We start from the raw sequence: 56,719 nt of genomic DNA, 5'->3' as shown, positions 1-56,719 counted from the left end.
CGCCAGCTCATCCTCGGCGACGCGCTGGACACCAACGGCGTCAAGGCAAGCTACGACGGCGGGGTCCTGACCCTACGGATCCCGGTGGCGGAAAAGGCAAAGCCGCGCCGCATCGAGATCGAAACTGCGGCGAACCAGCGCCAGGAGATCAGTGCCTGAGACCGGCCTGGAGCCTACCGGACCGGGAGCTCCGGAGGGGCTCGTTGTGGAATGAGGGCGATGGATCCACAGACCACGCCACCGCGCGGGTAGCGCACCGATATGAGGCCCGAAGGATGACTCCCGCACCGATGGTCCCCGGCCGAACGGACCGGGGACCATCCCCGCCCCCGCCCATGTGAACACAAAGGCACCGCCAACGATGAAGACCAACGGCCCGGACCCGTACCAGATCCTGCACATCAGCCCCGCCGCCACGGCGCGTGAGGTGGGCCGCGCCTACCGCACGCTCATGCGCGGCCGGCACCCCGACACCCGGCCGGCCCGCGAACACGGCACCGGACCCGGCCCGACTGCGCCCGAATCGCAGAAGGAGCTGCAGGACGTCATGAATGCCTACGCCATCCTCGGCAACGCGGAAAAGCGGGCAGCCTACGAAAGGGACCACCCACGGCCCGCTCCAACCCCACCGCAGCCCCGGGAAGCCTTGGCACGGCCGCAAGGCCCGCTGTTTCCCGCCGCCTCGCTGCTGATCGGACCGGTGCACTGGGAACCCACCGGACAGTCCCGCCCCACGCAGGCGTGGCTGCCGGGCGCGTCTGCCCCGCCCGGCTACACGTTGATCCGGCAGATCCCGCACTGGCCGGCTGCCCCCCGAAACCACAAATAACCAAGGAGCCTCCATGAGCACCTGGCGCCCTTACGATAGCCAGTTGATGCCCGCGTTCTACGAACGATTCGAAAAACGGTGGGGCAAAGGAACAGCACCGTTCCTGGACCCCGAAACCCACGAACAACCCATGCCGCGGGCCCAATGGATCAACACCGACACCGGAGCCGCGGTCGCAGTCGTCCCCATCTGGACCGAGGACCCCCGGCACCGATCCTTCGGGGTGTTCTACCTGCCCCCGGCCGGCGATATCTGGATCCTCCGGCCCGGCTACACCAACTACCTCGAAACCGACCCCAAGAACCCCGAGCAAGCCACCCTCCGCAACGACGCGTTCCGGAAAGCCGTCGCGCACGCCAAGGAATTCATCTACGGAACCAAGCCCTAAGATCTGTGCCCTGACCAAGCGGAAGTGCCAACCTCTCGCCGCGTTAGGCGGCGAGACCTACTGTGGAGCACGCCCCCGGCACACGGTGGACGGAAGCGATCCCCGCCGGCTACGGGGCCGCGGCAGCCGGGGTCCTCCGCTTCCTCGTCTCCGGGGCGGCCGACTTCGCCTGGCATTCGGTGTTCGGCATTGAGCAAGGCCTCAAGGCGCTATTCAGCCCGTCCCATCTGGGACTCGCAACCGGCGGCTTCCTCATCCTCGGCGCGCCGTTCTCCGCAGCATGGCACTCACCCGAGCCCTCATGGCAACGGCTGATGCCCGCCGTCGTGAGCGCCATGCTCTCTGGCATGGTTGCGGCGTTCATCCTGCAAGAGTTCGCGGTCTTCGCGCGCCATGGGCTCATCCAGACATACAGCGGCGCCGCCGGGGCGCAGCCCGCGGTGACAATTCCGACGTCGTCGAGCATCGTGGTCTCTTTGGCATCGTTCTTCGTCTCAACGGCCACGCTCTTCATGCCAGTCCTCTTGCTGTCGCTGCGTTGGCGCCTGCACGCCGCGGTGCCCGTGGCCATGGCGCTGCTCCCCTCCGTAGCCCTGCAGACCATGGTCGCGCTGCGGGACGCCTGGCTCGTGCCGGTGGCGCTCGTCGGTGCCGTCCTCGTTGGTGTGGTGTGGGCCATGGTGCGACCGACTCCGGACCGTCAGGCAAGGCTCATGACCGCGATAGGCCTCTCCCCGGTCGTGTTCTGGGCCCCGTACTTTGCTGGCGTGGCACTCCACGACCGGGCGCTCAGCTTCTCCCCTGAAATTTGGGGCGGGACGCTCGCATGGACCGGGCTCGAAATGCTCGCGCTGGCCGCGCTCACGCTCAACCTGCGAGCCACAGAACGCACCATCACAGTTCCACCAGCCCACTGACTTGTGGACAGCGGCGATCATGTCACAGGGCTGGTGTCCCTCTCACTGACTGAGTTCGAAAGCGTCGAGCAATCGTTTCACCGAGCCGCCGAGGTTCCAGTCGGTAGCCAGACGTTCTAGTTCAACGCGTGAGTCCCCGACGACGGGATGCAACAGCGCTCCGGCCTCATCGAGAGTGGGCAGCGCGAGGTCGCGCACGACGTTCACAACAACGGGCGCAACCGCCAGGTAATCGGCGGAGGCGGCGAGTTTAGATCTCACGGGCGCGGACAACCCGCTGCTTGGATCCACGGCGGCCGCGAGCAACCCGTCGAGCGTGCCGTACGCCGCGAGCAACGACGCCGCCGTCTTTTCGCCGATACCGGCGACGCCCGGCAGCCCGTCGGAGGCGTCGCCGCGCAGCGTCGCGAAATCGGCGTACTGCTCCGGCAGCACACGATACTTGCCCACGACGACGGCATCGGTCACGGTCTCGAGGTTCCTCATGCCTCTCGCCGTGTAGATGACCCGCACCTCGCGGGCGTCGTCGACCACCTGGAACAGATCGCGGTCACCCGTCACGACGTCGACAGGAAGCTCCGCGTGGCTCGCGTAGGTGCCGATGACGTCGTCCGCTTCATACGCGGCAGCCCCGACGACGGCGATGCCCGCGAGGCCGAGCACACGACGGATCATGGGAACCTGCACCTTCAGGCCGTCCGGCACCACTTCGACGTCGGGGGCACCCGGTACCGCCTCCGCGACCCGATGCGACTTGTACGTCGGGATGAGATCCGCCCGCCACTGCGGACGCCAGTCCTCGTCCCAGCACGCCACCAGATGCGTCGCCCCATAGTCCGTGGTGAGCCGCGCGATCATGTCCAGCAGGCCGCGAACGGCGTTCACCGGGGTGCCATCGGCGCGGCGGATCGAATCGGGTACGCCGAAGAAGGCGCGAAAGTAGAGCGAGGCCGTATCGAGGAGCATCAGGCGCATAACCGATCCTTACATCCACACACCCAGACCTGTCCATTGTCATCATCCAGGATCCTGCAAGTACACGGTCGCACAGCCGGCGTGGGCCCTGCCCTACCGGGCGTTTGTTCCACCCCTATGGACGGGGCGAGAAGAGCGAGACATCATGAAATCAGGCGTGAGGATTCCATTTTCTGAGGCGTAAATGGAGGCGGTCCCGCGTGTTGGAGGCGTAAGGCATGTCCGGAAAATCTGAGCCAGCGGAGCACTCGGCACCGAGTGGGCCCGGCCAGGCGGACGATCGTTTCCTCGCGGACTATTACGAGAATGTGGATCCTGAGGAGCTCCTCGCCTACGCCGGTGAAACTTTGGAGCGTCGGGCACGGCACCATCTTGTGCTCGCCTCGGCGCTGCCTCCGGGGACGTCACGGGTGGATGTCCTCAACGAACCACATGCCAGCGTGGTGTTCGTGGTGGCCGAAGGCGCACTGCAGGTGGTTCACGCCGTGACCGCGGAGCTCGCCCGCGAAGGAGCGACGGTCCGGCTGCTCGTCCATCCCTCGTTCCAGGTCCTTCGGGATCCTGCAACCCATGAGCTGCTCGAGCTCCGCCAGGCACCTCAGCGCGCGGGACTTGGCTCCGAGTTGCCCGATTCCGGCGCCAGGGAGACCTGGGTTGCGGTTGAAATTGGCCGGCTGCCGAGATCCTCGAACGGCGCGGACGTGATCGCGAATATCCAGGGGGTTCTTGCCGATGTCCGTGCAGTCACCGAGGACTCCCCTGCGTTGCAGGAACAGATGGCCGCTGCACGCGACTCCTTGACTGCCTTCCCGCCCGGTTGCGTGCCGTCACCCGAACAACTCAAGGAGCTTCTGGAGTGGCTCAACCGGGGAAACTTCATCTTCTTGGGATACTCCGAATATGGGTTGACAGCAGGGAAGGATGAGCGGGCCCTTCGCCTCCGTCCAGGCACTGCCCTTGGCCTTCTGCGCAGGCAAGATCCCCCGCTCAACTCAGACGAGTATGCGATGAGGGGACCACAGGTACTCGCGCTCTACACGTCCGGTCTTCGGTCCTCGGTTCCAGAACCCTGCTACCTGGACGAAATCCGTCTCCCGATGTTCAGTACTACCGGGGTCGTCGGCGGGGAGCGGAGGTTTGTGGGCGTTTTCGCCCGTGGAACGGCGGATCAGTCGGTAGGCCGCATTCCGGTGATCCGAGACAAGGCTTCCAGCGTGCGTGACCGGCTCGGCTTCGCTCCTGGGTCAAGCGACGAGAAGAAACTGCTGGCCGCGCTTGAGTCTTTCCCTCTCGCGGAATTGTTCGACATCGAGGAAGACGAATTGACTCGGCTGGCGGCCGACATCCTGCGGGTCCACGAAAGCCATGAGACAAAGCTGCTCGTGCGCGTCGACAACCACGCCCCTTTCATGACCGCGCTGATGTTACTTCCGCGCCGCCGCTACAACACCGCCGTGCGGCTCAGGATTGAACAGGAGCTCAAAGATGCCTCGAAGGGCTCATCGCTTGAGTCCGAGATCCGACTCACCGAATCCCACATGGCGCGCATCTTCTTCCGCGTCCTTCTGCCCGCCGGCGCAAAACCAGAGTCCATCGACCCCGCTGCACTGGAGCGGACACTCATCAATGCCACGCGGACATGGGCCGAAGGACTCGACGAAGCCCTGCGCGAACGCATGCCCGCCGAACAAGCCACAAGGCTGTCCGTGCTCTGGAGCGATGCCTTCCCTGCAAGCTACCGGGCAGATTTCGAGGTCGAAGATGCCGTTGAAGACATCGAGAGGTTTGAACAATACGATCTGGATGGCACCGGCGGACGACCCCTGAACGACCCCGTACTGGCTGTCCGTGCCCGTACCGATACCATGCACGCCGAGGACACCCGGATTCGCCTCTACCTCACCCGTGCCCGAAGCCTGACGCAGATCCTGCCGTTCCTGCACAACCTCGGCCTCCAGGTACTCAACCAGCGCCCCTTCGAGATCATGCGCGGCAAGACTCTGCCGCTGTTTCTCTACGATCTGGGCGTCACGTACCCGTCGGGCGTGGATCCTACTCAAACAAGCTCCCTGCTCGCGGATGCGTTCGGAGCGGCCATGCGCGGGGACACCGAATCAGACCGCTTCGAGGCCTTGGTCCTGCAGGAAGGCACGGAATGGCGGCAGGTCGCGATCCTCCGCGGCTACGTCAAATACCTCCAACAGCTGGGAACCACCAACTCGTACGACTTCATCGCGGACTCGCTCCTGGCCAACGCGACGGCGACCGACGCGCTGCTGAGCCTCTTCCGAGCCCGCTTCCATCCAGGGCTGGGCATCACACAGCGGCTCCGGGACACGAGGGCCGCCCGCACAGCGGTGGCCGAGGCGATCGACGCAGTCGCGTCCCTGGACGCTGACCGCCTGCTGCGGACCTTCCTGAACCTCATCGAAGCAACAACACGGACAAACTTCTACCGCAACCGGCCGTACTTGAGCTTCAAGCTCCAGCCCGCCCGCCTTCCCGGGGCCCCGTACCCACGTCCGAAGTTCGAAATCTGGGTCTACTCGCCCCGGGTCGAAGGCGTGCACCTTCGCTTCGGGCCGGTGGCCCGCGGGGGCCTGAGATGGTCGGACCGGCGCGAAGATTTCCGCACCGAAGTCCTCGGGCTCGCCAAGGTCCAGATCGTCAAGAACTCGGTAATCGTTCCGACCGGCGCAAAAGGCGGCTTCTACGCGAAGCATCTGCCTGATCCCATAGCGGACCGCGCAGCGTGGCTCGAGGAAGGCGTACAGAGCTACAAGGACTTCCTCCGCGGGCTCCTCGATGTCACAGACAACCTGGCCCCGCCCGACGTCGCCGTCTCCCCTGCCGCCCGCGGCGCAGGTGGCCAGGTGGGGCGCGTCGTCCCGCCGCCGAACGTGGTACGGCACGATGACGACGACTACTACCTCGTGGTGGCTGCCGATAAAGGCACCGCGGCGTTCTCCGACATCGCCAACGAGGTGGCCAAGGAGTACGGCTTCTGGCTCGGCGACGCGTTCGCGGCAGGCGGCTCCGTGGGCTACGACCACAAGCAGATGGGCATCACCGCCCGGGGCGCCTGGGAGTCGGCGAAACAGCACCTCAGCGAACTCGGGATCGACTCCAAGCGCGAAGACTTCACCGTAGTTGGCATCGGCGACATGAGCGGGGACGTGTTCGGCAACGGCATGCTCCTCTCGGACCATATCCGGCTCGTGGCCGCCTTCGACCACCGGCACATCTTCCTGGACCCCGCCCCTGACGCGGCGTCCTCCCTCGAGGAACGACGCCGGCTCTTCAATCTGCCCCGCTCCTCCTGGTCCGACTACAACCCCGGTCTGATCAGCACCGGCGGCGGAGTGCACCCGCGCGCCGCCAAATCAATCGGCATCAGCCCCCAGGTGCGTTCGGCCCTGGGGCTGACGCCGACGACGGCGATGACTCCGCCCGAGCTGATCCAGGCGATCCTGCGGGCACCGGTGGACCTCATGTACAACGGCGGGATCGGAACCTACGTCAAGGCCTCCGCCGAAACCAACACGGAGGTGGGCGACAAAGCCAACGATCCGATCCGGATCAACGGCAACGAACTCCGGGCAAGGACTGTGGTCGAAGGCGGCAACCTCGGGATGACCCAACGGGGACGGGTGGAGGCTGCCCTGAACGGAGTCCTGCTGAACACCGACGCCACTGACAACTCCGCCGGCGTGGACTGCTCCGACCACGAGGTCAACATCAAGATCTTCATCGACCGCATGATCGCGGCAGGCACAATGGCCGCCGGCGAACGCGCCGGCTTCCTGCACTCGCTCAGCGACGACGTCGGACGCCTGGTGCTGCAGAACAACCGCGACCAGAACGTCCTGCTCGTGAACGACCGCGCCCTGGTACAGAACTGGAGCCCGGGTTTCGACCTCAACTGGAGCCCGGGCTTCGAACGCACCATGGACTGGCTGGAAAGAGCCACCGACCTGGACCGGGTTCGCGAGGCATTACCCACCACGGAGCAACTCCGTGCCCGGCTTCAGGCCGTCAAGGGGCTCACTTGTCCCGAACTGTGCATACTGGCCGCCTACGCCAAGATCGCACTCGCCAAGGAACTGAACGAAAGCGACGTCGCCGACGACCCGTGGTTCGACCGTGTCCTTCGCAGCTACTTCCCTCCGCAGATCGTGGACCGCTTCGGAACCGAACTCCAAACGCACCCCTTGCGCCGGCAGATCATCTGCACCGTGCTCGCCAACGACATCATCGACCTCGGAGGAATCACCTTCGCCTTCCGGGCCATCGAGGAAACCACCGGGAGCGCGGCCGCTCTCGCAAGGGCCTTCGTGGCAGTGCGCGAGGCCTTTGATCTTCACTGGATCGCCGATTGGATGGGCGGACCACCGCCCGACGTGCAGGCCGAGCACGCGGCAGAACTGGCCTTGTATGTTCGCAGGATGTTGGACCGCGGGACGCGGTGGTACATGACCCATGACCACCGGGACCAGCCAGTGGAACAGGCACTCGGCAGGATCATGCCGGTCATGAACCTCCGGCAGAACCGAACCGCGGTCTATTTGCGCGGCGACGACATCGACCTCGGGCAGGACCTGCTGGCCCACTGGGAGGCGATAGGTATCCCGCCGGACATTGCGGGACGCGCGTTTGAGGTCGTCCTGAGCTTCACTTTGTTGGATATCTCACTCATTGCGGAACAGATCAATGAGCCCATGGAGCGAATTGCCGACCTCTATTCCACCGCATTCCAGCGCATCGGGGCCCTGAAGTTGCTTCTGAGGATCACCGACCTTCCAGTGCAGAACCGATGGGAGACCCTCGCCAGGGCTGCCCTGCGGGACGATGTCTATTCCGCCGTGGCCGACATGACCATCTCGGTTCTCAAGACAACACGTAGCAGCGGTCCCATGCGCGCCGACTCCACGGAACGGATCGCGGAGTGGGAACGCGGGCACCAAGAACAGCTCGCGCGGATCAAGGACACCTTCGCCGAAGTCACCCAGCCCGGTCCGGTGGACATCCATTCGATCTCCGTCGCACTCAAGCTGCTGAGGAACCTTGTGCGCAACTGAACTCGCGGTGCTCGGCACACGCGACGCCCGACGGAGATGGCATTCTGGCCCAGCCCAGGCCGCGCCGGGCCGGGCCGCGCCGGGCCGCGCCGGGCCTGGCGTGGCCTGGCGGAGCCGCCAACTCCGGCAACGAGCGTTACGCTCGATGCTCTGGCGTCGGGGGTCGGCACACCAGCAGCTCGCCGTGGCCGCTGACCGCGATCGGTCCGATGGAGTGGGGCGCGATAGCTGTGCGTCCGGCAGGCATCGCCTCCCCGGCGGCGGCGAGGTCCCCCTGCACTGCAACCAGAACCGTGAAGCCCGGGGCGATCTCTTGCCGCCCGTCTACGACTATTCGCTCGATGCGGAAGTATGGATCCGCCGCTTGGGGCAGCACTGATCCTGCCCTTGGGCCCCGGACAACCAATTTGTCGAGATCCTCCTTCTCAAGGTGCCGGTGCGACACCGCATTGAGCGCCAGATCGAAGCCGAGCCCGAGATGCCCCTTTGCGGAACCGTCGAGATCGAAGTCTCTCCATTCGAGCACGATCGAAAGGTCTTCGGGTTCCTGCACTTCGAGGAGGAATATGCCATCGCCGATGGCGTGCAGCTGGCCTGGTGGGACGAATACGGCGTCACCGGGTGCGACGTCGATGGGGTTCAGGAGGCTCAGTAGGCTCGCGGAGTCCTGCCGCTCCACTAGATCGCGCAGTTCCGCGCCTTCCATTTCTCCGTGAAGGCCAAGGTGCACCGTGCCTCCTCGGAGGATGTACCACGCCTCGGCCTTGCCGTGAGCGTGGCCTAGGTGCTTGGCGGCGAAGTTCCCGTCGGGGTGGGCGTGAACGGGCAGGCGTTGGCCGGCGTCGAGCAGCTTAACAAGCAATCGGGTATCCGGCCCGAAGACGGCCAGGTGCTCGGCCCCCAGCCATCCCTGCGGATCATTTTCGATCGCTGTGGGCATCGGAACGCCGTTCGGAAGCGTGGTGATGCCGACACCCGGCTCGCCGAACACCGAGGTTGTGGACGCGATCCAGTCCTCGGGCTCGTGGCTGGCGGCTGGCGGTTCTCCACGGAAGTCGGTGATCTGGCGGCCTCCTCGGTAGAAGCGGTCTGGCGGGCGATTGGATGGCAGAACGATCAAGTCCACGCTGATGCTCCTTCTGTGGCGAGGGCGCCAAGGAATCCACCGACAAACGAGTCCCCGAGACCGACGGTGGTAGGTGTAGGGACCGAGATAGCCCGAGCCGCAACGGCGCGAAGGCCTGGACCGGAGATCGCGGCAGCCAGAGCCGCCCCCACTTCGTTGAGCGGCAGGTCTGCGGTTCCTGCGTACTGCTCCACGGTGAAGTCGTCGCCGTAGCGGTAACGCGTGCTTGCCATGGCTATGCCTCCAGCGAGCGCAGGGGCGCACCGCTCGGCGTGTTTTCCGGCGGCCAGTGCCCAGTACTTCGTGTGCACCACGAGCGTCCGGGCCGGAATGACGACGGCGAGGTCCTCCAATGCTTTCAGCACCGCGAGCGGATCCAGTAGGTCGACCCCGCGCCCGAGGTGCGCTTGCATCTCGTCCTCGTTCATTCCGTAGACGTCGATCCGGTCGAGCAACGCGGCGCGCACGAGAGCGCTCAAGGCAGGTCTGTGGAACCCCGCATCCTCGTAGTACACGAAGGCGCTCTGGGGCAACGCGTCCAGCGCTGATCGCAGTTCCGTGAGCCTGTCAGCCAGCACCGCCTCGTCCTGCATGGCGTTCAAGCCGGACAGCAGGACGATGTGCGCTTCGGCGAGCATCCGTGGCAGGTCCGGGCTGAGGCGCATGTCGGCGTTCGGCGGGTCGTTGACATAGATGAGGCGGTTGGGGAAGGGTGCGACGAGCTGGGTGTCACCGACCCGGACTCGCGCCCCCTCCTCCCACTGCACGATCACGTGCGGCTCGATCGAGTCGTGCCCAGCGCTGGTGATCCACGAACACTCCGCAGGAAGCAGTCGCCTGAAGTGTTCGTTCACGCTGACCAGATGGAGTGTCGACGGCAGGCCGAGACGCGCAAGGGCGAGCCCGGCCCGCACACCGGTTCCTCCCAGCGTCACCTTGCGTGGAAACCGCGAGGCGAACGTTTCCAAGGCGTTGGGGGAGGCAACGTGCCGCTCTCCCCCAGTGCCCCGCCGGAAGTACCTGAGCACGGACAGCACCAGACTCCGCTCGTCGACGATAGGCATTGTGTTCCCGATCTCCTCGGCACTGATGCCATAGCTCGTGACGAGATCCTCGATCACGTGGGACGACCAGGCGATTTCGTAGTCCACGCTGCTGCCGAGCCCGAGCACGATCGATGTTTTCATTTCAGTAGAGCTTTGCCTTTCCGGCAGCGTTGAACAGGTCGATCTTCTCAGCGGCGGTGACCTTCATGGCCTCGATGCACGGGGGCTGGATGCTGTTCGGTTCACGCAGACGCTCGTCCGTACCGAGGATCTCTCGCATGCGGTTGTGGTAGCTGACCTTGATGTCGCTGGAGATGTTGATCTTATTGATGCCGAGCGAGACCGCACGGGCCAACTCCGCATCGGGGTTGCCGGATCCGCCGTGCAGCACGAGCGGGATGCCCACCGCCGCCTTGATCTGCTCGAGCAGGTCGTGGCGCAGCTCGGGTTTCTTCTCTGCCGGGTATAGGCCGTGGGACGTCCCGATGGCGATCGCGAGGCTGTCGACACCGGTCTCCTCGACAAAACGCAGGGCGTCGTCGACGTTGGTGTAAATGATCTCAGCCGCCCCGGACTCGCCGTAGCTGTCGTTAGCGCCGATCGTGCCGAGCTCGCCCTCGACCTGAATGCCGACGGCGTGCGCCGCCTCCACAACCTTGCGGGTGAGAGCAACGTTTTCCTCGAACGGCAGCAGCGACGCGTCGATCATGACCGAAGTGAAACCGGATTTGATCGCCGTGATGATCTGCTCGTAGGTGCCGCCGTGGTCCCAGTGGATCGCGACCGGCACGCTCGACCGGTGAGCGCGCTCACGGATCGCGGCGATGAGGTCGGTCGTTATATGCGCAACCTCATCCGGGTGGATGGCGATGATGACGGGGGCTTCCTTCTCCTCGCTGATGTCCATCACGCCAAGAAACATCGCCCAGTCGCTGATGTTGAAGGCCGGGATGGCAAAGTTGTGCGTGTTGGCGACGTCCAGGATGGTTTTTCCGTCGACGAGCATGGTGTATATCTCCTTGTGTTGGTTAAAGGTGTTTCGAGACGTCAGTCTTTGACGGCGCCAGAGGTGAGTCCGCCGATGAAGCTCCGCTGGAACAGAAGGAAGAGCAGGAGCACTGGGATCGACCCCAGGATGCTCATCGCCATCATCTGGTTCCACTCAAAGGAATGCTGGCCCATCAGCAATTGAATGCCGATCGGCACGGTCCGCATGGCGTCGGTTCGGGTCAAGGTCAGTGCAAAGAGGAACTCATTCCACGAGATCATGAATGTGTACACCCCGACTGCGACGATTCCCGGTATCGAGATGGGCACGAGCACTCGCCACAGGGCGGTCCAAGCGTTCGCGCCGTCCACCTTGGCTGCTTCATCGAGTTCGCGAGGCAGGGTGTTGAAGTACGCAGTCATCATGATGATCGCGTAAGGGAGCGTGAACACCATGTGGGTGAGGATCAGGCCGGGATAGGTGTTGTAGAGGCCGAGTGCGACCATCAGGCCGAAATACGGGATCACCAGCGTGATCGGTGGAACGGCTTGCACGGAGACGATCACGACATTGATCAGCCGCTTGCCAGGGAACTCGTAGCGGCTGAAGCCGTACGCGGCGAGGATCGCGACCAGAAGGGTGAGCATAGTCACCGCAATGGCCACAATGTAGCTGTTCAGGAAGAACCGCAACCGGGCCGGATCGGTGAGGATCGCTGTGTAGGCGTCCAGCGAGAAGCCGGAGGTGATCAGTTTCGGTGGGAGTGCGAAGACCTCTCCATTCGCTTTGAACGAGGTGGAAAGCATCCACAGCACGGGCAGCCCCGCATACAGAGCCCCGAGGACCAGGGCCGCGAAGGCTCCCACCTTGAGCAGCGTCTTCTTTCTGGCCCGCTGCCCGCGAGGGATGTCGATCTTTTCGTCCCTGCGTCCCTGAAGAGTCAAGTTGCTCATCTCAATCACGCACCCTTTGCTGCCGTACGTAGAAGAAGGCAAGGACCATAGTGAGCAGCAGCACGACGACCGCAGCCGCGGAGGCCGCCGAGAAATCGAAGTTGCTGAAGGCCTGCTTGTATGTGTAGGTGCTGAGCACCTCCGTGGCGTTGAGTGGGCCCCCGCCCGTGGTCATCCAGATCAAGGCGAACTGCTGTGACGTCCAGATGAGGTCGAGCACGGCCATGCTGATAATCACCGGGCGGATATGGGGCAGTGTCACGTACCGGAACCGTTGCCACCAGCCCGCCCCGTCGACGCGTGCAGCCTCGTGTAGCACGGTTGGCACGCCTTGGAGGGCAGCCAGGAGGCTGATCATGAAGAACGGGTACCCGGACCAGATGTTGATGAAGGTCACGGAGCCCAATGCCGTTTCGGGTGTGGACAGCCAGTTCGCGCCCTGGACTCCAAGCGTGCCGAGAACGTAGTTCACCACACCAGAGGGGTCGAGCATGAGACGCCAGACGACGGCGATCACCGCGATGGTGAACAACCACGGGAGGATGTAGACCACCCGGAAAATTGCCTTGGTGACGTTGCCGAGCAGCGTTGTGTTGAGCAGCAAGGCAAAGACGAGACCCAGTACCAAGTGCACGACCGTGCTGAACGTGATGAACAGGAAGGTGTTGCCGAGCGCCGCAAGGAAAGCAGGATCAGTGAGCACCTTCACATAGTTGGCGAACCCAACGAACACGGGGTTCGGTTCGACGATCACGTTGTCCATGAATGAGTAGCCGGCAACCATCAGGATCGGCACCACGGTGAGCAAGGTGATCAAGGCCAGGGTCGGCGAGACGAAGGCGAACGGGACGAGCTTGTGGACGCGCACCCCGGAGGCGCCCCGCTTCGTCGACCGCGGGCCGACGGCGTGCCGTACCCTTCCGGGTCCCTCGACGTTGGTAGAAGACAGATTCATGTCTCAAACTCCCTTGTGGGGTCGTGCCGCAAGCTGGACGGCACGACCCCGTCGAATCTTCGACGTCAGAAGATGGATTTCCATGCGGATTGAACGGTGCTGAGTGTCTGATCGACGCTCTGGCTTCCGGTGAGGGTCCGCTGCAGTTGCTCGTCGAACGTGCGCTGCAGCTGGTCGGCGTTCGGCAGGCCGGTGAACTCATTCGCCGGGTAACCGGCTTGGTAGATGTCGAAGGCCGTCTTGAACAGCGGATCGCTCTTGCTGAAGTCGGGCGTCGCCGTCTTGTTGCCCGGGAAGCCGTTTGCAAGGTTGCTCAGCTGAGCGTTCGTGTCCTTGCTCATGAGGAACTCAACGAGCTTGGCCGCTTCCGCCTTGTGCTCGGACTTGTTCGAGATGCCAACACCCCACGATGCGTACGGGATGCCACGCTTGCCGGTGTAGCCATCCTCGGAAGGCAGCGCTGCCACCGTGAAGTTGAGGCTGGGGTTGTTCTTCTTGATGAGGTTGATGTGGGCGAGCGAGTCGATCACCATGCCGACCTGGCCGTTGGTGAACTTCTCGACCTTGTCCTGTTCCTTCATGGTCAGGGCGCCGGGGACTAGAACGTTCGCGTCGTAGAGGCTCTTGACGTAGTCGACTCCGCTCTTGACCTGGGCGTTGGTGACGTCAGGTTCCCCGTCCTTGAGCATGCTGCCACCAGATGCCCAAACCCAGGACATGACGTCGTTCTGGATGCCGTTGGGGACTGCGGTGTCGAGTGGCAGGGCCCAACCCTTGACGTTGCCGCCGAGGGCGCTGATCTTCTTGGCTGCGTCGAGGAACTCGGTGCGGGTGGTCGGCGCCTTGTTTACGCCGGCCTGCTTGAGCAGGTCGTTGTTCACGAACAAGGGGTAGACGAAATTGACCGCAGGGATCATGTAGGCCTTGCCATTGACCTTGACCTCGCTTGCCAGCTGGTCTTCAGAGAAATTGTCAGCTTTCAGAAGCGGAGAGAGGTCGGCGATCGCGCCCTGCTTGGCGAAATCGCTCACCCAGGCACCGTCGAGGCCGAGGACGTCGGGTAGCTGTCCGGAGGCTGCGTCAGCAACCATCTGCTGTTGGTCTGAGGAAAAGGGTGAGCTGAGGAGCTTCACCTTGATGTGTGGGTTCGCCTTCTGGAATTGGTCAATCAGGTTGGCCAGGGATCCCTGCGGGAGCTCTGGCTCCCACCACTGGGCGAACTCGAGGGTGACATCGCCGGTGGCACTGGCACCACCGGAGGACGAGCCACTGCAACCTGACATTGTGAGCGCAGCAACGGCGGTTACGCCTAACGCTGCGAGCAGCCGCGGGCGGCGGCCTCTCCTCGTGCTCATGTCCACTCCTTCGTGTAATTGCTTAATCATGCGCATTCGCTGCGTGATATAGGACACATTAGTCCTGCAAATGCCGCAAACGCAAGCATAGAAGTGCAAAGAAGCTAACTAAAAATGATAAGAACGGCAAACTCCTCCTACGCATATCGACGGGTGCGACCTGAAGAACGATCAAACATCCCGTTGTGCAACACTTCTGCAGTTCTTTGCTGCACTTGCTTCGGGAGAGGCGGTTCAGGTGCTAGCATCGCAGCGTGAGCGAGTTAGACAGCATGACCATGGACGAAGGGCGTTCGCGCAGGCACCCAGCGGGTAGAAAGGCGCAGCTCGTCGCACACGTCACCGAAGTCGGCCAGGTGACCGTAGGTTCGCTGGCCGATCGTTTCGGTGTCTCGATCGACACGGTGCGCCGCGATCTCGACCAGCTGGACAGCGAGGGCCTTCTCGTGCGTACCTATGGCGGCGCGGTCAGCGTGGCGATGAGTTCTCGAGTCGAGAAGGCCGTAGATCTGCGCCTTGGCCTGCAGGCTTCGGAGAAGGAAAGGATCGGCGCCCTTGCGGCTCAACTCGTTCGCGACGGCACCGGGATCATCATGAATGGCGGAACAACCATGCTTTCGGTGGCGCGCGCACTCCATAACCACCGGGACCTGACCATCGCCACGAACAACCTACTCGTGCCAGCGGAGCTGGACCCCGCAGTCTGGCGAGAACTGTACATCTTCGGCGGCTCCGTCCGCGCGACTACTCTCGCAACGACGGGGCCGACGAGTCTGCGGATCGCAACCGGCGGGGCCGATCTGGACATTCGCTGCGACTTGGCGCTCATCGCCATCGGTGCGGTGTCAGTGCAGGGTGGCTACACCACAAGCAATGTCGGGGAAGCTGCCATGATGAGCGAGATGATGTCCCGCGCCACCCAAGTTGCCGTGCTGGCAGACTCGTCGAAGTTCGACAAGCAGCTCTTCGCTCAGGTCGGCTTGCTCGATAGCGCAGACTATTTCGTCACCGACTCTCACCCTCCCAAAGAGCTTGAAGCAGCATTTCGGGACAGTGGCGTGCGCGTCATTACCCCGGAGTCAGGTCCGGAGCGTGATCTGTGAGCCCTGGATGAGCGGCTCCTGGGTTGAGGTCCCGGCGGCCGCTGATCTTGTGCCGGTCCGGGTGTGGTGGGCTTAGTACCCGGCGGGCCGGATCTGCACCCCCACCCGGATAGACTTTCCCATTCCGACGTCAACGCCGGCGCCCGGAAGATCGCAGTCGCTTGATCACGTTCGAGGACCCAGGGACCCATGCAAGCCTGTCGGTTCCTCGCGCCATGCAAGCCTGTCGGTTCCTCGCGCCGCCCTATCTGTGCGGCAGGCACTGAACAAACCAGTCCACGGCGAGAATCGCCGCCGCCTCCAATGTTCCGGGTTCTTCGAAGAGGTGCGTGGCCCCCGGGACAAGCTCCAACCGGTTGGGGCAGCCCATCACGTCTTGGGCCCTGCGGTTAAGTTCGAGCACCCGGTGATCCGCGCTGCCGACAATCTAGAGCGTCGGCGCGCGGACAAAGGTAAGCCCAGCACCCGCCAGATCCGGACGTCCTCCCCTTGGCACGATTGAACTCCTCCCCTGGGTTGAGCAGGTCGAGTAGCAAGGTCCCCAGGCCAGCCCGCTGAAGCGTTGTGGCGACGAATCTATTTCGCGGGCTGTGGCGGCCGCTACCGCTGCCATGAGCAAACACCACCATTTCCGCAATCGATCCGGGCAAGTGAAGGCGTCCTTGAAGCCACGACCCGTCAGAGGGATCTAGACTTCCTCATCTAGGCCACGGTCTCCTGCTCTTAAAGAGGCATTTTCCAAGCGCTCGGCAGCGGCGGCGAGCAGCGACGCAACCTCGTCGTCGCCCGTCGGCGAGAAGTCACGGTAGTGGTGGCCGACAGCCGTAAGCCGCGGAGGCGTAGCAAGGCACACCACCTCGTCAGGCTCCGTCAATCTCGCGAGGACGTCGGCCGAAGCGACAGGAACGGCCAGGATCACTTTCGCCGCCCCCAAGTTCCGTGCAATGCGGCATGCCACCCTGGCGGTTGACCCCGTAGCGATTCCGTCATCGACGACGACGGCGATGCGGTCTTTCAGATCGATGCGGCCCCGGCCAGCGCGAAATCGGGCCACCCGGTCCTCGAGGATAGCCCGCTCCCGCCGCTCAACGGACCGCAGTTCTTCCTGTTTGACCCTTGTGGCTGCGAGGACGCTTCGTTCGAGCGCATATGTGCCATCCTCCCCGATGGCGCCCATCGCGAGTTCAGGCTCGGACGGAACTCCCAGCTTCCGCACAACGATCACATCCAGTGGCGCGTCCAGGGCCGCTGCAACCTCAAAGGCGACCGGAACCCCGCCGCGTGGCACCCCTAGGATGACTGTTTCCTGGCCACGCAGATACACCAGCCGCAGGCCCAACTGTCGCCCTGCGTCAGCCCTGTCCTGAAAAATCCCCATCGCCGCGACGTTCCCATCAAAGCTGCCGCACTCCCACGTCCTGACTGGAAGGTAGCAAGAAAAATACACGCAGGGCGGCCTCCTGATCCAACTATCCCCCTCGAATCCAAACCGTGCGAGGCCTTTCCGCGAACAACCGCTGAAGCGTGACTCCTTGGGGTTCGACGGCGGCTATTGCGGCTGTCGGTTGACTGGCACCAGGCGGCGAAGCGGCCCATCCTGATAGCAAAGACCTGCGACGTTGGAGGTGGAGAATGCAGATTGCCCTCCTCGGAGATGTCATGCTCGGCCGGTTGGTTAACGACCAGCTCAAGGTGGCAGCTCCGGACTATCCCTGGGGCGATACCCTCCCGGTCCTCCGGCAGGCTGACATCCGATTCGCCAATTTAGAATGCGTTCTCGCGGACGACGGAACGCCTGCGGCCGGGAAGATGTATCACTTCCGCTCGGATGCCAAGAACGTGGAGAGCCTTCGCTCCGCGGCGATCGACGTGGTCTCGCTGGCCAACAACCATGTGTTCGACTATGGAGTCGATGCGCTATTGGAAATGCTGGCGACACTCGATGAGCACGGGATCCTGTACGCCGGGGCAGGGATAGACCTGGAATCTGCCCGCCGACCGGTGGTCCGGTGGATGGGAGCAACTGCGGTCGGCTTTATTGCTTTCACCGATAATGAACCGGGCTGGGAGGCAACCGCCCGAACTCCGGGAATCCACTATGTCCCTGTGGACACCGGTGACGGCCGGGTGAAGGAATTGCTGGACATGGTCCGTCGGACGAAAGACTACAACCAACTGCTGGTCGTTTCGGCACACTGGGGCGCCAATTGGGGGTCCACGGTCCCGCCCGCGCATCAGAGTTTGGCCCGGGCTTTGATAGACGCGGGGGCCGACGTCGTGTTCGGGCATTCGGCCCACATCTTCCGCGGCATCGAAATCTACAGGGGCCGGCCCATTGTCTACAGCGCCGGCGACTTTGTGGATGATTATGCCGTTGACCCGGATGAACGCAACGATCAGTCATTCGTCTTCCTCCTGGAAACAGAAGGAAACGCACCTCGCATGCTGTGCCTGCATCCGACGAACATCGCCCGCCTACAAACCCGGCTGGCGAGCCGAAACGCGGGGAGAATCGCTGAGCGGATGCAACGGCTGAGCAGGCAGTTCGGCACCCGGAGCACGTGGATCGAGGGTGACAAAGTCTTGGAAATACCGATCGACCCGGTCTCATGACCGTGGAATTGCTGCTAGCGCCTGAATCATGCCGGGTTCCCGCCCGTTCTCTCCGACAGCGCCCGCCGGGCGTTGGCCCGGGACACACGGCAAGAGCCACGAGTTCGTCTAAAATCAGGCCCTTGGCCGTCTTCGACAACTTCGCATAATCGGTGGCGTCCTTCTTCGAGACATCCCTACGCGTTCGCAACGACAGGTCCATCCCTCATCGTCACCGCCGTGCCCGTGGCGGCCCGGTGATTTCGCGAGCGTTTCCCAAATGAGGCACGCACCCCGTTTCGCGAGCACTATAGATGAGTCTCGTCGGTGTCTAGACCCCGCCCGGCCGTTGCCCTATCGTGGGGGAACTGAGCATAATCGGCTTGAGTCTCCGCGTCGGAGGTACATGGTGGGCATCATTTCGTCTGGATTTCATGGAAGACGGCAGAACGGTAATCCAGCGTTGCCACCGGGCCAATACGAGACCGGCGGCTTCCCGGTCCTTACGGCCGGCCCCGCGCCCCGGATCCCCATTGAAGACTGGGAATTCTTCATCACCACTGAGGCCGGGCAGCGTCATGCGTGGTCTTGGGATGCATTCATGGCGTTGCCCCAGATGGATATCGATACGGATATCCATTGCGTGACCAGTTGGTCCAAGTTGGGCACCTCGTGGCGGGGAGTGTCCCTGGACACTCTTTTTGAGAACGTGGAAACAAGCTGCGGGTTCACGATGGCTCACTCCTACGGCGGATACACCACCAACCTGCCCCTCCCGGACCTTCTTGGCGGCCGGGCGTGGGTGGCTTGGGAGTTCGACGGTGAGCCGCTTGAGCGCGCACACGGCGGCCCTGCCCGTCTCCTTGTGCCGCATTTGTACTTTTGGAAGAGCGCAAAGTGGATCAATGGCATCGAGTTGACGCAGGATGATGATCCCGGTTTCTGGGAATCCAATGGCTACCACACCCACGGCGACCCGTGGCGGGAGGAGCGCTACTCATGAGGCGCGCCGGATGAGCACGCTATGGCGCGTGGCCGACGTCGTCAGCAGCATGCCCGAAACGGAAAGCGCCAGAACCATAGGGCTGCGGGTGAACGGGCAGAACGGCAAGCTCGCCGGACAGCACATCGACATCCGCCTCACTGCCGACGACGGTTACACGGCCGTGCGCTCATACTCCGTGGCGAGGGCAGGTATGGACGAAACCTTGGAGATCACCGTTGACGAATTGGTCAACGGAGAAGTCTCCCCTTATTTGGTCCGGGAACTGGCGGTCGGGGACCAGTTGGAGATCCGAGGGCCGGTGGGTGGCTGGTTCGTTTGGAAACCGACGGACACAAACCCCGTTCAGCTCATTGCCGGAGGATCCGGCATCGTGCCGCTCATGTCCATGATCCGCGCGCACCACGCATCGGAAAATCCGGCGCAGTTCCGGCTGCTCTATTCGCTCAAGTCACCCGAGGCGGGGTTCTATCGGGAAGAACTCCAAACCTTGGGTCAGGAATCCCGCAAGCTCATCATCGACTACGTCTACACTCGCAAGGTGCCAAAGGGTTGGCCGACTGCCCCGCAACGGCTCACGGCAGAACCCCTGCTGGCCACCATCTTGCCGAAGGACCCCGCCCCGGACATCTTCATCTGTGGCCAGACGGTATTTGTGGAAACGGTCGCGGAATGGCTGGTGCAGGCGGGATATCCCGCCGCGTCGATCAAGACCGAGCGCTTCGGCGGAACAGGAGGAACCCGGTGAGTGGTAACAACGGCTCCGATTCTCCGGGCGCTAAGGATCCGGGCCTCGAGGATCAGGACATCGCTGGAATTGCAGGCAATGCGATAGCCCACCTGGACGGAAACGCGGTGGCAGGACCGCTATGGGAACTCTTCCGCTTCGATATCGTCGCCGCGATCGGACAGTGCAGGCATTGCGGCGCCGTCCGCGTCTTCGCGGAGACAATGGTGTACGTTGACGCGCCGGGAGTCGTTGTGCGCTGCGCTTCCTGCGAGGGCGTGCTGCTGCGCCTCGTGGAGACGCCCGCGCGGTACTGGCTCGATGTGAGCGGACTCAGCTATCTGCAAATCGATCGCGAGGGCTAAAGTAATCCGATCCGCCCTGTCCCAGCGCCCCCTTTCCGGACCCGTAAGGATTCGCGCGCGACGGCGAGGGCCGCGTTGGGATGACGGGGTCATGTCATTGCTCCTCGAACCCACGGAGGACCCCGCTCAGAACCCGCGCCCCCGCTATCGGGAGTTGCTATCAGCCGTCCCCGCAACTGCTGCCCGCTGACCGGCGCTGCCGTTCTGGTGGACCCCGAAGGCCCCTAGCCTTCCGCTCCCCCCGGCCGCCATGGTGTGTCCATCCCTCCACAGATCCGGCTGACTGCGAATGAAGTCCCAGACCTTGCCCACCGCAGGCCCCCATGCCGAGCCAACTTCGTCCGGCGCGATCTCCCGCTGGACGGCGGCCAGCATGCGCGGACGAACAGTCTGGACGTTGACAGGGACCGATATGCCGGGATCGGCCCGGATCTTCAGCTAGTACTTGTCCGCAGAGTCGACGGATTCCCCCATGGTGACTTCAGGGGCTACCTTGGGATCGCCGCCGACCGAGCCGATGAACGCCTGGATCTCGGGATCACCGAAGAATTTCTGGAATGCCTCTGCCGATTCCCATTCGTCGACCACGAGGACAAACCCGTCCCCGACCGCGAACTGATGGTGGATCGCGCCCGCAGCCCGGCCGCGCTCGCCCCACTGTCGGTATTCGTCCGCGCGCTCCTCAAGCGACTTGGCGAAAACGCTCGTGTCACCGGAAAGCTTGGTCGCAATGATGACGGACATGATTTGACCTCCTATGGCCTGAACTCAGCTCGTGGCAGCCAGCCACACGACGATGCGCCTGAAAGGTCTGACACGTGAGAGACCATACTCACTCCGCCCGGCTACCGCCTGAGTGGCCACTACTTGTCATTCACCGAGATCTGTCCAAGGGTTCTCTAGTTACTGAACCCGGATAGGATTTCCGGGTATCCAGCTTCCCGAACGGCCCTGAAAGAATCGCACCGCATGCCGCACCTTGACCCCGCCCTCCCGCTCCACACCTTGCCGCAGATGCTCTTGGACGTTGCCGCCGTCGAGCGCAATATCGGGATCAAAGAGGCCTGGACACGGGAGCACGGCATGGTGCTGGCCCCGCATATCAAGACCACCATGACGGGCGAGATCGTCCGCCGGCAGTTGCCCGGCTCCTGGGGCGTGACCGTGGCGACCACCGCGCAGGCCGCGCACGCCATCGAGTGGGGTGCCACCCAGATCCTCATCGCAAACGAGATGCTGTTCCGCGGCCACCTCGAGCAGCTGCGTGCCTGGCTGGCGGCCGCGCCGGAACTGGAGATCTACTGCCTGGCCGATTCGGCGGCGGGCATCCGGGCCATGGCCGAGGTATTCGAGGACTCGCCCCGGCCGCTGAACGTCCTGATCGACGTCGGTACCCCCGGCGGCCGCACCGGGATCCGCAGCGCGGCCGAGGCCAGGCCCCTGGCCGCGGAAATCCATGCCGCCAGCGGCCTCCTGCTGGCCGGCGTCAGCGCCTACGAGGGCGTGGCACCGAACACCCGGACGGATGAAAACCTGGCCGGGATCGATTCACACTGCCGCCTGGCACGCGACATTTTCGATGAACTGCACCCCGCTTTCGAGGTGGAGCTACCGGTCTTCAGCAACGGCGGCTCTGCATTCCAGGACCGCGCGGCCGCGTTCCTGCCGCACAACGCCTCCGTCAACGTGCTCCGTTCAGGCTGCTACGTCGTGCACGACCACGGCACCTACCAGAGCGTCTCCCCGGTCCCCGGCCTCACCGCGGCGGCCGTGGTGCGGGCGCTGGTCATCTCTGCCCCGGAAGCCGGGCGCGTGGTCCTGAACGCGGGCAAGCGCGAGTTGGCGTACGACGCCGGCCTGCCGGCGATCGTTTCCAGGTACCGTAACGGGGCGCTCCTGTCTGCCGGCGCAGGCGCCACGCTGACCCGACTCTTCGACCACCACGCCATCGTGGACGACTCCGATGGCCTGCAGGTCGGCGACATCGTGGACCTGGGCATCTCCCACCCCTGCTCGCTGTTCGACCGCTGGCGCGAGGTCGTCGCAGTCAGCGACGACGCCGTCGAGACCTGGCGACCAGTGTTCTAAACCGTGCCCCAAGCGGCAGACATCCGGAAGCGTGCGTCTAGGCGAGGGACGAGTGAGCACGTGTGGCCCACGCCGTCCGCGTTCCCAGACAAGGGACTTTTCGCCGTTCCGCACGACGATCATTCACCGCTGCACCACGTCGTCGTAGCCAAGGCCCAGCCGGCCGTCCGTAATCCTTGGTGGGGACCTTGAGCAAGTTCACCATGTTGATCCCCCGCACCGGTCCGGGTTGCCGGTCGGGCGATCTGGATGCGTTCATCGCCGAGTTCAAGAAAAGGTACCGCCCTGCCGGATTAGCGGCTGGGTGGTCCCTTCAATTTGGTCCGGGGGAAAGGGTCAGGAACCGAAGGCAGCCGTGTACTGAGCGTTGACGCTGGGGCTCAGAACCGGCGTGCGAGAGGCCCTCGTTCTTTGAGTCCACCGCCCAGGTCCCGCGGAGTGCCCGCTCGACCGGCCGGCTCCGGGGATCAGCCCGTGGATGCATCCTATCTGCGTTCGAATGCCGCCGAGATCGAAGTGCCGGCACCGCCAGTACTCGTCAAAGACACCGTCGGCGCAGGCGACTCCTACATGTCCTCGCTCATCGCTGGCCTCATTGAGGACCCCGAGGACGATTTCGGCTACGGCAAACTCAGCCGCCTGGGAACAGCCTCCTCGCTCGCTGCGGCCATAACCGTCGGGCGGCACGGAGCGAACCCGCCCACACGGGCAGAACTTATCCGATCGCTGGAACTGGCCCAAACTTCCCGAAAGAACTCCGATGACTAAAACGACAACGCACTTTGCCGGGGGCCCCGCCGAAGATAACGCCCCCAGCATCCGGCCGATACTTCACTACACAGCCAAGAACACGTGGCTGAACGATCCCAACGGACTCGTGTGGCACCAGGGCGTCTACCACCTCTTCTATCAAAACAACCCCTTCGACAACGTCTGGGGCAACATGTCCTGGGGACATGCCACCTCAACCGACCTTTTGCACTGGACCGAACACCCGGTTGCCATCGCCTGCGACGAGGAAGAAGACGTCTTTTCAGGCAGCATCGTGGTGGACGACGGCAATACATCGGGATTTGGCACAATGGAAAATCCGGCTTTGGTGGCCATCTACACGAGCGCCTTCAAGGAAGGCTCGGCGCACCAAGGGACACAAGCGCAGTCTCTCGCGTTCTCCACGGACGCCGGCATGACGTGGAGCAAATACGCAGGCAACCCGGTGCTTGGTCGCGGCTCGGCCCATTTTCGGGATCCCAAGGTGTTCCGCCATGAGGGACCGGCCGGTTCCTGCTGGGTTATGGTGGCGGTGGAGGCACAGCATCAGCAGGTTGTGCTGTACCGCTCGGCCAACCTCAAAGACTGGGAATACCTGAGCACCTTCGGCCCTGCAAACGCCACAGGAGGCGAATGGGAATGCCCCGACCTGTTCCCGCTCCCGGTCGACGGAGACCCGGACAACGTCAAGTGGGTCATGGTGGTAAATATCAACCCGGGTGCCGTTGCCGGCGGCTCGGGAGGGCAGTACTTCGTCGGGGACTTCGATGGGGTGCAGTTCACCGCCGACTTTGATTCACTGGTTCCAGCGGATGCCGATGGGACCACGGATCTCAGAATCTGTCTCTGGCTCGACTGGGGACGCGACTACTACGCCGCCGTCTCCTTCAGCAATGCCCCGGAGAACCGCCGCATCATGATGGGCTGGATGAACAACTGGGACTATGCCAACTCCTTGCCCACGTCTCCGTGGCGCTCCGCGATGTCCCTTGCCCGCGAGGTCGAGCTCGCGACGGTGGAGGGTTTGGTGCGCCTGATCCAGCGCCCGGCGCTGCCGTTGGACTGTGGGGAGCCGACCCGCACCATCCAGAACATGGAAATTCACAACTCACTGGTGAGACTGCCCGACGCGGTGCCCGGATCAGCCCAACTGATCGACGCCGAAATCCTGCCCGGCACGGCACGGACCGTTGCCTTCAGGCTTCTCGGCGCATCGAGCGGGAGCGCCGCAACGGTTCTCAGCTTCGACGCCATCACGAGCCGGCTCACCCTGGATCGCCGCAACTCCGGAAACACCTCCTTCCACGACAAGTTCGCATCGGCTGAGTCGGCACCCGTGAAGCTCGACGGCGGCGTGCTAAGGCTAAGGCTAATCGTCGACCAGTGCTCCGTGGAGGTCTTCGCCCAAGACGGCAGGGTCGTCCTGACGGATCTCGTGTTTCCGCTGTCCGGGAACCTGCGCACCGACGTGAGCGTAGAAGGCGGCACGGCCATTGTGCGGAAACTAGCCGTCACAGCCTTGTCCTAATGACAGCACGACACTGCAGTACCCACGTCCTGCCGAAACCCACCGGCACGACCCACGGTTGGCCTATCGACCGTCATGGAGTTTGTTGGAGGGCTTGGGCGGAGCTGCTTATCCGGCTCACGTGACGTCCTGCTTTCCCCAAAGGCAATGAAGAAGCCGAACGCTGCGGAGGAAGCTGCCAACATCGAAGCGGGCACACCGATTGAATTGCCCCGAGGATTCGTGCCCGTCGACCAGGCAACAGTACATGCACTGCGTGCCGACGATGTCGTGCAGGCCGTCCGGATTGAAGGGTGAGCACTGACTGGTCAACAGGTTCCCGCCCGATTTCCTCTTCAACCGAGTGACAGGCGGCGAGAGGATCAGGGGCACGTCCCGTCTGGGCTCCCGTTTCCAGGGAACGTCACTGGTGAGCAGCTTTCCGAGGGCACGTCATTGACGACCGCAATCTCGACGAGCTCTTGAACAGCCCATCTACACAGGAAGTTGGCCGCCGTCCTTCGGTAGGTTGGTTCGGTAAGGCCGGCACGGGTTAGACGGAATTGGAGAAGACGTGAAAGCGATTGTGTGCGAAGAGACAGGTTCGTCCTCGGTGCTGAAGCTTCAGGACAAGCCGCTGGCTGATCCCGGCCCGGGTGAGGTCCGGGTCCGCGTGGTAGTCTCCGGGGTGAACCCCACCGACTGGAAGTCCCGGGCAGGCGGCGGAGGAAGCACCCCGCTGGAAGCACCGAAGGTTCCTAACCAGGACGGCGCCGGCGTGATCGACGAAGTGGGCTCCGGAGTGAGAGGACGTAGCATCGGAGACCGCGTCTGGCTCTGGAACGTCGCCTGGGGCGGCAATGAGGGCACGGCACAGGAGTATGCGGTTGTACCGGCGGCCAAAGCAGTGGCACTACCGGATACTGAATCCTTCGACACAGGCGCGTCCATCGGCATCCCCGCCCTGACAGCGCACCGGGCGCTGACCTCGAACGAGGACGGCCCTGCCAGGCTCTCCCCCGGAGCCCTGGCAGGACGAACGGTACTGGTCACCGGCGGCGCCGGCGCAGTGGGACACGCTGCCATTCAGCTCGCAGACTGGGCCGGAGCAACCGTCATCACCACCGTCAGCGGAGACCGGAAAGCCGAACTCGCACGCCTCGCCGGAGCCCATACAGCCATCAACTACCGCACCGACGACGTCGTGACTGCCGTCCGCAAGGCAGCCCCCGGCGGAGTCGACACCATCGTTGACGTAAACGCTCCAGCCAACATCGACTCAGACGTGCAGGTGCTCAAGCCAAACGGAACCATAGCCATCTACGCGGCGAATCCCGGGGAATCAGTGACGGTTCCCATCCGTGAAAGCATGACGAAGAACGTCCGATACCAGTCCATCCTCACCTACACCGTCACGGACGAGCAGAAACAGCACGCCGTGGCCGCGGTCTCCGAGGCGCTGAAGGCCGGTGCGTTGCGCGTTGGCGAAGAACATGGCTTGCCGCTAACGCGCTTCCCGCTCGAAGATACCGCCGCGGCACACGACGCCGTGGAGCAGGGCACTATCGGGAAGGTGCTCATCGACGTCACACCGTCATCCTGACCCATGGCCTCCCGACCCACCGGCCGGGGACAACAAGGGTCCGACCAGAACGAGCGGCAGTTCAACCGAAGCCGGCGTTGCAAACCACCGACCGTGCGGCCTGCCAAGGCCAAACCGTCTGCACCAGTTGACGGAATCACCCCTATCGGCGTTTGAAAATGGGCCGGAGGAGCACCGGCCCCTGCCTTTGCTTGTTGCCGCAAGCTAAGGTAGAGCAGCTTTCCTGAGACTAGCCACGCGGACGCTAACGCCAAGTTCCCGGATGTTGTCTCGCTTGTCCGGAGGTAGTTGATCGTCAGTAACGACAGCATCCAGCCTTTCCAAAGGCGCAACGTTGAAACGGGATACTGTGCCGAACTTGATGCTGTCCGCCAGCAGGAAGCACGATGACGACGCTTTAAGGGCTGCCCGTTTTACCTCGACCTGGTCCGTGGACGGCGCAGTGACACCCCTGGACATGTTCCAAGCGCCGGTACTGAGAAAGAGCAGGTCAATATTGATGGACTTGACTGCATCCACCGCAATGCGACCGAGGCGCTGGAGGCGTCCACAGCTCCGCCGGTGTGGATGGTTTCGATGTGCGGATAGGCAAACAGGCTGGTCACCACATAGAAGTCGTTGGTCACCACGGTGAGGTGCTGGCGGCCGGCCAGGTACGGCACCACCGACTGGCAAGCGGTGCCGGCGTCGAGGTACACCACCATCCCATCCTCCACCGACTGGGCGGCAAGTTCGGCAATGAAATGTTTGCGCGGAGGCTCCGGGCGCGCCCGGAATTCCGGTTCCAGCTTCGGCTCCTGGCTGTTCAAATCCGCGAGCCGCACACCACCGTGGACCGAGGTCACGTGGCCGTGGTCCTCCAGGGCAGTGATGTCCCGGCGAACCGTCATGTGGGATACCTTCATGTAGTCCGTGAGACCGCGGATACTCAGGACGCCCTCCCGCCGCAGGAGGCGGAGGATTTCCCGGTGCCTCTGCTCGGGAATCATGGGTCGCGTTGCAGGACTCACGACGTCTCCTTCGAAGGCGTTGGCAACAGGACGCGAGGCCTATTTCTGCACAACTTTCTGCACAACGGCGCAATCCGGGACGCATACTGGCTACGAGGGCAGACCCGGAAAAGGGACGATACGCCGCAGTCGGCATTTGCTGGAATGTCTGACTTGTGCGGCACAGGGTTCACCGGCGACGCTCTCCAACTTTGGCTCTTCCGTAGCTTTCGATTGGATTCGTCTTGTCTGTGCGCGTTCTGCAGGCTCCTGGATCAGGTTCCCATGCCAAGGTGAGCTCCGCCTGCGACATCGAGAGTTACGCCAGTAATGTATCGGTTGTCCGGATCCGCCAGAAAAAGGATGGCGCGGGCGACTTCATTTGGCTCGGCGAATCGGCGCATCGGCAGTTGGGCTGCCCGCTTGGCCCGGTTGGCGGCGGCGTCCGGACCGGAGTCCTTTGCGAATTGCGCCCACATGGGAGTGTTCACCGGGCCTGGTGCGATGGCGTTGACGGAGATGCCGTTGGGACCGAGCAACTCAGCGAATGACCACATGATGTGAAGCACGGCAAGCTTGCTGGCGTTATAGGGCAGGTAGTTGCGGCGCGCTTCTTTTGCTGCCACGGACGAGAGGATCACGATCGCGCCTGCAGTACCGGACCCAAGCATCGACTGCGCCGTCTCTCGTACCATCGAGAATGTTCCGGAGGAGTTGATCCGCATGATGGATTCAAACTCTTCCGTCGTTGTCTCCATTATTTCCGGGGTGGTGCCTAGTACTCCCGCTGCATGAATGAGCACATCGATGCGCCCGTACTTCGCCGTGATGTCGCGGACGACGCCGGAGCATTGCTCTTCGGAGGTAACGTCGAGCGGGAAGAAGTCCGCCAGTGCCTGGCCTGCCTTGGGGGCGCGGTCGGCGCCTATGATGCGGGCGCCCGCGGCTGTGAGTGCGTCGATAACTGCGTCACCGATCCCGCCGCTTGATCCGGTTACCAGGACAACGTGGTCTTTGAGGCTCATTTGGTCCTGCCGTTCATGGCGCGGCTGACCCGCTTCTCCCCTGCGGTCAGTGTGACAGCTACTCGATTCATCTTCATTGATCCTTACGTAAGGTGTGTTTTCTGACGTGTCCGGTGGTTTCGGTCTTGACTGCTTCGTGGGCCACTACTTTGCGGCAAAGCCAACCACGTGGATGCTCAACCTGTTGCCTTTTGCTGCTCAGCGGCCTTGGCCGCTCGTGGCGTGGCTTGCCCATTGGCGGCCGTCTTGTTCTTCTGTGGGCAGCCCGGAGGCTGCGAGAACCCGGTCGAGCAGCCGCTGGGTGTGGACGGCCTCGCGACCCGAGGTGAGGGGCTGCGCCCTGTCGGCGACGCGGTCCAGGAAATGGTGGACGGCGGCGGAGAATCCGAGTGTGTCGGTCGCTGTGGCCCAACCGTAGGCCTCGGCGCTGAGCTCGCGTGATGTGGTGACGCCGCTGACAGTGGTCGATACTGTTTCGGGTGCACGTACCTCCACGGTCTTTCCGTCGCCGTAGGCGTCCAGTTTTTCGTTCCAGGCACCTGCGGTTCGAGCTGCCATCAGCACTCCGGTGTTGCCGGTACTGAAGCGGATGATGGCTGCGACGCCGTCTTCTTCCCAAGGGTCATCGCCGGCTGCATGCGCGGCCACGTCCACGGGTTCGCCGCCGCAGTACCAGCGGAGCAGATCAACCATGTGAATGGCGTTCTCGAACGTCGCGCGGTATTCCGAACCGGGGCGGTTCTTTTGGGCGACGCAGAAGGTAGCGCCCTTCTCACCAAATGCCTCGCGCCCTGCCACGTACACAGGTGCGTAGCGGCGGTTGAAGTCGACCATCAGGATGCGGCTGCGCTCGTCGGCGAGGTCCGCCAAACGTCCTGCCTCCTCGGTGGCCGGAGCCAGGGGCTTTTCGCAAAACACGTCGACGTCATTGTCTAGGCACAGCTGGACGGCGTGCGCGTGCTCGGACCGTGGAGTGAGGACGAAGACGGCGTCCAGGTCCTGGGAGGCCAGCATGTCCTCCACTGACCGGTATGCGGCACCGAAACCCCAGCGCCGGACCAGGTTTCCCGGATCCTTCCGCCGTGACACCAAGGCAGCCAAGTCAACATCGTCGCGCTGTACGAGTGTGGGCAATTGGGCAATGGAGGCAATATTTCCCGCGCCGATGACGCCGACGCGCAGACGCTGGGCGTTCATCGTGCCTCCTGCACTTCAGCCAGATCAGAAAGCATTCCGCGCAGGGCGGCCGCTGATTCCCGAAACCCGTCCTCCGGGCTCGGGAGATCTTGCGGGTGCCAGCGGTACTCATACTCGATGCTCAGCAGATCATCGTAGCCGTGGCGCAGCAGCGCAGCGAGAATCTCAGGCCAGGGAAGCACACCGCTCCCGATAACTCTTGACCGGACGGAACGCTCGGACGCGTTGACGCGGGCCGTTTCCGTTGCGCGGAAGGCCGCCGAGGGATCGGCGAACACGAGATCCTTGACGTGTACGTGACCGATCAGCTCGCCTTGAACATCAAAGGCCTGTTCGAATGTCTCGTCGTGGGTGAAGGTCAGGTTGGCCTGGTCGTAGAGAACACGAACAGCCGGGTGCGCAACCTCCCGAACGAGCGCCGCGGTTTCGGCCGCAGTCTGGGTCATGGTGCCGAAATGGTTCTCCACGCACAGACGCACCCCGGCCTGTCCAGCCTCAGGCGCCAGGGTCTGCAGGGCCTCCCGCAGTCTCGCCCATCGCCCGGCGTGATCGGCGTCCCCCGGATGCCAGGATCCCGCGTACACGCGCACCCGGTCGGCCCCGAGCAGATGCGCGGTCTCAATCGCGCCGCGGAATTCGTCTACTCCGCCGCGCCATTCACTCTCCTCCAGAGCGTTGATTGCCGTGGTGTAGGGCGTAAGTCCAATGATGGGCAGGCCCTCATCTTCCGCCGCCCTCAATGCCTCCATGGCGGCGCGCCTGTCCCCCTGAGGGAGACCCGAAGTGTAGCCATCCTGGTAAATGACTTCTGCGGCATCGAGACCTGCGGCTCGAAAAAGCCTGATTGCCTGGGGGACCGTATGGTTCGGAGTGCCTAGAGTGTGGCCTGCCAGTCGCATTTAAGCGTCCTTCCTGAAAGTGTCTTGAGTTGCTGCCCAGTCCGCGGGACCGACCAGCCGTGGTGGGGCTGCGACGCGGGATCGGTCGACGATCTCCATCAGCAGCCCCCAGGGGGTGATGAAGTAAGTCCAGCGGTTGCCCGCCACGCGAGGACTGTCGCCGGCGACTTCCTTGCGCTCCCCGAGCACGCGTACTCCCGGGGTTTCCTGCAGCACGGCGACCGCTTCGTCCACGTCGTCCACAACGAAGCACAGGTGGTGGCCGCCTGCGTCGCAATGCCGTGGCGGGGTTTCCCGCCGTTCTGCGCTGCTCCATTCGAAAAGCTCGATGTTCAGGTTCGGAGGCAGTCGCAGCATGGCGAGGGTGAGCCGGGCATCAGCAGGGACATCGAAGTTCGTGGGCATGAACTCGGGGTCGGGTCCGCGGTCGGAGCGGTACAACTCCTCGGCACCGAGTACCTCGACGAAGAACCTGATTGCGTCCTCGAGGTTCGGAACCGTCAGGCCGACGTGGTCGGTGTGCCGCAGCCCGGGCAGCCGTCGCAGCGTCCTGGCGTTGGCTCCGGTCATTTGCGCGGCCCTGAGGTGGAGGCGCGCACCAGAAGTTCAGGTTCCAGAACGACGTGGTCTACCGATCCGTTCAGGTTCTGCTTCTCTGCCAGCTCAATCGCGATGTTTCCCATGTCAGCAATCGGCTGCCGCACTGTGGTCAGAGGCGGGTTGAACCGGGCGCCCAATGCCAAGCCGTCAAAGCCCATGACCGATACGTCCTCCGGCACGCGGATACCGCTTTGGCCAAGGGCCGAGATCACCGCGAAGGCGACCATGTCATTGGCGGCGATAATCGCCGTCGGGGGATTCTCCATCTCAAGAAAGTGCTTTGCCGCGCGTGCCCCTGCGTCCGGATCGGAGCCGCTGTCGAGTACAAGCGGCGTGCTGCTGCCTTCCGCTGACAGCTCCAGATACGCGTCCATCCGGTCCTGCGCAGTGTGGGTCCCGGAGATACCGGAAACGTAGCCGATCGAGGTGTGCCCCAGGGAACGCAGGTGCTCTAGGGCCAGGACTATTCCGCGGCGGCTGTCAACGGTGACGGTTGGAACCGAGGAGTCGCCGTCCACGCGGTCGATCACCACCACCCGGTGGCCAAAATCGAAGCGCTTGAGGGCGTCGGTATCGACTTTCGTCGAGGGTGCGACGATTCCGAAGGGCGCGTACATGGCCTGCATCGCGGTGAAGTACCCCTCGGTCTTGGCAGGGTCTCCGTTCGTGACACACAGCAGCAGCTGGTAGCCGCGCTCATCAGCGGCCTGCGTCATGGTCTTGGCAAGTTCCGCAAAGAACGGGTTGGTGATGTCAGGCACGATCAGAGGGACGAAGGTGCTGGTCTTTCGACGCAACGCCTGGGCGAGCGGGCTCATCGTGTAGCCGAGCCCCTCGGCGATGCGGAGAATGTGCTCCCGGGTTTCGCTTTTTACCGCTTCCGGCCGGGAGAATGCCCGGGAAACCGTAGAGCGGTGGACACCGGCCGCCTTCGCGACAACGTCAATACTAAGGTCTGCCATCTTCTCTTCCTTCGTGGTCGTCATATGCCTGCCAAATCGGGCGCATCGCATCTTCAAGCTGGGCCAGTGTTGGCAGCCCTCGGAATCCGTCTTCCAGTGTCTTCGCGACACGGCGTACGAACAGATCATAGAGAGGGTCACTGTCGACGTCGATCACGGCGGACTCCGTCGCCCCGTCCAGCGTGGTGAACGTGGCAGAACCGTCTGAGTCGACAGATGCGAATCCGGCCTCGCCCGCCGACGTGAAGCTGCAGTAGCGCTTCAACCGCGAACCCGGGAATGCGTAACCCACCTCGATGATGGCTTCACGTCCGCTCGGGGTGGTAATAATGAGGCTGGCATGGTCCTCAACACCCGCACCGTGCAGAACGGAAGAGAGCCGGGAACCTACGTTCTCCGCTGACTCGTTACAGCTCTGCAGGAAAAGATCGACAAAATGCGGTGCCAGATTCGCCAAGCAACCACCACCTGCAGCAGCGGGGTCCAGCATCCAAGGATTGCCGTTATCCAGGTAGCGCGAGGGCGGCCCGGCGACGAAGGAGATTCTCTGGTATGTCGGACGACCAGCCTTGGCCAGCCAACGGTCGGTGGGGCCGCCCCGCTGAACCAACGGGACTGTCGCTGGCACACCGGCCGCTTCCGCGGCCTTCCGCACCCCGGAAAGTTCCGCAAGGGAGGTTCCGAGAGGCTTCTCTACCACGAACGGAATGCCGCGCTCGATCAGCGCAAGACATTTTTCCGCCATGCCACTGTGCGGGCCGAAGACATAGGCAAGCCCGAGATCCGGCAGATCCACCAAGTTCCGCCAGTCAGCCTCCACGGGAGCGTTCCACGCTTCCGCAAGACCCCGGACGAGCGATGCGTCCTCGTCACTGATGCCGACGACCTGGTGTTCTTCGCCGATCGCCCGCGCGCAGAGCGGGATGTGCCAGTGCGAAGCACCAAGGATGATCGTGCGTGGTCCACTCATCTGCCAGCCCCTTTGCTAAGTATGAGATCGATTGCTGAGATCGGTTGCAATAACACTATGGATGGTGGGAGAGTTTGTCAACGACACTTCAAGAGCGGCCCAGGGATGCTCCGGAATAAGGACCTGCCTTGGTCAGAAGAAAGGCCAGCAATGTACAAGAAACTTCGCACCCTCAAGACAATCGACCGGTCCGGCGCCGTCCTCATCGTGCGCCTTGGGAACGAAGACCTAGCAGAACGCGTCGCCGAAGCGGCGATCGCCGGAGGTTTTCGGGCCCTCGAAATCACGCTCTCGATCCCGGGTGCAGTGAACGTAATCAGACGACTCTCTGCCAAGCACGGGCCCAGTGGAGTAGCGGTCGGAGCGGGAACAGTTCTGGACGAGCACTCAGCCTATGAGTGCATCCGCGCCGGCGCTGACTTCCTGGTCAGTCCCCAGCTCAACCCGGCAATGATCCGTACGGCCAACCGGTACCAGGTACCGACAATCAGCGGCGCTTACACGCCGACGGAACTAGTCGAGTCTGCCGAAGCCGGCGCTGACATCCTCAAGCTCTTCCCCACGGAAGCCGGCGGCATCCCCTACGTGAAATCGGTCCTCGCCCCGCTGGCGCACCTGCCGGTCATGCCGGCAGGCGGCGTCACCCCCGGGAATGTCGCGGAATGGTTCGCCGCCGGCGTCGCCTGCGTTGGCGTCGGCAGTGCCGTGACCAAAGCATGGCAGCCCGACGGCGACCTCTCCCGTGTCACTGAGGCCGCCAGCGAGTTCCTGTCGGCAGTGGCAGAGGCCCGCCGATGACGGTCCCCAAAGTCTTCATTGTCATCGGCCCTGCAGGGTCCGGAAAGACGACCATTGCCCAGCAAACAGCAAAAGAGCATGGAGCTGCATATCTGGACAAGGACCGGATCTGTGGCCGCCTTGTCGAGTTTGCTTTGAAGGCAGCCGGACACGACCCCAGTGATCGGGAATCCAATGGGTTTTACCGGGAGAATGTTCTGCCCTTGGAGTACGAGACGCTCATGGATATAGCCGGAGCGAATCTGCGACTGGGACGATCGGTCGTACTCGATGCACCCTTCGGTGCGTACTTCGCCGTACCGGACTACCTGACGCGCGCCGCGGAAGAATTCCACTGGCCTCCCTCGGAGACCACGGTGGTACGGGTGCAGGTCCCCCAGGATACTCTCCGGGGGCGACTCATTCAGCGGGGTCTGGAGAGGGATCGCTGGAAGCTTGCGCATTGGGACGAGTACTGGGCATCGTACGGCAGCTTGGACTGCACCTGGTCCGGAGTCCGTTTCCTTGATCTCAACAATGAGAAGTCCCTGCCAGTTCAGGGATGACTCTTTACGGCCGGCTCGTGTGGATCGGTTTCCGCTTGTCCTTTGGCTACCTGCTGGCAAAAGGTTTGGACCTCCATTCGCTGAATCGAAAATGACCGTTGACAGAGCTGACTAGCCTACGTATCGTTGCTTGCAACCGATCTCAGCAACCGATCTCATTCATGAATCTGTTGCAATCGATCTCACGGGAGAGAGGCTGGATCAGCTTCTCTGCCACCTCAAGTCAGGCAGCGCCTATGCGTTGCGCCGGCACTTGGCCTTGGCAGTCGGCTGTCCCGTCGAGCCGAGTTACAGCCGGGCAAAACCCGCACACCGTTTCGGGTGTCCGGGAATATTCCAATACCCCCTCCGCAGCAAACGTGAAAATATGGAGAGTTCAATGAAGACCTCAAAAGAAGCCGTCGGCAGTCCAGACCCTTCGGAGCTAGCCGACGTGTCTGAGCATCCTCGCCGCACCGTCAACATGGTGGCAGGCACGATCGGCCACTTCGTGGAGTGGTACGACTGGTACGTCTACGGGCTGCTGGCAGCGGTGTTCTCATCACAGATATTTCCAAGCGATTCCCCGTTCGCCTCCCTGATCGCAGCACTGCTCACCTACGCGCTCGGGTTTGTTGTACGCCCGCTCAGCGGAATCATCATCTCTCCGCTGGCCGACCGATTCGGCCGAAGGCGCATCCTGACTCTATCCATCTCCGGGATGGCACTCGGTGCTCTGATCATCGGCCTCACACCTTCATTTGCGACCATCGGCTATGCAGCGCCCGTTCTCTTTCTGGTTGCGCGCATCCTCCAGGGAATCTCGGCCGGTAGTGAAGGGCAGAGCGCCATCGCATTCATGGTGGAACACGCTCCCGCGAACCGGAGGGGCCTGTTCGGTTCGTTCACCAACATGGCAAGCGGCCTGGCGACCCTCGCAGCGACCGGCGCCGCGGCAATGGTGACATCATCCTTTACTCCAGCGGACCTCGCCGCCTGGGGTTGGCGCATCCCGTTCGTCGTGGGGGGCATCCTCGGCGTCGTCGGCATTGTCTTGAGGGCCCGGGCAGAAGAGACCCCCGAGTTTGAGGCAACTGCCCTCGTCGATCAAAAGTCCGCCGCGGCCCGCCTGATGGACCTGCTTCGCGAACACCCGAAGGCGCTGCTGCAGGCAGCAGCACTGTCCGCCCCTGCAGTGGCCTACTACACCTGGGCCACTTTCCTTCCCACCTACGCCAAACTGACCACCGGCCGGGACCTGGCCTCCACCTTGGCCGGAAACGTTATCGGGCTAGCCCTGCTCGTTGTCATCGTGCCGATCTGCGGCGCGCTCTCTGATCGACTCGGCCGACGCAAAATCTTCCCAATCATCGGTGCCATCGGCATGATCGTTCTCTTTTACCCCATGCTCCTGCTGCTGAACCAGCCGGGCTTCGGCGTCTACGTTCTGGTATCGGCGTCCGGGTGGGTGGTTCTCGGTATCTGGCAAGCCGTCTACCCGACCATCCAGGCAGAACTGTTCCCCGCCTCAGTCCGTGTATCCGGCATCGGCTTCGCACACCAAATCGTGATCGCCGTCTTCGGCGGTACCGCGCCGTTGATCGCCGCCGCGTTCGTCGGCGCCGGACATCCCATGTATGTCGCGATCTACATGACAGTTGTTGTTGCCCTCTGCCTCATCGTCTACCTCACCTTGCCCGAGACCGGCAGCCGGGCAGGACGTGCCACCGTAGCTCCCGCCGACCCCGAAGTACTCGAAGGCGAGCACCTGCTCTTGAGCATTTCGTCGGCCAGCGACGAGGCGAAACGTTCCCAGTAGGCACGCTTGTCCGTAGGAAGCCGTGGCGGCTCGAATAGGCAAGAAGGGGCGCGTCTGCCCCGGGTCTCTTCGAGCCGTCTGGCTCTCCAACGGTGCGATCCTTTACGCAGGATCGAAATTCACATTGCGTTATGAATGAAACAAGTTTTCTCCACACGCGCAGTATTGCGAGGATGTTCTGTATGATTATTAATACATTTTCCTATCTTTGGTCAGCTACGGCAATTGATGCGATTGCGGAACTCGCCGACAATGGATATGAGACTTTTGAAGTTCCGATTAGCTCTCCACATTGCTGGCCGGATGAAATATCCGGCTCGGAGCGCTCGGCAATTTATGCAAGACTCAATGAATACGGCGCCAAAATCAGGTCGCTGAATGCCGGTGGATATGACATCAATTTGGCTAGCCCCGGCGCTAATATGCGTCGCAAAAGTATTGAGCACATAAAGTCGGTGATTGACTTGGCAGTAGCCTGGGATGTCCCCGAGGTTGTAATATCCACCGGCACAAGACGCCCCATGATTTCACCATCGCTCGAAAAAACCTATGGGTGGATGTACGAGAGCCTGGAGATTCTGATTCCGGTGGCCAAACAGGCTGGCACACGACTACTTATGGAAAACACTCCATATTGCTTCACTCCTACGATCCAGGACCTGGCAGGCATCGTACATACCGTCAGCGACGATTCACTTAAGATCGTGTACGATGTCGCCAATGCTGCCTACATAGGGGAGGATGCCGTAGCAAGTTTGCTTGAGAATCACGAATCAATTGGACTTGTACATATTTCTGATACGGGCAGGGAAACCTGGGGTCATGATCCAATCGGCACCGGAGTGATCGACTGGGACGGGTTAGGCAAGGCCGTCAAAACAACCTGTGGAGTCAATAACGTTGTTCTTGAGATAATTCGCGAAGAGAACCCCGTGCAAGAATTCAAGAAGGCAATGCAGGATCTCAAAAATCAAGGCTGGGAACTCGGAAATTGACTCAAGCGTGGAGATCGCGGCACATCAGCCGATGGTTTTGAGAAAATAATGGAATCGGGTTTACATTTGCGAATTGAAACGCAAAGCGAGACCTGAGAGGACTGCAGTCCATGATTTTCTGTCATATTTTGGTAGCCAAAAATGATTCCCAAGTGAATCCCTGTCAAAAGGAGTGTGTGCGATGAGAGCTTTGGTCAGTGGCGGAAGTAGCGGCATAGGCGCAGCTACATGCCTGAGACTCGCAGAGGCGGCTCTCGCTCGGGGCGTGCACCCGATGATTGCGGTGTGTGGACACGAATCGAACGCTAGCCAGGAACAAGTTGTTCGTTCAATCCAGTCAATGGGAGGTACCGCCATCGCATTGGCGGGCGACCTCGGTGATCCCGAAGTGCCGAGTCAGCTTATAGGAGCTGCGGTAGCCGAGTTCGGTGGGCTGGACGCGTTGGTGGCGAATGCCGGAATCGCCAGCCCTGGTCCAATATGCGACCTATCCATTGAGGACTGGGACGGCATGTTCTCCGTTAACCTCCGCGGCGCGTGGCTTCTTGCCAAAGCAAGCTACGCACATTTGAGGCATAGCCGCGGTTCCGCTTGTTTTACCTCTTCAATGTCTGGCCAGCTACCACATGCCGGATCAGGCGCTTACAGCCCCAGCAAGGCTGCATTGACGATGCTAGCCCAGACACTCGCACTGGAATGGGCACCTGACGGAATTCGTGTAAATGTGGTATCCCCGGGTATGACTCATACACGGATGACTGAAAAAATGTATGCCGATCCCCAAATTAAGAAAGCGAGGGAAGATATTATTCCGTTGTCAAGAATTGGAGACCCCATGGACATTGCGAACGTAATCGAATTTCTTGTAGGCCCGCTATCGGGCTATGTCACCGGGCAAGACATCTGTGTCGATGGTGGCTTCTCTAAGTCCATTCTTAGCCATATTCCAGGTCGACCTAGCTCTAAATCTTGAAGCCCGACCTGTATCGGTACCCCGGGAAGTGACGTAGCCGTCGCCCGGGAACAGCGGCAGCCCCGCCTCCGCAGCGCTCACCACGCGCGACGCCATACCCAGGCATAGCCCTGCCCCCGCCGTTGCCACGGAGCGAGGGCCTGGCCTAATCCCTTCGTCTTGTATCCCTAGGGTTCCGGGAGAGCTATTAGGACATAGCTGAGCGGACGCCTCGCCGGTGGGTGGCTAGCGGAGGATTGTGCGAATAATTGATCCGTCACCGTCAAGATTAGCGTTCGGCTTTGCCCGTCGATCCGGACCCAAAAGTATGTTGCTTCGCCAACGTCGTCGAGGGTGCCCTGCTCTTGCGCGACCCGTGCCGTTTGAGACAGCGTCCTGTCTGACAGTGCCCGCACCCACGGCCTCTCAGACTGGGCCCGAGTGCGTCAGTTGGTCCGGCCTTCCGCAGGTCATGGCAGGCGTCCGGCAATGCCTTTCAATTGGCCTGATTTTGATGGTCATTTCCGAAATGTTCGCTTCGTCTTCCGGACTCGGATTCGCGATCGTTCAGTTCCAGCCCCGCCCCCGAGAAGGCGCCCGAGAGAAAGCATTCGTCGCACTGATCCTGGACGCACCTGAAGACTTTGTATCGAATGTCTTCGTTGTTACCTCCTTCAGCGAGGCTATAGGGCATGGGGCACTTCGCTGCTGGACGGCGGGTGGGAGGTCAAGCGTGTCATTACGGACCCGGCAGCGCGTGGCCTCGCGCGGCGACTCGGCTAGTGGCGGAACTGGAACGGATCGCAGCTGCGGCTGGCGCCCCAGTCATTCTTCAAACCGGCGGCAACAATCCGGAAGCAGAAGCCCTGTACGAGTAGATCGGCTAGAGATACACAGCGGGCCATTCACCCTACGACACCGCGATACCGTCGTCGGTCTGCTTCGGGAAGATACCTGAGGCTTGATTCCAAGGAATCAAACCGGCGAAAGCCGGGCGCAACGGTGGCCCGGGGACGACGGCGGGATGTACCGCCGTCGTCCCCTGTCGGGTTTCAGAGGTTATTGGCCCGACGTCAGGTCCGTACCGGCCGTTGACACAAGCGGTCCCAGCATCAAGCTTCCTGGCTTGAATTCCTCACCGCATTCCGCACACGACACCAACGGCTTCAGGTCGGCCCCGCAACTGTGCTTGTAGGAGGCGCGGGGTGTCTCGTCGCGCATCCATGTGCTGCTCCACGCCGCGAGTGAAATGAGGATGGGCGCGACTTCGGCTCCGGAATTTGTGAGGTGGTACTCGTAGCGCGGAGGGCGCTCAGAGTACTGGACGCGCTCGATCACGCCACGGCTTTCGAGTGTGCGCAGCCGGCCGGTCAGGATGTCGCGGGACGCGCCCGTATTACGGGCGATCTGGTCGAACCGGTGAACGCCCAGGGACATCTCGCGAAGCGCCAGCAGCGCCCACCGCTCCCCCAACACGTCAAGGCCTGCAGCGATGAAACACGCCCTCGGCCCATCTGCTGCCGCATCGGTCGGCGGATTCATCGTTCACCTCCTTTCGGTACTTTTTCCAAGTATACAGTTAGTTGGAAAATCCAACCGACTCGGATAGCCTGAGACTCTGAGGCCGCAACAACCGCGTCGCCGCCCTATCCGACATCAGGAGAAAACTATGCCAGTGCTATCTGGCTCCGTCGTCCTAGTCACCGGCGCGAACGGAGGACTGGGCCGCGAGCTCGTGGAACAGGCCCTCGCCCGCGGCGCTGCGAAGGTGTATGCGACAGCCCGACGTCCGCGAGAGTGGAACGATCCCCGGGTCGTCCCTCTCACACTCGATGTCACCGACGCTGACTCGATCCGGGCCGCCGTCGCCCAGGCCCAGGACGTCACGGTCCTAATCAACAACGCCGGCATGAGCCTCGCATCGGACACTCTGATGGCACTGTCCGACGAGGAGATCCGCGACGTTATGGAGACCAACTTCTTCGGACCGGTCGCCCTGACGAGGGCATTCGCACCGGTACTCGCCACCAGCTCGACGTCAGCGGTCCTCAACATCCACTCGCCGCTCAGCTGGATCGCACTCACCGGCGCCTACAGCGCATCCAAAGCCGCCCTGTGGTCGGCGACCAACTCCTTCCGCGTGGAACTGGCACCTCAAGGCACCCAGGTGACGGGTGTTCACGTCGGCTACATGGACACAGCCATGGCCAAGGGCGTGAATGCCCCGAAGACCTCCCCCGAGGAAGTCGCATGGAAGTCCTTCGATGGGCTCGAGCAGGGTGATTACGAGGTCATCGTGGACGAGATCAGCGCCGGCGTGAAGCTCGGCCTGTCCGGCCCGATCTCCGATCTGTACCCGGCTTTGCCGGCCAATGCCCCGGCATGACCGCGGCAAACCCTGAAGACCTGCAGAGAACTCAAGGAGGAAACCCCGTTGTCAACCAACGCCCCAGCGGAACGTTCGGAAACCTTCACCTGGATTGATCCGGCAATCGCGCTCGAGCAGCTGCCACGGCTGTCGGGTCTGGACTACTTTTCCGGCCTCCGCGAAGGCAGCATCGCGCCGCCGCCGATCGCTTCCCTGATGAATTTCGATCTCGTCGATGCGAGGCACGGACACGTCGAGTTCCAGTGCCAGCCTGGCGAAGCGCACTACAACCCCCTTGGAATGGTGCACGGCGGCCTGGCCTGCACGCTCCTTGACACGGTGCTCGGCTGCGCAGCCCACACCACCTTGGAAGCCGGGATCGGATACACCTCCATCGACCTGGCGGTCAAGTATCTGCGGCCCATCACACTCCAGAAGGGCGCACTTCGCGCAGAGGGATCAGTCGTGAAAACCGGCTCGCGCGTGATTTTCACCGAAGGCCGCCTCTGCACCGCCGACGGAGAACTCCTCGCCACCGCGACGAGCACGCTGCTCATCTTCACGCACCAACCAAGCTCTCTGACGAGATGACTGATACTGGCACCGCCGCTGCGCTGACGCCGGCCCCTCAGGTCCGCGCCTTGCCCTCGGCCACCCTGTCGGGAATGCCTGCGTTGAGCCGCTTCGGCATTCCCTTGGGGCTTGCCGGTCTTGGCGGCGGCTGGTCCGCCGCGAGGAGCTCTCTCGGATCCCCGATGTGGCCGGAGGAAATCTTTTACGGGGCAGCCAGCGCTCTGTGGCTGATTCTGACCGCCGTCTACGTTTTTCGGGGCCTTCGCCGTAAAGGAACATTCCGGGCCGACCTGAGACACGAAGTGGCGGGGCCCTTTGCGTCCTTCATCCCCCTAGCGGGGATCCTGCTTTCGTCGCACTACAGCCAGTATCTGCCGCCATGGGGCGCCTGGCCGTGTATGGCTTTCATTGCAGGCCTTGCCGTCGTCGCTGCCCAGCTCCTCGCGCACTGGGTCACCGGCGGGGTATCCATGCAATCCGTCCATCCCGGCTACCTGCTGCCCGTCTCGGCCGGGGCCTTCGTTGCCAGCATCGGGTTCTCAAGCATCCACGCCCATAATGCGGCCGTGGCCGCGTTTGGCGCTGGCGTGTTCTTCTGGCTGGTTATAGGAACTGTCGTCACCGTCCGCCTGATGACCGGCGGCGAGGTGCTGCCGGCCGCCAAGGTCGGACTGTCCGCCTATCTGGCTGCGCCAGCAACGGCCAATATCGCGTGGATGGTGTCACATCCAGGCCCTGTGGGGACAATCCAGCTCGGACTGACAGGCGTACTCTTTATCATGGTGCTGATGCAGATCATGCTCCTCCCCGAGTACCGCAAACTTCCCTTCACGCAAATGTTTTGGGTATTCACTTTTCCCGTGGGTGCAACCACGAACTATGCCATCCGCTGGCTGGCGACAACCGATCTCCCCGGCCGGGAGATCTACGCCTGGACGATTCTCGGCCTCGCGACAGCCTTCACCCTGGTCATCGCCGCTCGGACCATATCAGCACCCGTCGCCCCGAAACAGCGGGACGAGCCGGGCACGGAAAACAGAAGCTGAAACTGCTGCCTGCAACCAGCTTTTGAAACAGGGGAACGTCGTGGAAAGATTTCGGGCGGCCGCAGATTTGCTGTTGCCGTCAACTTCGTGGCGGTTAGTCGCCCGGGACGGGAAATGACGGAAGCTCGGCGTGTGCTCTGCGCCTGGTCGCGTTGGGGAACCTCTTCGATCACGCCGGCGTATGCCCGATCTGCCACCCCAGACCTCCTCCAAAGGGCGACGCCGGACACATGGGTGATCGTCCGGCTAGGGCACACCCAAACCCGAAGCAGTTCTACGTCCCTATCCGGACATGCGGGGCCGCGGCAGTGCGCGTCAAGGAATTCCGCGGACGTTTGTCGTCAGGCTGATTGAGGATGCGAGTATGCCGTCCAGTCATCGCCGCAATGTGATGAGTGTGATGGCAGGCTGGGTATGTCGTCGAAGTTGCATGTGTCAAGCGGCAGCCCCGGCAACGCCATAAGGCAGACGTAAGTGTTGACACTGTCAGCAGCCTCTTTGGCACGACAAACAGCAGCCCGGCTGCGCTCCTTGGTCATGCTGTGCCCGAGGTGGGACTCGAACCGCATTCTTTTCCTTGATGTTCCGTCCCTCCCCCGAAAACATACCCAATACGAGCCAGTCCGGCCGATATACGGCCCAGTCCGACACCCGAGGTGTGTACGTTGAACACACCTTCCTTTTGTGCCCTCGCAGCTTTTTGCCGAGCCGAACGGGGGCACAACGCAGTTGCCGGTAGTTCCGCGGGAACACCACGCAGCCCGGCGGGCGCGGCGGTCCGGACACATTTCATCGGTAGATCACCTCCTTCACGCATCAATGGTTCCAACAACGAACCACCGCATGACGGGTGCTCTTTCTGGCTTGGAACGACCTCGAAGCGGTAGACATGCCGGTCCTGAAACCAGGTTTTCGGGTCTCATACTGGTTTGGTCGGTGGCGATGGCGGAGTCCAGTAGGTTTCAGAAATGCGGTTCAGGTGCATCTGGATCCACGCACTGGGCGAGGTTTCGGGTCCGGCAAAGGCGCGCGCCACCATGTGTGACAGCACCTGCGGTCGTAGGCAGGACGGAAGCCTCGTTGGCCCGTCGGGTTCGGGTTTGTGCATCCGCGCGGCCAGCCGTCCTCACCACGCCTTGGCCAGCTCGGAGGGTCGGCTATCGGCCATTGCTCTGCACTGTTTGTACTGACGGTGTCTTTCACGCGAGGAGTGCTTTAGCGAGACGACATCTTGCGGGGATCAGGGAACCCTAAAGAGACATATCCGGTGGCCCGCTTGTGCAACGACGCCGCCAGCACTGGTGTGAGCTCGTCATGATAGTCGTGAACTGTTGCCAGCGCCTTGTCAGGGTATGGTCTCGTGATGCGGCCGGCGTATTGGACCAGCCGGCCCTTGAAGGAGATGGGCGCCGCGAGGAACAATGTGTCGAGCTTGGGACAGTCAAAACCCTCGCCTATGTAGGAACCGGTGCCAAGTACCAGCAATGGTTCCTTGTCATCGATCGCGGCAAGTCGTTCGACGGCGGCCTGTCGCTCCTTTCCTTTCATCGCACCGGAAAAGACCACTGGCTCCAGTCCGGCCGACTCGAACCGTGACTTGAATGCCTCCAGATGAGCCTTCCACGTCGTCAACAAGAGGATCCGCGAGTTGCGCTCATAGGCTGCGATGACATCGTCGCAAATCTGCACGAGCCGGTGTTCGTTGGCAACCAAATTTTTGTAGATCGCTGAGATCCCTCCAGGTTCCCTGGGGTCCGCATCGCCGTCGTAGATGTATTTGGTGCGGTGCAACTCGAGGGCGAGCTGCGGAGCAGGAATTTCCCTTGCATGTCGCGGCAGTTGTTGCGGAACCGGCGGCGAGACCGTGTGGACGACCTGGCCAAGCTGGTGGTACATCAAGGCATGTAAATTGTCCCGCCGGTATGGTGTCGCGGTCAGGCCTAACCAATGCTTAGCGGGGATCTGATTCATCACGTGACCGAACGCTGCGGCGGCGACGTGGTGGCACTCGTCAGCAATGACAAGTCCGTAGCCGGCCGTCAGCTCCGCCACGTTGTCCCGCCGCGCCAGCGTTGGCAACAGTACGACGTCGATTCGTCCCGTTGTCCTTGCGCGCCCACCACCTATCTGGCCACACTTCTCGTCCAGGAATTCACGTACACGGGCCCGCCATTGATCAGCCAAGGCCTTGCGGTCAACCAAGATGAGCGTGGAAACGCCACGACGCGCTATCGCTGCACACGCAATGACGGTCTTACCAGTGCCGGGCGGAGCCACCAAGATCCCCTGCTCCAAGGAAGCGACCACATCGACAGCAGCCTGCTGTTCCGGACGAAGGCCGGCCGTGAACCTGAAATCATGCTTCGTTCCGGCCACGCGCTCGTCTTCGACGCGCAGGACACTGCCGGCCGATTGAACAAGCTGCTGGAGCAGGGGGAACAGTCCGCGCCGCAAAATGAGGTCGCCTTCCAGTGTCTCGTCGTAGCTGCGCAGAAAGCGCGGAATGTTCCACGTCGAGCGACGCTGGCGCTGACGCTCATAGAAATCGGGGTTCTGCATTGAGGCGGCATGCTTGACCGCCGAGATCATGGCGGGGCCGAGGTCCGCTGATTTGATGGTCATGCGCGAGGCGAAGGTGGCCCCTACAACGAGCGCGGGCCGCGGCACAATCTTCGACGACGCAGGCAGTTCGAGGCGGCGGACGTCTTGCCCCAATCTGAGGGGAGGCAATTTGCGGACCAGGTCAGCGGTCTCGCGCTCCGAGAGCCGGTCCAGGGACGACAGGTATGCCCACTGGTCCTCAAACGGTTCAAGGGTCGTGGTATCCAGAAACAACGTGGTTCCATCCTGCCGCCGTTTCCCATTCAGTGGCGCGGCGATCAGGTTGCCCAAGCCTTTGCCGGAATGCGCATCTTGGGATGGGAAGAGCCTGTCATAGCTGGACAAGCTCATGCTCCCTCGCAGGCCCATGGCTTCCTGGATGAGGCCGGTGCCTAGTTGGCGGGCGATCCTTGCCGAGACGGCGGTTCTGAAGAAGATCCATACATGGGCGCCGCGACCGGACTGGGACACTTCAAGCGCTGCCGGAATGCCACGAAAGCGTGCAGCCTTGACGTAGGCCAACGCGTCCAGCATCGCGGCACTTCCGTCGAAATCCGCTGCAACCCACCAACACGTGTCGGACCGGGTCAAGGGATACAGGCCAATGTGCTGCAGGCCGCGCAGGTGGTCGGCGACGACCATGGGCGTGAGCGGCAGGAAGTTGGTCCCGGCCAAGTTCGTAGTTTTGCGCCACCCGCCGGCGACGGCGGGGACCCAACCCGAACGCCCATCTCTCGAGTTTTCCCATCTGCGAGCATAGACATCGCTCCGGGCGCGGAACAACTCCTGGAACAGACGAACCTTCGCCTCCGGGGGCGAATCCATCGTCACCGGGCCAACAGGAGTGGCTGCCGAAATGACAGGCTGGTCCGGGCGAGCTGCTTTGGATTCGGACTCGGTGAGGTCCACCAGCTTCCGCAACCGGGCGTTCTCAAATCGAAGCTCTTCAAGTTCGCGGGTCAGAGCGTGGTTCACTCCGCCTGAAAGACCCGGCAGAGCCGTCTGTTCCGTACCCGCAAATGTATCCTCGCTCACAGCCTCCATTGTGATCGGGAAAGCACCACAACCGAAACTCAGCCCAAAAGGTCACCACACTCCGAGATGCCTACGCATCTGGGCTTGGACAGCGTCAGGCGATTTGGATTCGTTCGTCGCCGAGTTCAACCTCGATCCGAAGCCGGCCACCGACTGCCTCGACGTACTTCCGCAACGTATCGACCTGGGCGCGGTCGATGTCACCATGCTCGATCCGGGACACCCTGTTCTGACTCACATGTAACCGACCGGCCAACTCGACCTGGGTCAGGTCGGAAGCTTCACGGAGTTCACGAAGACGGTACGCCCTGACCTCATCGAGCATGCGCTTCTTGTTCGCCTCCACTGCTGCCCGGTCGACCGGACGCTTGGCCAGCATCTCCTCAAGGTTCATCGCCATCACTGCTCTCCTTTCAGCTTCCTCAGATGGTCATCGAAGAGGTCATCCGCCAAGGGAATATTCGTCTTGTACCACTTGGTCCAGTTCCCTGCCTTGTCCCCCGCAACCAGCAAAATCGCCCGACGCACCGGGTCAAAAGCAAACAACACCCGCAACTCCGACCGACCACTCGATCCGGGACGCAACTCCTTCATGTTCTTATGCCGCGAACCGGCTACCGTATCCACAATCGGGCGCCCCAGCTGGGGACCACGCTCGGCCAAAAGCTCAAGAGCCGCAACAACCTGTTCATACGAGGCCTGATCCAACGCGGACAACCATGACTCCACAAGGTCCACATCTACATCCCACATCAACTCAAGAATACAACGTAGAAGTTATACAACTCAAGAGTTGTAGGCCGAGAGCTGCTTGGCTGCCACGAGTTCCGGGCGGCGCCGAAGGCGCAATCAGCCCATCTTTTGGCGGCCTGTGATTCCCGAAAATCAGCCCCTCGAATTCTCCTCACCCACCGGGGCAAAGAAGTCGCCACCGATTTTCATCGGGTCATGTCGCCCGGCGTCGCAATCCCCATGAAGAAGTACGGGCACAGAAGCACCGCCAACAAAGACGGGAAGGACACGGCAATGCGTAAGACACGATCCGCAGAAACAAAATCCGGCGCTCGTTGCTCACAAGTCATGTCACCCGGACTGTCTACCGCCATGAAAGACCAAGAGCCAACAAAACCAGATCCCCAACAGAGTAAGGAGAGAGCCGGAGACAGGTAGAACGCCCCGGCGCGGACACCGAAAAAATACCATTCGTCCCACACTCAGAGGCCCAAAAAGGGCCCCTGAGCTGGGAAAACGTGCCCAAGGTGGGACTCGAATTGCTTTCCAGACCCCGAGAACCCGCCACTCCCCCGAAAACATAGCCAATCCGGCTCAGTCCGGCCGATGTTCGGCCCAGTCCGAGGGCCCAAGTGTGGACAGTGTCCACACTCTCTTTTTTGCTTGCAGGGACAAGCGAGTGCCTCTGTCCGAGACCAATCGCGACAGGTGCGGGTGCGGACTTCGCCGGGGCGTGATTCTCGTGCACGAATCCAGAATCCACGTACCCTGCACCTCCCGTTACCGTAAACCCGCGTTTTCCCAGGAGCTGGGGTGCCCTCAGAATTATCGTCGTCGACGATGCAGTTGAGCCTGGCGTAGTGAATGTGAGCTAAGTGAGGGGATATCCGTGATACTGAAAATCTGGGTCCCAACGACGGACTAACCCGAGGGACCGGAATCGCTTGCGATTGAGAGCGGGCCCGGTGCGCCGAGACGACAGGATCGAGCCAGACCTGATGGAGGAGACGTGAAGGCAGTCGTGTACGAGCGATATGGGCGCCCTGACGTATTGCGGGTCGAGGACGTCCCGACCCCGACGCCCGCCGCCGGGCAAGTCTTGGTGGAGGTCGCGGCAACGTCGATCAACCTCAGCGACTGGGAGTGCCTTCGTGGCTCGCCCTTCTACGCGCGCCTGGGTGGGTTGCGCGCGCCGGCGCGCCCAACGCTTGGCTCGGACATCGCGGGCCGGGTCGAGGCCGTGGGCACTGGGGTGACTCGATTCCAGCCAGGCGACGAGGTCTACGGCGACAACCTCCGGCTCAAGGGCGGCTTCGCCCAGTACGCGGTCGCACACGAGTCTGCCCTCGGCCTCAAGCCCGCCGAGCTGACGCTCGCCGAGGCATCGGCGATTCCGCAGGCCGGCGCGATCGCGCTGCAAGGCACGGCGGGCGCCGCGAACGGTCATCGGGTTCTGATCAACGGTGGGGGCGGAGGCTCGGGTTCATTCGCCATCCAGCTGGCCAAAGCACTCGGTGCGCACGTCACCGGTGTCGACAACGGTGGCAAGCTCGAGTTCATGCGATCGCTCGGCGCCGACGAGGTGATCGATTACCGCCGCGACGACTTCACCCGCGATCACGCGCCCTACGACCTCATCTTGGACCTCGTCGCTCATCGGTCCGTGTTCGCCTATCATCGAGCACTCGCCCGGGGCGGCCGGTACCGGTGCGTGGGCGGGTCTGTTCCGGCACTGCTGAGCGTCCTCACGATCGGCGCGGCCGCCGGGCTGGTCACGGGCCGACGGCTCGGTGTGCTGGCCGTCAAGGAGGGTCCACGCTACTTCGAGCCGCTGACCGAAATGTGCGTCGCCGGCAATGTCAGCATCCACATCGACCGCACTTTCGGGCTTGACGAGGTGCCCCAAGCCCTCGCGTACGTCGGTGAAGGACACGCCCTCGGCAAGGTCGTTGTCACCTCGCGCTGACCGACACAGGCCCGGCAGCGCCGCGCTGGCCTCCTTCTCCTACACCGGCAACGACGTCGGCAGCCTCGCCGCCTCGACCATGCCCCGGGATCACCGGCCCGAACGAGGCCTACGCCTACACCGGCCACGACCGGCTCTCCGGCGTCAACGCCGGCACCTACACCTGCGACTCGGCAGGGAACCCCACAGCCCTGCCCAATGGGGCAATCCTCGCCGCCAGGCGCTGCCAGCCAGCCCGCCCGCTACACAATCGGCAGGACCGCGAAAAGAACTGGGGATTGGCGATCTGCCCCACCTCGCGAAACGCGTCAGCTTACGAAACGCGAAAGTTCTGCGCCTGCGGTCCCTTTTGGCCCCGTTCAATGTCGAAGGTAACCTTTGGCCCTCCTCCAGGGCGCGGTATCCGCCGCGGGTGATGGCGGAGTAGTGCGCGAACACGTCTGCGCTACCGTCATCGTTGGCGATAAAGCCGTAGCCCTTTTCGGCGTTGAAGCATATGTCTGCTCGAAGCGGCCGGCAACGATGGACTGACAGTCACCTGGCCCCAGCGAGGCCGTCGGCGACTGATGCCGTTCCGTCTGGGTGTCGCTCGACGTCGGCTGCCCTGTGAGGCCGTTGGCTGCTGCTCGAGGCTTGGCGGTAGCTGTTCACCGTGATCTGCAGCGCGCGGCCCGATTCGCCTGCGTGGTCAGCGGCCGCGATCAGCGTCGCGGCTGTCCATAGACAGCGACCGTGACAGACTGGTGCCATGCTGCTCGATGAGCTCGCGAGGACCTCGGAAGCCGTCGCGGCCACCCGCTCCCGGGTCGCCAAGGTCAACGAACTGGCAGGCCTGCTGCTCCGGCTCGACCCCGTGGACATCCCGACGGCGGTCGGCTTGCTCACCGCCAAGCCTCGCCAGGGCCGAGTCGGGGTCGGCTGGGGCGGCATGAGGGCGGCCAAAGGCGAGCCCGCTCCAGAGCCGAATCTCACTATCGCCCACCTCGACGTTGCGTTGGACCGGCTGCTGGCAGCCGCGGGCGCTGGCTCGACCGTGGAACGCGCCGCCACCCTTCGGACTCTGATGGCGGAAGCCACAGAACGAGAGCAGGCCTTCATCGCCGGCGTGCTGCTCGGAGAACTTCGTACCGGTGCACTCGAAGGCGTACTGACGGATGCGGTTGCGCGCGCCGCCGGCCGGCCGGTCGAGGCCGTTCGCCGCGCAGCGATGCTCTCCGGAGATCTCGGCGGGACCGCCCTGCTGGCGATCACCGGCACCGCGGCCCAGCTTGACGCCGTCGGCCTCGTCGTCGGGCGTCCCGTGCAGCCCATGCTCGCCGCAACCGCGGCCAGTGCCGGCGAGGCGCTGGAGGCGACGGGGGAAGCGTCGGTGGAATACAAGCTCGACGGCGCACGCATCCAGGTGCACCGTGCCGGCGACGACGTGCACATCTACACCCGCACCCTGGCCGAAGTGACCCATCGGCTGCCTGAGGTGGTGGAGGTGGTGCGCGGACTGCCCGTGCGCGATGTGATCCTCGACGGCGAGACCCTAGCCCTCGACGAGGACGGCGGGCCCCGGCCGTTCCAGGAGACCATGTCCCGGTTCGGGTCGAACGCTGCGCGCACCACGCTGCTGCATCCGTGGTTTTTCGACGTGCTGCACGTCGACGGGCGCGACCTGCTCGACGAGCCGCTGGCCACACGCATCGGCGTGCTCGAGCGGATCGCCCCCGGTCACCGCATCCCGGGGAAAATCACTGCGGATGCGGCGGTCGCCGAGAGCGTGTCGCGCGATGCGCTGGCCGCCGGCCATGAGGGTGTGGTCGTGAAGGCGCTGGGCTCGGCCTACGCCGCAGGGCGGCGGGGTTCGAACTGGATCAAGGTGAAGCCGGTGCTCACCTACGATCTGGTGGTGCTCGCCTGCGAATGGGGGTCAGGACGGCGCGCCGGGCTGCTGTCGAACCTGCACCTCGGAGCCCTGGACCCTGTTGGCGAGTTCGGCGAACCCGGCGGTTACGTGATGGTGGGTAAGACTTTCAAGGGCCTCACCGACACGCTGCTGCAGTGGCAGACTGAAAAGTTCCAGGAGTTGGAGGTGCGGCGAACGGCGGGCACGGTGTGGACCGAGCCGGTCACCGTGGTCGAGATCGCCATCGACGGCGTCCAGCACTCTCACCGCTATCCGGGTGGAATCGCCCTTCGGTTCGCGCGCGTCAAGCGCTACCGTGACGACAAGACTGCCGCGGAGGCCGACACCATCCAGACGTTGCGCGCTCTGCTCCGTACACCAGGGGGCAGAAACGTATCGCCCGCGCCGGCGGAGCCAGATTCCGGAAGAGACGCCCCACTCCCGCAAAATTGATGGTTTGGCGTTTTCCGTGCAACCCTGCACGAGCTTCAGATCCTAGCAGCGGCCAGGTCTCGATGAGCGACGGGGAAATCACTTTCGACAGGGTGTACATATGAAAGTTGACCGGACCCAACTTGGAGATCTGACAATTTGGCAGGCTCGTGCCAAACGGAGCTGCGGCTAGCCAGAAATGAGCGAGACAGATGATCATTCCTCATCGATGCCGGATGTCCAGGCGTCATTCTCCACTTCCATGAACCAGCTCAAGGCCACGAACCAGGACTGCGACAAGCTCGCGTTGGCCGATGAGCTCGCCCAGATTCGAAGTGCCGGCCATCTGGCATCGGCGGAAACGCTCAACTCTTTCTTCATCACGTACAAGGCCGCGCTCAAGCTGAACGGGTACCGGTTCACCGGCACCGGCGCTGCGGAAGTGGAGCAACCATGAACAGCTGTAGACAGAACGATTCCCGGGTACGGAGATGAAAGCCGGCGGGCATCATGGGCTGCACGGTGGGACCGTCTATGGACCTTCGGCGGCACCAGTTTTCCACCGACTGGGCACAAGTCACGGCGCCTTCCGCAGGGCCAACCATGATTACGCAGAACAGCCAACCAGAAGCCGAGCAGCAGGAGGAAGCTCATGAACACCCAACGATGCGGCAAGGAAACCTCCACCGAACTTTCCCCAAGTCATGTCGCTGAGGCCATAAACATCCATGAACAGGTAACGAACAACAAACGGTCGATCAGCGAAGCAAGCCAGGAGGCAGCCGTACACCAATGAAAAAGGGCCCGAAGCTGCGAAAACGTGCCCGAGGTGGGACTCGAACCGCATTCCCGTCCCCGTAAATCCGCCGCTCTCCCGAAAGCATCCCCAATACGAGCCAGTCCGGCCGATGTACGGCCCCGTCCGACGCCCCAAGGTGTGTACGTTGTACACGCCTCTTTTGTGCCCACTTTGCTGCACGATCCGAACGGTAGCGGCACCTGCCGAGGCGCGGCAATTCTGCATCGCACCCAGGCTGAATCTGGTCCTGATGGCTAGGCGGCAACGCTCGAGCGTGGCCAATCGCGGCGGCGCGCGGGAGCCTGCAGCAGCCCAAACGAACGGCCTTGAATTCGATAGATCCATGGCGCGGTCTTTCCTCCTCTCAAACGTCTCATGGCCTGGCGGGCGGGAACCGGATGACCACACACTAACCGGGGCGGCAGGAACAGTCAGCAGCAGCGAGTGATACCGTTCGGTGACATAATGGAATCAATCATGGGAGGACACTTGGCAGATGCAAACAGCATCGACACCGCCGGGGCCGCCGGCGCCGTCATCCGTTCCCGTCGAAAGGAACAAGGACTTTCGCAACAGGCCCTGGCCGATGCGGCCAAGGTCTCACGCAAGTTCGTCGTCGACCTTGAGGCCGGTCACGAACGCGCCGAACTCGGAAAGACCATCGCGGTCCTCCATGCCCTGGGACTGTCCCTGGCAGCCGCCGAATCGATTCCCTGCGGCACGGACTATGATCCGGCACGGCGGGACTACGGAGCAACCTTCACCCAACTCATCGAAACGCGGGACTTCGAGTTCGCCATCAAGATGCTCGCCGACTACGCCACCGCATCCCTCAAAGCAGGAAGGCCCCTCCTTCAGCGCAGCCCCCGACTCAAGGAACCCCACTGGTCCGCCGCCCTGGCAGGCATCACCGCCTACACCGCCCACCGACTAGGACAACCCACCCCGCTCTGGACCAGACGCATCAAACCCCTCCCCCAAGCATGGCTGCCGGCAGAGTCATACCGCACCGTCCGGGAACCGATGAAGAAACTCACCATGAACGAAACACCGCCGGAACTGGCCGCGATGAACGTCTTCATCCGCGAACGCAGCCTGGCCACCGCATGAGCGGCGGAGAACTCACCGCCCAACAAATCCGCGCCCTCCTCAAGGAACTCGCCCGGCGCTTGAAAGACCGCGGCGTCCACGGCGACATCAAACTCGTCCGGGGGCGCCGCCCTCATCCTGCAAGGAATCGGCAACCGCCCAACCGCTGACATCGACGCCAGCTACGCCGACCCAGCCACGGTCAACGCCGTCGTCACCGAGATGGCAGCAGAGTACGACCTCGCACCGGACTGGCTCAACGCCAACGCCTCAGCCTACGTCCCGGAGAACGCCATTTGGGTCGACCTCGAACACCTCGACTGGCTCACCGTCCGGGCCGCCGACATCGAAACTCTCCTGACCATGAAAATCGCTGCCGAACGGCACAAAGATACTCTCGACATCGCCCGGCTCCTGCGCAAACTCAACATCACCAAGCCGACGACGCCGTCAACCTCGCCTACGAAAAATACGGCGACCACTCCATCCCGCTAGCAGCAGGCCGGGAGAACTACCTCATCGTCGTCGACGACGCCCTCGACGCAGCCACCACCCTTGAACCCGACGAATAGTTTCCCAGACCAGCCTTCCAGAACGCGCCTCAACCTGGCCCCGCGTTGGAGCCCCACAACAGACATCGAGACGAGCAATCGCCCGAGCCTATTTCCCGGGCGGAATCCTTCTGCCAAGAAGACACCCCTGGCACAACCCGTGCAGAGAGCTGTACTGAGACCTTCTCGGCCAGCATGCTCTTCCCGACTCCCGGAGGAGTGTGTATCGGTCCGGTGATCTGCTCGTAAACGAGCGAATCCTCGCACCGCCACCCCCGGCCTGGCCGAACTCGACCTTCGGGCAAACCCAGGGATCGCTGTATCGGTAGGGCGGCGGCGAGCGCGACGTCGTAGATGGACATGCGGTACGGCCGCTGCCGGGTGACCGCGTTGCCCTGGGTCGTCAACCCCTCTCGTCCCGCGGTGCATAGGCACGACCAGTGACAGCGGCAACGATCGCCGAACCACCCGTTGACAATTAATTGAGTTGAGTCATAATTGAGTAGACTCATTTATTGCGGAAGGAACACCACGCCATGCGAGCGTTCGTCGTCACCAAGTACAAGGAGCCGCTGCGCGAAGCGGAGGTTGCTGAGCCGACCGTCGGCGAAGGGGACGTGCTCGTGCAGGTTCAAGCGGCAGGCCTGAACCAGTTGGACGAGAAGATCCGGCTGGGCGAGTTCAAGCAAATCCTCCCCTACAAGCTCCAGCTGATCCTCGGCAATGACGTGGCCGGCACCGTCCTGCAGGTCGGGTCTAAGGTGCGCGGGTTCAAGCCCGGTGATGAGGTTTACGGCCGCCCCGATAAGGACCGCATCGGCACGTTCGCCGAGCGCATCGCCGTCGCCGAGGATGACCTTGCGTTGAAGCCTGCATCGGCCAGCATGGAGGAGGCCGGCTCGCTGCCGCTGGTGGCGCTGACCGCATGGCAGGCCCTCGTTGAGCACGGCAACGTGCGTCCCGGACAGAAGGTTCTCATTCATGCGGGAGCCGGTGGGGTCGGCTCTATCGCCGTCCAGCTCGCCAAGCACCTCGGCGCGACCGTTGCAACCACCGCGAGCGGCTCGAACGCCGGCTTCGTGCGCGACCTCGGAGCGGACGTGGTGATCGACTACCGCACCCAGGACTTCGAGCAACTCCTCAGCGGCTACGACCTCGTGCTCGACAGCCTCGGCGGGGAGAACCTTGAGAAGTCACTGCGCATCCTCAAACCCGGTGGCAAGACCATCGGTATCTCCGGACCGCCGGATCCGGCGTTCGCCCGCGAAGCCGGACTGAATCCTGCGCTTCGCCTGGCAATCACTGTACTCAGCACTAAGATTCGCCGGCACGCCAGGAAGCTCGGCGTCAGCTATGAGTTCCTCTTCATGCGCGCCAGCGGCGACCAACTGCGCCAGATCGCATCGCTGGTCGACGACGGCGTGCTGCGCCCCATCGTAGGGAAGGTCTTCAGCTTCGACCAGACCCCAGAGGCGCTGCAGTACCTGACCGAGGGCGGCATCCGCGGCAAAGCAGTGGTCGCCCTGAGCAACTGAACCGCCACCTTTTCCACTTCACGAACCACGCAGGAGAACAACCGTCATGGACAACACCGGCACCCCGCACGACTCTGTCGTTACCTCGTACGCGATAGCACCTACCAAAGCCATCACAGCCGAAGGTGTCACCTACGCCTACCGGGAGCTGGGGCCCAAGGGCGGCATCCCCGTCGTGTTCTTCGTGCACCTGGCAGCCACCCTTGATAACTGGGATCCCCGCATCATCGACCCCGTCGCGAAGAACCGCCACGTCATCACCTTCGACCAGCCCGGCGTCGGCGCTTCCACCGGACAGGTCCCCGACAGTATCGAGACAATGGCCGACGACGCCTACACCTTCATCAAGGCCCTCGGGTTCGACAAAATCGACGTCTTCTCCTTCTCACTCGGCGGCATGATCGCCCAGGACCTTGCCCTCAAGCATCCCACCCTTGTCCGCAAGCTTGTCCTGACCGGAACCGGCCCGCGAGGAGGCAAGGACATCGAGAAGGTCGTCGGCACCACCTACTGGGACATCCTCCGTACAACCCTGACACGGTCGGACCCCAAGGAATTCCTGTTCTTCAACCGCAACAACACCGGCAAACCCGCCGCGAAAGCGTTCATCAGGCGCCTTCAGGAGCGAACCGACGACCGTGACCAGCCGATCAGCACCCGTGCATTCCAGACGCAACTGAAGGCAATCCAGAAGTTCGGCCGCTCCGCCCCATCGGACCTGTCCACGCTCACGCACCCCACACTCATCGCCAACGGCGACAACGACCGCATGGTGCCATCGACCCTCTCCGAGGACCTGCATCGGCGCATCAAGGGGTCTGAACTGATCATCTACCCCGACTCCGGCCACGGCGGCATCTTCCAATTCCACGCCAAGTTCGCTCCCAGGGCCGTCGAGTTCCTGACCAACTAACCAGCACACACACCAAGAACGACGCCACCATGAGAACCTCACCGCCCAACGCGCAACCCGACGTGAAGAAGCACTTCAGCTCCTCCATCCTGCTGTGGGTGCGCACTGACCAGCCCCGCCAAACCGGCATGGACTACTGGAAGGGGCCGCACTCCGGCATCATCGCAGCCACCCCGGGCCTGGCGGAATACCGGCAGATCCACCTCGCCGAACACAACCCCGGCCGGTGGCCCGCAACCAGCGGGGTGGAGACCATCATTCCCGTGGATCGGAAGATCGACGGCGTCGCGGAAGTCACCTTCCAATCCGTGCTCTCCCCGCTGCAGGGGCGCAGGCAGACCGCGCTGGCATACAGGGACGAGATCAACGTGTTCCGCCGCACGCTCCTCTACGCCGGCCCGCCGAACTCTTCCCGCTGGTACGACGTCGCCAGCCGGGCAGAGACAGTGGGCTCACGCTCCATCATCTACCTCCGCCGTCGCGACGTTGTTCACGCCGGCGAATTTCGCAAGTTCGTTAACAATCAACTCGGTCCTGCCCTCTCGAATACCAGCGTGATGAAGGAACTGCGCACGCAGACGTTCCTGCCGTGGAACGAGAAACTATGGGACACCCCTAACGTTGCCCACGACAACCCCGATGACCAACGATTCCATGCCTCGGTCATCCTGGGGTTCGCCGACACCGCGGCCCGCGACGCCTTCTTCACCAGTACCACGGTCGAGATCCTTTCCCGCCAGCTGACTGCGCTGGCCTCTGCGATCCACGCCTACGACGTCGACGCCGCCCTCACCTATGTCAGGCACGGACACGCCCTCCCCCATTACGAAGAGTAGGCACGTGGCGTAAAGGACTCCGGGTTGGCCTCGGGGATATAGTCATAATTGAGTCCAGTCAGTTTGTTTCGGGAGGAACCGTCATGTCTGTCGCGTCCCAGCCGCTCGGACGGCGCGAGCGAAATAAGCAGCAGAAGCTCGATCGCATCACTGCCGCAGCCAGCGAGCTGTTCGCTGAACACGGAGTCGAGGATGTCACGACGCAGCAGATCGCCGACAAGGCCGACATCGGCACCGGGACCCTGTTCCTCTA

53 protein-coding genes and 3 pseudogenes (1 of these 56 cut by a window edge) are annotated in these 56,719 nt (G+C 62.7%); 34 read left to right on the top strand and 22 right to left on the bottom strand.

Annotated features, from left to right (window positions below; all coding sequences use genetic code 11):
• The 4 genes from HNP00_RS00270 to HNP00_RS00255 form a co-directional block, all read left to right on the top strand.
• Positions 1–159: the end of an Hsp20/alpha crystallin family protein gene (locus tag HNP00_RS00270; RefSeq protein WP_184734716.1), read on the top strand. Its footprint begins 267 nt before the window's first position; only the last 159 of its 426 coding nucleotides appear in the window; the start codon falls outside the window, past its left edge; the stop codon is at positions 157–159.
• Positions 160–361: 202 nt separating this feature from the next.
• Complete coding sequence (locus HNP00_RS00265; protein ID WP_184734714.1) at positions 362–829, top strand: J domain-containing protein; 468 nt, start codon at positions 362–364, stop codon at positions 827–829.
• Between the two features lie 13 nt (positions 830–842).
• Complete coding sequence (locus HNP00_RS00260) at positions 843–1,217, top strand: hypothetical protein (RefSeq protein ID WP_184734712.1); 375 nt, start codon at positions 843–845, stop codon at positions 1,215–1,217.
• A 62-nt stretch (positions 1,218–1,279) separates the two neighbouring features.
• Positions 1,280–2,134 (top strand): hypothetical protein, encoded by an 855-nt coding sequence (locus HNP00_RS00255; RefSeq protein WP_184734709.1) that lies wholly within the window; start codon positions 1,280–1,282, stop codon positions 2,132–2,134.
• A 42-nt stretch (positions 2,135–2,176) separates the two neighbouring features.
• On the opposite strand, the gene HNP00_RS00250 is transcribed toward HNP00_RS00255, so the two are convergent.
• Positions 2,177–3,100 carry a 5'-3' exonuclease gene (locus HNP00_RS00250; protein WP_184735600.1) on the bottom strand — a complete coding sequence of 308 codons (924 nt, stop codon included), beginning with the start codon at positions 3,098–3,100 and terminating at the stop codon, positions 2,177–2,179.
• Between the two features lie 227 nt (positions 3,101–3,327).
• On the opposite strand from HNP00_RS00250, the gene HNP00_RS00245 reads away from it, so the two are divergent.
• Positions 3,328–8,187, top strand: a complete 4,860-nt coding sequence (locus tag HNP00_RS00245; protein WP_184734707.1) for an NAD-glutamate dehydrogenase — start codon at positions 3,328–3,330, stop codon at positions 8,185–8,187.
• Between the two features lie 136 nt (positions 8,188–8,323).
• Here HNP00_RS00245 and HNP00_RS00240 read toward each other — a convergent pair whose 3' ends face one another.
• From HNP00_RS00240 to HNP00_RS00215, 6 genes are all read right to left on the bottom strand, one after another.
• A complete protein-coding gene (locus HNP00_RS00240) occupies positions 8,324–9,313 on the bottom strand; it encodes a class I mannose-6-phosphate isomerase (protein ID WP_184734705.1) in 990 nt (329 codons plus the stop codon).
• Positions 9,304–10,500: an ADP-dependent glucokinase/phosphofructokinase gene (locus HNP00_RS00235; protein ID WP_184734703.1), complete on the bottom strand. Its 1,197-nt coding sequence runs from the start codon at positions 10,498–10,500 to the stop codon at positions 9,304–9,306. The genes HNP00_RS00240 and HNP00_RS00235 overlap by 10 nt, the downstream gene beginning before the upstream one ends.
• A 1-nt stretch (position 10,501) precedes the next feature.
• Positions 10,502–11,365 (bottom strand): ketose-bisphosphate aldolase, encoded by an 864-nt coding sequence (locus HNP00_RS00230; protein WP_184734701.1) that lies wholly within the window; start codon positions 11,363–11,365, stop codon positions 10,502–10,504.
• 41 nt (positions 11,366–11,406) lie between these two features.
• Positions 11,407–12,300 (bottom strand): carbohydrate ABC transporter permease, encoded by an 894-nt coding sequence (locus HNP00_RS00225; protein ID WP_184734699.1) that lies wholly within the window; start codon positions 12,298–12,300, stop codon positions 11,407–11,409.
• Position 12,301: 1 nt separating this feature from the next.
• On the bottom strand, positions 12,302–13,255 hold the full coding sequence (locus tag HNP00_RS00220; protein ID WP_184734697.1) for a carbohydrate ABC transporter permease: 954 nt from the start codon (positions 13,253–13,255) through the stop codon (positions 12,302–12,304).
• 65 nt (positions 13,256–13,320) lie between these two features.
• Complete coding sequence (locus tag HNP00_RS00215; protein WP_221451032.1) at positions 13,321–14,610, bottom strand: sugar ABC transporter substrate-binding protein; 1,290 nt, start codon at positions 14,608–14,610, stop codon at positions 13,321–13,323.
• 254 nt (positions 14,611–14,864) lie between these two features.
• Between HNP00_RS00215 and HNP00_RS00210 the strand changes: the two genes are divergently transcribed.
• The gene (locus HNP00_RS00210; protein ID WP_311770454.1) at positions 14,865–15,713 is read left to right on the top strand and encodes a DeoR/GlpR family DNA-binding transcription regulator; all 849 of its coding nucleotides are present in this window, start codon (positions 14,865–14,867) and stop codon (positions 15,711–15,713) included.
• A 688-nt stretch (positions 15,714–16,401) separates the two neighbouring features.
• Here the strand turns inward: HNP00_RS00210 and HNP00_RS23060 are convergent.
• Entirely contained in the window at positions 16,402–17,091 is a 690-nt protein-coding gene (locus tag HNP00_RS23060) for a phosphoribosyltransferase (RefSeq protein ID WP_260404696.1), read from the bottom strand.
• A gap of 254 nt (positions 17,092–17,345) precedes the next feature.
• Here HNP00_RS23060 and HNP00_RS00200 point away from each other — a divergent pair, with 254 nt between their 5' ends.
• The 4 genes from HNP00_RS00200 to HNP00_RS22880 all read left to right on the top strand — a co-directional run bounded on the left by HNP00_RS00200 (position 17,346) and on the right by HNP00_RS22880 (position 20,400).
• Complete coding sequence (locus HNP00_RS00200) at positions 17,346–18,326, top strand: CapA family protein (protein WP_184734695.1); 981 nt, start codon at positions 17,346–17,348, stop codon at positions 18,324–18,326.
• 388 nt (positions 18,327–18,714) lie between these two features.
• Complete coding sequence (locus tag HNP00_RS00195) at positions 18,715–19,308, top strand: sulfite oxidase-like oxidoreductase (RefSeq protein ID WP_184735594.1); 594 nt, start codon at positions 18,715–18,717, stop codon at positions 19,306–19,308.
• Positions 19,309–19,318: 10 nt separating this feature from the next.
• Positions 19,319–20,056 carry an FAD-binding oxidoreductase gene (locus HNP00_RS00190; RefSeq protein WP_184734692.1) on the top strand — a complete coding sequence of 246 codons (738 nt, stop codon included), beginning with the start codon at positions 19,319–19,321 and terminating at the stop codon, positions 20,054–20,056.
• Positions 20,053–20,400 carry a DUF6510 family protein gene (locus tag HNP00_RS22880; RefSeq protein ID WP_311770453.1) on the top strand — a complete coding sequence of 116 codons (348 nt, stop codon included), beginning with the start codon at positions 20,053–20,055 and terminating at the stop codon, positions 20,398–20,400. The genes HNP00_RS00190 and HNP00_RS22880 overlap by 4 nt, the downstream gene beginning before the upstream one ends.
• A 144-nt stretch (positions 20,401–20,544) precedes the next feature.
• Here the strand turns inward: HNP00_RS22880 and HNP00_RS22875 are convergent, their stop codons facing one another.
• Positions 20,545–20,775 carry a hypothetical protein gene (locus HNP00_RS22875; RefSeq protein WP_221451029.1) on the bottom strand — a complete coding sequence of 77 codons (231 nt, stop codon included), beginning with the start codon at positions 20,773–20,775 and terminating at the stop codon, positions 20,545–20,547.
• 63 nt (positions 20,776–20,838) lie between these two features.
• A complete protein-coding gene (locus tag HNP00_RS00180; protein WP_184734691.1) occupies positions 20,839–21,144 on the bottom strand; it encodes a hypothetical protein in 306 nt (101 codons plus the stop codon).
• A gap of 225 nt (positions 21,145–21,369) precedes the next feature.
• Here HNP00_RS00180 and HNP00_RS00175 point away from each other — a divergent pair, with 225 nt between their 5' ends.
• From HNP00_RS00175 to HNP00_RS00155, 5 genes are all read left to right on the top strand, one after another.
• Positions 21,370–22,488 carry an alanine racemase gene (locus HNP00_RS00175; RefSeq protein ID WP_184734689.1) on the top strand — a complete coding sequence of 373 codons (1,119 nt, stop codon included), beginning with the start codon at positions 21,370–21,372 and terminating at the stop codon, positions 22,486–22,488.
• A gap of 474 nt (positions 22,489–22,962) precedes the next feature.
• Complete coding sequence (locus HNP00_RS00170) at positions 22,963–23,256, top strand: PfkB family carbohydrate kinase (RefSeq protein ID WP_311770452.1); 294 nt, start codon at positions 22,963–22,965, stop codon at positions 23,254–23,256.
• Positions 23,249–24,787, top strand: coding sequence for a glycoside hydrolase family 32 protein (locus HNP00_RS00165; protein ID WP_184734687.1), 1,539 nt, complete (start codon positions 23,249–23,251; stop codon positions 24,785–24,787). The genes HNP00_RS00170 and HNP00_RS00165 overlap by 8 nt, the downstream gene beginning before the upstream one ends.
• A 147-nt stretch (positions 24,788–24,934) precedes the next feature.
• Positions 24,935–25,084, top strand: coding sequence for a hypothetical protein (locus HNP00_RS00160; RefSeq protein WP_184734685.1), 150 nt, complete (start codon positions 24,935–24,937; stop codon positions 25,082–25,084).
• A 256-nt stretch (positions 25,085–25,340) separates the two neighbouring features.
• Entirely contained in the window at positions 25,341–26,369 is a 1,029-nt protein-coding gene (locus tag HNP00_RS00155) for an NADPH:quinone reductase (RefSeq protein WP_184734684.1), read from the top strand.
• Positions 26,370–26,573: 204 nt separating this feature from the next.
• Here the strand turns inward: HNP00_RS00155 and HNP00_RS00150 are convergent.
• The 7 genes and pseudogenes from HNP00_RS00150 to HNP00_RS00120 form a co-directional block, all read right to left on the bottom strand.
• A pseudogene (locus HNP00_RS00150) lies at positions 26,574–27,358 on the bottom strand (DeoR/GlpR family DNA-binding transcription regulator).
• 275 nt (positions 27,359–27,633) lie between these two features.
• Positions 27,634–28,383, bottom strand: coding sequence for an SDR family NAD(P)-dependent oxidoreductase (locus HNP00_RS00145; protein WP_184734681.1), 750 nt, complete (start codon positions 28,381–28,383; stop codon positions 27,634–27,636).
• A 198-nt stretch (positions 28,384–28,581) separates the two neighbouring features.
• A complete protein-coding gene (locus tag HNP00_RS00140; protein WP_184734680.1) occupies positions 28,582–29,580 on the bottom strand; it encodes a Gfo/Idh/MocA family protein in 999 nt (332 codons plus the stop codon).
• The gene (locus tag HNP00_RS00135) at positions 29,577–30,479 is read right to left on the bottom strand and encodes a sugar phosphate isomerase/epimerase (protein ID WP_184734679.1); all 903 of its coding nucleotides are present in this window, start codon (positions 30,477–30,479) and stop codon (positions 29,577–29,579) included. The genes HNP00_RS00140 and HNP00_RS00135 overlap by 4 nt, the downstream gene beginning before the upstream one ends.
• On the bottom strand, positions 30,480–31,049 hold the full coding sequence (locus tag HNP00_RS00130) for a VOC family protein (protein WP_184734677.1): 570 nt from the start codon (positions 31,047–31,049) through the stop codon (positions 30,480–30,482).
• Positions 31,046–32,041, bottom strand: a complete 996-nt coding sequence (locus HNP00_RS00125) for a LacI family DNA-binding transcriptional regulator (RefSeq protein ID WP_184734675.1) — start codon at positions 32,039–32,041, stop codon at positions 31,046–31,048. Before HNP00_RS00125 ends, HNP00_RS00130 begins: the two co-directional genes overlap by 4 nt.
• The gene (locus HNP00_RS00120) at positions 32,028–33,011 is read right to left on the bottom strand and encodes a Gfo/Idh/MocA family protein (protein ID WP_184734673.1); all 984 of its coding nucleotides are present in this window, start codon (positions 33,009–33,011) and stop codon (positions 32,028–32,030) included. Before HNP00_RS00120 ends, HNP00_RS00125 begins: the two co-directional genes overlap by 14 nt.
• A 150-nt stretch (positions 33,012–33,161) precedes the next feature.
• On the opposite strand from HNP00_RS00120, the gene HNP00_RS00115 reads away from it, so the two are divergent.
• The 6 genes and pseudogenes from HNP00_RS00115 to HNP00_RS23055 form a co-directional block, all read left to right on the top strand.
• Complete coding sequence (locus tag HNP00_RS00115) at positions 33,162–33,809, top strand: bifunctional 4-hydroxy-2-oxoglutarate aldolase/2-dehydro-3-deoxy-phosphogluconate aldolase (protein WP_184734671.1); 648 nt, start codon at positions 33,162–33,164, stop codon at positions 33,807–33,809.
• On the top strand, positions 33,806–34,354 hold the full coding sequence (locus HNP00_RS00110) for an ATP-binding protein (protein WP_184734669.1): 549 nt from the start codon (positions 33,806–33,808) through the stop codon (positions 34,352–34,354). Before HNP00_RS00115 ends, HNP00_RS00110 begins: the two co-directional genes overlap by 4 nt.
• Before the next feature lie 379 nt (positions 34,355–34,733).
• A complete protein-coding gene (locus tag HNP00_RS00105; RefSeq protein ID WP_184734667.1) occupies positions 34,734–36,152 on the top strand; it encodes an MFS transporter in 1,419 nt (472 codons plus the stop codon).
• Positions 36,153–36,334: 182 nt separating this feature from the next.
• Complete coding sequence (locus HNP00_RS00100) at positions 36,335–37,147, top strand: sugar phosphate isomerase/epimerase family protein (RefSeq protein ID WP_184734665.1); 813 nt, start codon at positions 36,335–36,337, stop codon at positions 37,145–37,147.
• Between the two features lie 181 nt (positions 37,148–37,328).
• The gene (locus HNP00_RS00095; protein ID WP_184734663.1) at positions 37,329–38,120 is read left to right on the top strand and encodes an SDR family NAD(P)-dependent oxidoreductase; all 792 of its coding nucleotides are present in this window, start codon (positions 37,329–37,331) and stop codon (positions 38,118–38,120) included.
• 366 nt (positions 38,121–38,486) lie between these two features.
• Positions 38,487–38,676 (top strand): annotated as a pseudogene (locus HNP00_RS23055) (ABC transporter permease); the annotation flags it as partial.
• Between the two features lie 482 nt (positions 38,677–39,158).
• Here HNP00_RS23055 and HNP00_RS00090 read toward each other — a convergent pair.
• Positions 39,159–39,641, bottom strand: coding sequence for a helix-turn-helix domain-containing protein (locus HNP00_RS00090; protein ID WP_184734661.1), 483 nt, complete (start codon positions 39,639–39,641; stop codon positions 39,159–39,161).
• 127 nt (positions 39,642–39,768) lie between these two features.
• Here HNP00_RS00090 and HNP00_RS00085 point away from each other — a divergent pair, with 127 nt between their 5' ends.
• From HNP00_RS00085 to HNP00_RS00075, 3 genes are read left to right on the top strand one after another with little or no spacing between them, the layout of a single operon-like run.
• Positions 39,769–40,485 carry an SDR family oxidoreductase gene (locus tag HNP00_RS00085; RefSeq protein ID WP_184734659.1) on the top strand — a complete coding sequence of 239 codons (717 nt, stop codon included), beginning with the start codon at positions 39,769–39,771 and terminating at the stop codon, positions 40,483–40,485.
• Between the two features lie 48 nt (positions 40,486–40,533).
• Positions 40,534–41,058, top strand: coding sequence for a PaaI family thioesterase (locus tag HNP00_RS00080; RefSeq protein ID WP_184734657.1), 525 nt, complete (start codon positions 40,534–40,536; stop codon positions 41,056–41,058).
• On the top strand, positions 41,055–42,086 hold the full coding sequence (locus tag HNP00_RS00075) for a TDT family transporter (RefSeq protein ID WP_260404694.1): 1,032 nt from the start codon (positions 41,055–41,057) through the stop codon (positions 42,084–42,086). Before HNP00_RS00080 ends, HNP00_RS00075 begins: the two co-directional genes overlap by 4 nt.
• Positions 42,087–43,301: 1,215 nt before the next feature.
• Here HNP00_RS00075 and HNP00_RS00070 read toward each other — a convergent pair.
• From HNP00_RS00070 to HNP00_RS00060, 3 genes are all read right to left on the bottom strand, one after another.
• Positions 43,302–45,722, bottom strand: a complete 2,421-nt coding sequence (locus HNP00_RS00070) for a TOTE conflict system archaeo-eukaryotic primase domain-containing protein (protein WP_311770451.1) — start codon at positions 45,720–45,722, stop codon at positions 43,302–43,304.
• A 94-nt stretch (positions 45,723–45,816) separates the two neighbouring features.
• Entirely contained in the window at positions 45,817–46,122 is a 306-nt protein-coding gene (locus tag HNP00_RS00065) for a helix-turn-helix domain-containing protein (protein ID WP_184734653.1), read from the bottom strand.
• Positions 46,122–46,475 (bottom strand): type II toxin-antitoxin system RelE/ParE family toxin, encoded by a 354-nt coding sequence (locus HNP00_RS00060; protein WP_184734651.1) that lies wholly within the window; start codon positions 46,473–46,475, stop codon positions 46,122–46,124. Before HNP00_RS00060 ends, HNP00_RS00065 begins: the two co-directional genes overlap by 1 nt.
• 988 nt (positions 46,476–47,463) lie before the next feature.
• Between HNP00_RS00060 and HNP00_RS00055 the strand changes: the two genes are divergently transcribed.
• The gene (locus tag HNP00_RS00055) at positions 47,464–48,420 is read left to right on the top strand and encodes an NAD(P)-dependent alcohol dehydrogenase (RefSeq protein WP_184734649.1); all 957 of its coding nucleotides are present in this window, start codon (positions 47,464–47,466) and stop codon (positions 48,418–48,420) included.
• Positions 48,421–48,733: 313 nt separating this feature from the next.
• Here the strand turns inward: HNP00_RS00055 and HNP00_RS00050 are convergent.
• Positions 48,734–48,918: pseudogene (locus HNP00_RS00050) on the bottom strand (cold-shock protein).
• Positions 48,919–49,168: 250 nt separating this feature from the next.
• On the opposite strand from HNP00_RS00050, the gene HNP00_RS00045 reads away from it, so the two are divergent.
• From HNP00_RS00045 to HNP00_RS00005, 9 genes are all read left to right on the top strand, one after another.
• Positions 49,169–50,764, top strand: coding sequence for an ATP-dependent DNA ligase (locus HNP00_RS00045; RefSeq protein ID WP_184734647.1), 1,596 nt, complete (start codon positions 49,169–49,171; stop codon positions 50,762–50,764).
• A 178-nt stretch (positions 50,765–50,942) separates the two neighbouring features.
• Positions 50,943–51,200 carry a hypothetical protein gene (locus tag HNP00_RS00040; RefSeq protein ID WP_184734645.1) on the top strand — a complete coding sequence of 86 codons (258 nt, stop codon included), beginning with the start codon at positions 50,943–50,945 and terminating at the stop codon, positions 51,198–51,200.
• A gap of 819 nt (positions 51,201–52,019) precedes the next feature.
• Positions 52,020–52,652, top strand: a complete 633-nt coding sequence (locus HNP00_RS00035) for a helix-turn-helix transcriptional regulator (RefSeq protein ID WP_184734643.1) — start codon at positions 52,020–52,022, stop codon at positions 52,650–52,652.
• Complete coding sequence (locus HNP00_RS00030) at positions 52,649–52,801, top strand: hypothetical protein (RefSeq protein ID WP_184734641.1); 153 nt, start codon at positions 52,649–52,651, stop codon at positions 52,799–52,801. The genes HNP00_RS00035 and HNP00_RS00030 overlap by 4 nt, the downstream gene beginning before the upstream one ends.
• Positions 52,767–53,126 (top strand): hypothetical protein, encoded by a 360-nt coding sequence (locus tag HNP00_RS00025; RefSeq protein WP_311770479.1) that lies wholly within the window; start codon positions 52,767–52,769, stop codon positions 53,124–53,126. Before HNP00_RS00030 ends, HNP00_RS00025 begins: the two co-directional genes overlap by 35 nt.
• Before the next feature lie 592 nt (positions 53,127–53,718).
• Positions 53,719–54,717 carry an NADP-dependent oxidoreductase gene (locus tag HNP00_RS00020; protein ID WP_184734637.1) on the top strand — a complete coding sequence of 333 codons (999 nt, stop codon included), beginning with the start codon at positions 53,719–53,721 and terminating at the stop codon, positions 54,715–54,717.
• A gap of 46 nt (positions 54,718–54,763) precedes the next feature.
• Positions 54,764–55,630 carry an alpha/beta fold hydrolase gene (locus HNP00_RS00015; RefSeq protein WP_184734635.1) on the top strand — a complete coding sequence of 289 codons (867 nt, stop codon included), beginning with the start codon at positions 54,764–54,766 and terminating at the stop codon, positions 55,628–55,630.
• A 29-nt stretch (positions 55,631–55,659) separates the two neighbouring features.
• A complete protein-coding gene (locus tag HNP00_RS00010; protein ID WP_184734633.1) occupies positions 55,660–56,466 on the top strand; it encodes a strictosidine synthase in 807 nt (268 codons plus the stop codon).
• 83 nt (positions 56,467–56,549) lie between these two features.
• Positions 56,550–56,719: TetR/AcrR family transcriptional regulator (locus tag HNP00_RS00005; RefSeq protein ID WP_184734631.1), on the top strand; the 170-nt coding region annotated here is incomplete at its 3' end.

The organism is Arthrobacter sp. AZCC_0090 (genome assembly GCF_014207375.1).
In the GTDB taxonomy this organism is placed as follows: domain Bacteria; phylum Actinomycetota; class Actinomycetes; order Actinomycetales; family Micrococcaceae; genus Arthrobacter.
Note: the sequence above shows the minus strand (reverse complement) of the source record. Positions and strands in the feature narration are given on the sequence as shown.

What these genes read in the sequence shown, in the direction of transcription:
- HNP00_RS00245 (WP_184734707.1), top strand. Translation starts at nt 3,328, where the DNA reads ATGTCCGGAAAATCTGAGCCAGCGGAGCACTCGGCACCGAGTGGGCCC.
- HNP00_RS00260 (WP_184734712.1), top strand. Translation starts at nt 843, where the DNA reads ATGAGCACCTGGCGCCCTTACGATAGCCAGTTGATGCCCGCGTTCTAC.
- HNP00_RS00220 (WP_184734697.1), bottom strand. Translation starts at nt 13,255, where the DNA reads ATGAATCTGTCTTCTACCAACGTCGAGGGACCCGGAAGGGTACGGCAC.
- HNP00_RS00190 (WP_184734692.1), top strand. Translation starts at nt 19,319, where the DNA reads ATGAGCACGCTATGGCGCGTGGCCGACGTCGTCAGCAGCATGCCCGAA.
- HNP00_RS00040 (WP_184734645.1), top strand. Translation starts at nt 50,943, where the DNA reads ATGAGCGAGACAGATGATCATTCCTCATCGATGCCGGATGTCCAGGCG.
- HNP00_RS00085 (WP_184734659.1), top strand. Translation starts at nt 39,769, where the DNA reads ATGCCAGTGCTATCTGGCTCCGTCGTCCTAGTCACCGGCGCGAACGGA.
- HNP00_RS00265 (WP_184734714.1), top strand. Translation starts at nt 362, where the DNA reads ATGAAGACCAACGGCCCGGACCCGTACCAGATCCTGCACATCAGCCCC.
- HNP00_RS00120 (WP_184734673.1), bottom strand. Translation starts at nt 33,011, where the DNA reads ATGAGTGGACCACGCACGATCATCCTTGGTGCTTCGCACTGGCACATC.
- HNP00_RS00125 (WP_184734675.1), bottom strand. Translation starts at nt 32,041, where the DNA reads ATGGCAGACCTTAGTATTGACGTTGTCGCGAAGGCGGCCGGTGTCCAC.
- HNP00_RS00015 (WP_184734635.1), top strand. Translation starts at nt 54,764, where the DNA reads ATGGACAACACCGGCACCCCGCACGACTCTGTCGTTACCTCGTACGCG.
- HNP00_RS00100 (WP_184734665.1), top strand. Translation starts at nt 36,335, where the DNA reads ATGATTATTAATACATTTTCCTATCTTTGGTCAGCTACGGCAATTGAT.
- HNP00_RS00225 (WP_184734699.1), bottom strand. Translation starts at nt 12,300, where the DNA reads ATGAGCAACTTGACTCTTCAGGGACGCAGGGACGAAAAGATCGACATC.
- HNP00_RS23060 (WP_260404696.1), bottom strand. Translation starts at nt 17,091, where the DNA reads ATGGGGATTTTTCAGGACAGGGCTGACGCAGGGCGACAGTTGGGCCTG.
- HNP00_RS00065 (WP_184734653.1), bottom strand. Translation starts at nt 46,122, where the DNA reads ATGGCGATGAACCTTGAGGAGATGCTGGCCAAGCGTCCGGTCGACCGG.
- HNP00_RS00090 (WP_184734661.1), bottom strand. Translation starts at nt 39,641, where the DNA reads ATGAATCCGCCGACCGATGCGGCAGCAGATGGGCCGAGGGCGTGTTTC.
- HNP00_RS00110 (WP_184734669.1), top strand. Translation starts at nt 33,806, where the DNA reads ATGACGGTCCCCAAAGTCTTCATTGTCATCGGCCCTGCAGGGTCCGGA.
- HNP00_RS00130 (WP_184734677.1), bottom strand. Translation starts at nt 31,049, where the DNA reads ATGACCGGAGCCAACGCCAGGACGCTGCGACGGCTGCCCGGGCTGCGG.
- HNP00_RS22875 (WP_221451029.1), bottom strand. Translation starts at nt 20,775, where the DNA reads ATGCTGGCCGCCGTCCAGCGGGAGATCGCGCCGGACGAAGTTGGCTCG.
- HNP00_RS00020 (WP_184734637.1), top strand. Translation starts at nt 53,719, where the DNA reads ATGCGAGCGTTCGTCGTCACCAAGTACAAGGAGCCGCTGCGCGAAGCG.
- HNP00_RS00095 (WP_184734663.1), top strand. Translation starts at nt 37,329, where the DNA reads ATGAGAGCTTTGGTCAGTGGCGGAAGTAGCGGCATAGGCGCAGCTACA.
- HNP00_RS00145 (WP_184734681.1), bottom strand. Translation starts at nt 28,383, where the DNA reads ATGAGCCTCAAAGACCACGTTGTCCTGGTAACCGGATCAAGCGGCGGG.
- HNP00_RS00030 (WP_184734641.1), top strand. Translation starts at nt 52,649, where the DNA reads ATGAGCGGCGGAGAACTCACCGCCCAACAAATCCGCGCCCTCCTCAAG.
- HNP00_RS00115 (WP_184734671.1), top strand. Translation starts at nt 33,162, where the DNA reads ATGTACAAGAAACTTCGCACCCTCAAGACAATCGACCGGTCCGGCGCC.
- HNP00_RS00060 (WP_184734651.1), bottom strand. Translation starts at nt 46,475, where the DNA reads ATGTGGGATGTAGATGTGGACCTTGTGGAGTCATGGTTGTCCGCGTTG.
- HNP00_RS00135 (WP_184734679.1), bottom strand. Translation starts at nt 30,479, where the DNA reads ATGCGACTGGCAGGCCACACTCTAGGCACTCCGAACCATACGGTCCCC.
- HNP00_RS00035 (WP_184734643.1), top strand. Translation starts at nt 52,020, where the DNA reads ATGGGAGGACACTTGGCAGATGCAAACAGCATCGACACCGCCGGGGCC.
- HNP00_RS00215 (WP_221451032.1), bottom strand. Translation starts at nt 14,610, where the DNA reads ATGAGCACGAGGAGAGGCCGCCGCCCGCGGCTGCTCGCAGCGTTAGGC.
- HNP00_RS00075 (WP_260404694.1), top strand. Translation starts at nt 41,055, where the DNA reads ATGACTGATACTGGCACCGCCGCTGCGCTGACGCCGGCCCCTCAGGTC.
- HNP00_RS00010 (WP_184734633.1), top strand. Translation starts at nt 55,660, where the DNA reads ATGAGAACCTCACCGCCCAACGCGCAACCCGACGTGAAGAAGCACTTC.
- HNP00_RS00200 (WP_184734695.1), top strand. Translation starts at nt 17,346, where the DNA reads ATGCAGATTGCCCTCCTCGGAGATGTCATGCTCGGCCGGTTGGTTAAC.
- HNP00_RS00105 (WP_184734667.1), top strand. Translation starts at nt 34,734, where the DNA reads ATGAAGACCTCAAAAGAAGCCGTCGGCAGTCCAGACCCTTCGGAGCTA.
- HNP00_RS00235 (WP_184734703.1), bottom strand. Translation starts at nt 10,500, where the DNA reads ATGAAAACATCGATCGTGCTCGGGCTCGGCAGCAGCGTGGACTACGAA.
- HNP00_RS00165 (WP_184734687.1), top strand. Translation starts at nt 23,249, where the DNA reads ATGACTAAAACGACAACGCACTTTGCCGGGGGCCCCGCCGAAGATAAC.
- HNP00_RS00180 (WP_184734691.1), bottom strand. Translation starts at nt 21,144, where the DNA reads ATGTCCGTCATCATTGCGACCAAGCTTTCCGGTGACACGAGCGTTTTC.
- HNP00_RS00250 (WP_184735600.1), bottom strand. Translation starts at nt 3,100, where the DNA reads ATGCTCCTCGATACGGCCTCGCTCTACTTTCGCGCCTTCTTCGGCGTA.
- HNP00_RS00140 (WP_184734680.1), bottom strand. Translation starts at nt 29,580, where the DNA reads ATGAACGCCCAGCGTCTGCGCGTCGGCGTCATCGGCGCGGGAAATATT.
- HNP00_RS00175 (WP_184734689.1), top strand. Translation starts at nt 21,370, where the DNA reads ATGCCGCACCTTGACCCCGCCCTCCCGCTCCACACCTTGCCGCAGATG.
- HNP00_RS00160 (WP_184734685.1), top strand. Translation starts at nt 24,935, where the DNA reads ATGAAGAAGCCGAACGCTGCGGAGGAAGCTGCCAACATCGAAGCGGGC.
- HNP00_RS00230 (WP_184734701.1), bottom strand. Translation starts at nt 11,365, where the DNA reads ATGCTCGTCGACGGAAAAACCATCCTGGACGTCGCCAACACGCACAAC.
- HNP00_RS00045 (WP_184734647.1), top strand. Translation starts at nt 49,169, where the DNA reads ATGCTGCTCGATGAGCTCGCGAGGACCTCGGAAGCCGTCGCGGCCACC.